This is a genomic window from Streptomyces sp. NPDC057137, from assembly GCF_042670825.1.
Classification (GTDB): domain Bacteria; phylum Actinomycetota; class Actinomycetes; order Streptomycetales; family Streptomycetaceae; genus Streptomyces.
Window position 1 is genome coordinate 54881 of sequence record NZ_JBHUUW010000021.1, and the last position, 56822, is coordinate 111702.

Below are 56822 nucleotides of genomic sequence, written 5' to 3' on the forward strand. Positions count from 1 at the left end.
CGGTCCAGCCCCCTGTTCCCATGCTCGACCCGTGCACCACACGGCGCCACCGGGAGCCCGCGCCCTCCGGCACATGTCCGCCACCGTATGCAGTCGATCAGCTGAGGAGGTCGTCGCCGACGGCTTCCTCGCGACATCCGGATGCCGGGCCTGTATCTCCCCACTTGCGCGCTGAGAGATCGCTGACGTGCTCCTGGGAGAGGGTGGGGGCGTGAAGTCCTCGGATTGCGAGGGCGGTTGCCTCTCATTCGTCATTTGTCTGCGCGGTGAGTAGGTCGATGCCGCACAAGGCGGCGAGTTTCTTGGCCACCGAGGTGAGTGGGCCGTGTAGTTCCGCCAGGGCGGCGCACATGTCGGCGGATCTTTCCCACTGTCGTTCGTGTTCGACGTGGCTGGCATTCGACGGGAGGGTGGCTTCGTATTCGGTCGTCATCGGGCGCGGGCCGGATGGGCCGGCGGAGAGCGATGTAGCGGACAGGGCCGTCGAGATGCCCGGCGCCGGCCCGGCGAAGGCGGGTGCGGGCTGCTGCGTCGGGCCGTACCTGGTCGGAGTGGCACAGGGGCGCGCCGGGCGTCGGCAGGCTGGCGGATCAGCAGCAGGGTTCCCAGCAGTGTTCGGACGAACGATCGCGGTGACGCACGGCTTGGCCAGTCCGGCCCGAAACCCTGCCCGCGCCTCCCAGTTGATCCTGTACCTGCGCCGGATACTCGGCACCGTCCGCGCATCGCGGGCGGTGCGTCGGAGGTGGCATTCTGCCAGCAATGGCGACGACGAACGATCCTGGCCGGGAGCAGATGCTGCTGGCCGCCGGGGCACTGCTGCTGGAGCGGTACGGTGACGGGAGCAGCTCCCTGGATCCGGTCCGCGCGATGCACGCCGTTGCGCTGCCGCCGGCGGTCACATGCGCGAGGGCCGGGAGCTGTCTGACGTCTCGGCCGGCGACGTTCTTGTCGCGCTGACCCAGCTCGACGAAGGCCGGGGCACCCTCGTCCGCGTGAGCGTGTCGTGTGACAGGTGATCGGCCACGCGATCGGTGCGGGCCTTTGTCAGTTGTCTGACGAGGGGGTGTACAGGTGCGCTTGCCGTATCCCGGCCTTGCGCAGTTCGTCCGCGATGATCCGCAGGTCGGTCCGGGCCATGTGGGGCATGGCGCTGTCCTTGCAGTCCAGCCACACGAGGGGGACGGTTTCGTCGACGTTGACGCAGTTCGGGCTGTAGAGCTCGGTCAGAACCTCCTCCGCCTCCTGCGGCGAGCGTTCACGGCCGTCCTCCAGTACCGTCCACATGCGGTCTGCTGCGGCGTTGAGCGCCACGACCGCGAGGGCATGGTCGTCCGACTCGACGGCGATTTCCCACACCTGGCGAAAATCGGACTCGTCGTGGCTCACGATGCCCAGCGTGCCCGGGGCCACCGTGATGCCGCCGGGCTCGCTCTCCGAGGCGACGGCGCGACGCATCCACTGCCCGGCCTCCTCGCTGCCCAGGTACGCCTCGGTCACACGCCAGAGCATCTCCGGGCCGGACCGGCGCACCGCCTCCTCGAACTGGGCGCCTGCGCTGTCCCAGTCGGTTTTCCAGGGCCTGGCATCCGCGTCTGAAAGCGGCTTCGCCGGGGTGGCCGGCGCCGGGCGGAGCTGTCTCGGTGTTGTCCATGCCCCGTGTCTATCACCACGGTCTGACACAGGGTCACTGAGCTGCGCGGTCAGTGGCTTCCGGGGTTTTCGTCCAGAGCGGCAGTTCTCGCCAACGAGCTGTCGGGGTGTGGAGCGGGCGCCCGATGGGGGAGCCGAGGATGGCTCGGGCAGGGCCGGGCCGTCGATCGCGGGGGTGCACCTACAGAGTGCCGAGCTGTCCACGTGTGCCGACATCGGCGACACGGTGACGGCAGAGGGGCACGGCTCCCTCTCACAGTCGTGGAGCTCCCGGCGGGCGGCGGCGCGTAGCGCGCCAGGGGAGCCGGGTACGGGCAGGTGACCGTACGGCGACGGTCTGTGGTCGCTCGTGTCATGCTGGTTGATCGACATGCGGTAACTGTGTGACGGACGGGGGCTGTTGAGGCGTGGGGTACACGATTCCTGAGGGTGTTGACACGATGCTCGATGTCGTCGGTGTCGGCTGGCCCAACGCCGACGAGGACGCGTACCGCGACATGGCCGACACGTTGCGGGAGTTCGCGGACGATGCGGGTGATGACGCGTACGCCGCGCATCAGCAGATCAAGCGGCTGCTGTCCTCGGGGCAGAGTGAGTCGCTGACGGCGCTCGACGCGCACTGGTCGAAGGTGCAGGGCAAGCACAAGGACCTGGAGTCGGCGGGGCGGATCGTCGCCGGGGCTCTGGACCGGGTCGCGGACATCATCGTGGCCCGGAAGGTCGCCGCCGTCGCGGACCTCGCCGACCTGTGCGCCACGGTGGGGATCACACTTGCTTTCGCGCCGGTCACCGCCGGGCTGTCGGTGCTGCTCGCGGGGGCGAAGATCACTGCCACCCGGATCGCGTTCAAGCGGATCCTCAAAGAGATGGCGGAGGCGGCGGTCGCGGAGATCGTCGCGAGGCTCACCGAGCCGGCGGTCGCCGCCATTGAGAACATCGTCGCGGACCTGGCGATCCAGACGGCGTTCAACGTCGCCGGTGTCCAGGATGGCATCGACACCGGCCAGGCCGCGCAGGCCGGCAAGGACGGGCTGCAGCTCAACTCGGCGGGCGGGCCCGGGGGCCCGGGCCCCCGGCGGCGGGCCGAAGATCGACCACGACGCCCACGGGAGGGCAGACCTCGACCTGGCGAGTGTGCAGGTCAACATGCGGGACAAGACCGGTGGGAAACTCGGCCGCGCCAGGGGGCACCACGGCAGGGCCAAGGGCAAGGACTCCCTGACCGCGGCTCTGGACGCCTCCATCGACCGCGTCATGGACAAACTCGGCACCGGGCTGAAGGATCTGGGCGACCACCTGGGCAAGAAGCTGCCCACCTCCATCAGTAAGAGCTCCCAGACACACCGGGACACCGACCACGACGTCCGCGACAGGGTCAGAGGTGTCAAGGCCGGTGTCCGCAGTGATGAGGGCGGGCTGGACGGACGACAGGGAACCTCGAAGCCGGGGCGGCGCGGGCCGAAGTCCATGCGCGACATGGTGGACCGGGCACGCGAGGCGGCGATGTCCCTGTGCAGCCGACGGTGCAAGACCGACCCGGTCGACGTGGCCAGCGGTGAGACGGTCCTCTCCCAGACGGACCTGGCGCTGCCGGGGGTCCTGCCGCTGGTGTTCCGGCGTACCCACATATCCGGCTACCTCTACGGGCACTGCTTCGGACCCAGCTGGGCCTCCACCCTCGACGAGCGTCTGGAGCTGACGGCCAGGGGCGCCGTCTGGGCTCGCGAGGACGGCTCCCTGCTGGTCTATCCCCAACTGCCGCGCGAGCCGGGCGAAGAAGTGCTGCCCCTGGAAGGCGAGCGGATCGCCCTCACCTTCGTCGAGCGGTCGGCCCTCGGGCATCTGACGTACGCCACGACCGACATCCGCACGGGACTGACCCGCCGGTTCACCGGCAACCCCTATTCCGCCGGCAGCATGTACTGGCTGAGCGAGATCGAGGACCGCCACGGCAACGCCGTGCAGTTCGTACGCAGCGACGACGATCCTCCCTCAACAGTCCTGCACGAGGGCGGCTACCGTGTGCGCGTCACCAGCGATACACAGGTGGGCCGGGTCGTAGCGCTGGAGCTGGAGACACCAGAAGGCCAGGTCCGCGTCGCCTCGTTCGGGTACGACACGACGGGCGGCCTCGCCGAAGTATCGGGGGCGCGGGGCGTACCGCTGCGGTTCACCTACGACGACGAGCACCGCGTGACGTCGTGGACCGACCGCAACGGCCACACCTACGGCTACGTGTACGACTCGGCCGGCCGGGTCGTCGAGGCGGTCGGCCCCAGCGGCGCACTGTCCTCGCGGTTCGCCTACGACACGGCCGCCCGCGAGACCCGCTTCACCGACTCCACCGGGGCGCTCACCGTCACCCGCCTCAACACGCTCGGCCAGACCATCAGCGAGACCGACCCGCTCGGCAACACGGTGCGCTTGGAGTGGGACCGCTAAGACAACCTGCTGGCCCGCACCGACGAACTGGGGAACACGGCCCGGTTCACCTACGACGACGCGGGCAACCTCGTGACGGTCCACTACCCGGACGGGCGGCAGGCAACGACCACGTACAACGCCCTGCACCAGCCGGAGGCGATGACCGGCCCGGACGGCACCGTGTGGCGCCAACGCTTCGACGAGTGCGGCAACCGCACCGCGGTCATCGCGCCCGACGGCACCTCGACCACGTACACATACGACGCGGCGGGCGCCGTCGCCACCGTCACGTTCCCGGCCGGCGAGACCGAGACGCGCACCAACAACCAGGCGGGCCTGGCCCTCTCGGCCTCCGACGGGCAGGGCGCCACGTACATGGTGCGCCGCGACGCCTTCGGGCGGCCCTACGAGTCCGTCGACCCGGCCGGTTCCCTGACCCGCCTGGAATGGACGGCGGACGGCTGGCTGACGAGGACCGTCGCTCCGGACGGAGCGACGGAGGAGTGGACCTACGACGAGGAAGGCAACTGCCTCACGTACACCGACCCCCTGGGCGGCGTCATCGGCTTCGAGTACACGTGGTTCGACCTCCTCGCCGCCCGCACGGACAAAGACGGCGCGCGCCACGAGTTCACGTACGACACCGAGCTGCGGATCACCAGTGTCCTCAACCCCGAAGGGGCGCGCTGGAGCTACCGCTACGGGCAGTCGGGCCTGACCGCCTCCCAGACCGACTCCGACGGCCGAACCACCGCCTACGAGTACGACCCGGCGTCCCGCCTCGCCGCCCGGACGACCCCGCTCGGGCAGCGCATCACCATGGACTACGACACCGTGGGCAACCTGCTCACGAAGAACGCGGACGGTGTCGTCACCCGCTACACCTACGACGCCGCAGACCGTCTCATCGAGGCCCACTCGCCCTCCTCCTCCCTGACCGTCGAACGGGACACGTTCGGACGCCTGGTGGCGGAGACCGTCTACGATCGCACCACGCGGTTCAGCTACGACCGGCACGGCGCGCTCGCTTCCCGCACAACCCCCACCGGCGCGTCCACGTCGTACGGCTACGACACCGCCGGCAACCGGGTGCGCGTCGAGAACTCCGGGCACGACCTCCGCTTCGGGCGCGACGAACTGGGCCGGGAACTACGTCGCACGCTGGGACCCACGCACGCGCCGGTGACCCTGTCCTCACGGTGGGACTCGATCGGACGGCTGACCGGCCAGTCGGTCACCACCGCCCGCGGCCCGGTGACCGCTCGTACACCTACCGCGCCGACGGCTTCCTGACCGGGATGACCGACGAACTGGCCGGAGTGGACTGGCGGTTCGAGCTCGACCCGGTGGGCCGCCCGCTCGGCGTCACGGCCGGGGACTGGTCGGAGACCTACACCTACGACGCCACCGGCAACCAGACCGACGCCCGGTGGCCCGACCGGGCGCGCCACACCGAGAGCCGCGGCGAGCGGACCTACGACGGGACGCGGCTGTCCGGCGCGGGCGCGACACGCTACGAGTACGACCCCGCCGGACGGGTCGTGCTGCGCCAGAAACGCCGCCTGTCCCGCAAGCCCGACACCTGGCACTACACGTGGCACGCCGAGGACCGGCTGGAGTCCTGCACCACTCCTGACGGCACGGTGTGGCGCTACGCGTACGACCCGCTGGGCCGCCGCACCGTCAACCACCGCATGGCCCCGGACGTGGTGACGGCCGCGTCCACGGTCCGCTTCTCCTGGGACGCCACCAGGCTCGCCGAGCAGATGGAGACGTCGTCCGGCGTGACACTGACCTGGGACTACGAGGGGTACCGCCCGGTCTCCCAGTTGGAGCGCCGGCTGACGCGGGACTCCTCGCAGCCGGAGGTGGACAGCCGCTTCTTCGCCATCGTCACCGATCTCGTCGGCACACCGACCGAACTCGTCGACGAACAGGGCGACATCGCCTGGTACAAGCGCTCGACGGTCTGGGGACTCACGTCCTGGAACCGCGAGGCCGACGCTCACACGCCGCTCCGCTTCCCCGGCCAGTACGACGACCAGGAAACCGGCCTCCACTACAACCTGCACCGGCACTACGACCCGGAGACCGGCCGGTACGTTACGTCGGACCCGCTGGGCCTGGTGCCGGCACCCAACGCGGCCACGTACGTCGTGAACCCCTTCACGGCAATGGACCCCGAAGGGCTGATCTCCAAGGGGTGCACACTTAAGGGCGGCTGGTACGGCGGCCTGCTCCCCGCGAACCTGGACGACCACGGCAGTCCTCTGCCCACGGGCAGCCGGGAGGTCAACCACATTCCGCCGAAGGCGGCGTGGAAGGACATCACCAATCCGGGCTTCTACCGTGCGGGCAGACCGCACGACGAGCAGGAGGTGCGCCGCGGCCCGGCGATCCGCATGGACCGCGGCGACCACGTGCAGCTCTACAGCACCGGTTTCGGCTACGAGACACAGGCGTGGCACCAGTGGCAGCGGGAGTTGATCGGGCAGGGCCGCATCACCGAGGCCATGCGGATGGACATCGACGACATCAAGTCCCGGTTCCCCGACAAGTACGACCAGCACATCGAGGACATGGTCAACAGCCTTCAGCACAACAGGCCGCTGCAGAGAATGCTCACGGACCACGGGTGGTCGATCGACACGGCCGCTCTGCTGAAATAGGCCGAGCGGAACTGACCGAACCCGCGAACGGATAAGGACCAAGGATGGACATCGAGATCACGCCCCACGTCGGTGCCAGCGCCTTCCGGCTCGGCATGTCTTTCGACGAGGCCATGGAGACAGCGCGGGAGCGCGGTGCCACAGTGCAGCACAGCCCGGAGGGCGGCAGGCCGCCGGGCAAGTACGTTGTGAATCATCCGGACGTCACACTGCTCTTCGTGCTGATCTTCGACGCGGGGGAGAGGCTGCACAGCATCGAGCTGTGGCGGTTCGCGAACGAGGACGAGGACGTGAACGTCTCGCTCGACGGCCTCGACGTGTTCCGCACCCCCAAGAAGAAGCTGCGCCGTGAGATTGAACGCCGGGGACACACCATCGACTACAACGACTCCGGTTTCGACGGGATCGACGACCTCAAAATCATCCTCGCCAACGCGAGCAGCCAGCCCGTCCCGACCGATCCCCGGACAGGGTTTCCGCTGTACTTCGACTACATCCTCGTGGCCGAGAAGATCGCGCCCTGAGGCCGGTAGCCACGAAGAGAGTCGGCGAGGTGGTGCAGGGCGGGTCATCTTTGGTCTTTCGCTGGGGGAGCGGTACGCAGGGCCTGGATGAAGTTCAGGCGGCTACTGGGCTCAGGGAGCACCCCCTTCGTGTCTGCCGGGGGAGTGGTGGCAGGGCTGAGCGCCGGGGCGCCGGATGTCCGCATGCACGCGGGCGTGGACTCCCGGTACCCCTGGCTCCCGTCGTACGGGGGTGATGCCGGAGGTGGCCCACAACTGCTCCAGCTGTGCCATCACGGCGTGCGCGGTCGCCTCGTCAGGGGCGGTGATGTCCGGGACGACGAGTCCGGGCTCGGGAATCAGCGTCGCGTCGATACGGTCCATGCCCTGTCCACGCGCCCGGTGTGCCCGTTGGTTCGCCCTCGGTGTGGGGACCACCTCTACGGGTGTCGCTCTGCGCTCCCGGCCCGTCGGCGACCTGGGACGCCGTGTTTCGGGAGCGGTTGCAGGGCGAGTGCGGCGCACAGTCGGCCGGTCTTCGTGGCGGATAGTGCCGTAGGGCAGGGGCAGTTCTCAGGATCGCCAGGAGACGACCGTGGCGGCATCGCCAGGCGCTTTGAGAGTCCTGTCCGTCCTTGCTGACTGTTGTCCGTTCACGCCTTCCACGTTCGCTTGGCAGCTTGTGGTCGGCGGTGGCTTCTGGGCGTTGTCGCGCTCGATATGACGGTCGGAGAAGGCCGCGTGTGCAAGACGTTGGGACATGGTCTGTCGCGTGTCCTTCGCGGACGACTGCCGCAGGGCCTACACCTGCGAACGGCCCGGCTTGATGCCGCTGCGGCAGCGACGGATCAAGCCGGGCCCACTGGCGTCTCGTCATCCCCCTGTCCCACAACAGGTGGTCATCGGTGAACGAGATCCGCTTTCGCGACAGGCTCTAGTAGAAGGAGTCCTGGCCGATGCCGGCAGTCAAGCCGTCGTACATGACTTTCGCCTCGCCGAGGCAGAGATTGCGGGCGGTACTGCCCTCCGGGTAGTGGGTGATGCAGGCGTGCCGCATCCCATGCCAGAAGCGCTCGTCGATCCAGGCCTTGGTCTCCGGCGTGGGGCTCAGCCTCAGCTGGGTGGAGCCGTGGCGGCCGTAGTTGCGGTAGCCGAAGTCGTGCTGAGCGCAGGGCGCGAAGAAGATGCCGTCGGGCCACCATGTGCAGCCGTCGTTGCTCCAGTCGAACGGCGGGTTCTGCGGGTGGTTGACGAAGTCGTTGGCACCGAGGGGCATGATGGGGTCCGCCTCTCCCCTCACATCGGCCGCGGTGGCGATGGGGGTGGTGGCTCCGGCGGTCAGCGCAAGGCAGGCTGCCGCGGTCATCAGGGTTTTGCGCAGGACGGTTCGTACGCGCATCGCAGGGGGCCTTTCAAGCGGAGTTGATCACTCCAAAGAGGTGCCGGGTGTGGAACACCCACACCCGGATGGAAGCTCTGCGTAATCTTACGATCACGCAGTGCTTCCGGTTCTCAGCATGGGGGCCGGCGCGGCCGGACCTAGGAGGTGCCTGTCGTCTTGTCCGACGGGGAACATTCCCCACCGTTTCGGTGTCTCATGAGACATCGTGAGGTCTGCCTGACATGCAAGATCCCGTGTTCATCGGGGCGATCACGGGATCTTTTGTCGCGATGGTGTTGAGACAGATGCTTGGCGTCAGAGCGGTGCCAGGATCATCAGGATTTCGTCGCGATCGTCTCCGGGAGCGAGGCGAAGAGCGCCGGGCCAACGACCGACCTCCTTCCAGCCGAGGCGGCCGTAGAAGTCCTCCAGCCCAACGCCGCCGCGTGCAGCCAGGCGGAGTTGTTCCAGCCCCATCTTGTCGCGGGCGATGTCACGAACGTGATTCATGAGAGCAGCCCCGATGCCCCGGCCTCGCAGGCCTGTCCGTGTCTGGACATGTTGGAGCGTCCCCCAGTGGGCGATGAGCTCAAAAGGATCACGCCGAACATTCAGCCACCCGGCGAGGTTGCTGTTGCTCGATGCGATCACGAGGCGGCTCGTCTCAGGGACAAGGCCCTCGATGAGGGAGTCGACCGCAGGGGCGGCCTGGCTCGCGTCGATGGGCGGGAAGGGGAACCCTGCTGCTCCGCCGGCGTTGGTGACCTCAATCCAGCATCCGATGAGTGCTTGCCTCAGCTCCGGCGTGACGTCACCTGGGGCTGTGACCTGTCGCAGGTCGAGGGGTCCACTATTCATGCAGGAGATCCTTGCACCCAGCACTGACAGTTCTGGGTGGGCCCGGGGTCAGCATGGGCCGATCGTTTCGGTTCGGGAGGTGCGTCGTTCGTCGAGCGCAACGATGGTGCCGCGTCCGGCGAGTTCTTCGCGTAGGCCCGCGTTGTCATGGTGCAGGGCAGCGATCACGGTGGCTGCTGCGTCGAGGCGGCCCTGGAGCTGGGTCCGCTCACGCTTCAGTTCTTTCAACTGACTCCGGACTTCAGCGAGTTCGCTGTCTCGGCGGGCTTCGCCGGGGGTGCGGGCGCCGGTCGCGGCTGTCCGCTCGTTCCACTCGGTGAGGATGTCGAGGGCCCGGTTCATCGTGGCCCTGCTGACGTCGGCTTCCTTGTAGAGGTTCTCCTTGATCAGACGTCCGTCGGTGCGGGTGGGCTTGCCCGCCAGGAGCCGTTCCATGGCGGTTCGCAGGGCCTTCTGGGCCTGGTCGGAGATGCGGGTGCCGATCATTTATCGGCCTCCGGATCACGGATCGGACGTCGTCGAGCTGGACGTTGAGCTGATCGCGGCGGCATCGAGGGAGCTTCGGTGTCTCCAGCAGGGTCAGCAGGCTGGTCTCCTCACTCCGCCAGATCTTCAGGTGCTCGGAGGTGATCACGCTGTTGTGACAGCGGCTGGGCTGGCAGCGGTCGATCAGGGGGCCGGTGTGGCCGGGCGGGATGACCGCCTCCTCGATGCACTTCGCCCCGTCGGGCCGGTCCTGGTCGAAGGTGCAGTGGTTGAGCTTGCCGAAGCGGAGTGAGACACGGGTCTTGCGGAGCATGTCGTATTCGGTCCGCTTGTCACCGCTCTTAGCGGCGCGGGTCGCCTCGTCAGCCGCCCTCTTGACCGCGTCGAAGGTGTTGGCGAGATTCTCGGCACCTGGGCCGTAGCCGATGGTCTCGCCCGCGTGGTGCCGTTCGTAGAGTTCGTGCAGGCGGTTGAACCGGGTGTGCTCGATCGCGGTGTCCAGCAGGCGGGCCCAACGGGTGTCGGAGGCGGCATAGCCCTGGGTGGATCGGTTGGCCAGGGCCCGGACCGCGGCGTGTTTGAGCTGGAGTCCCAGGGCGATCTCGGCGCCGTGCTCGTTGCTGACCAGCATGGACATCGTCTTGCGGAACTGGTGCGGCGCAATGTGGTCGTCCGGGATCTCCGGCAGTCCGGTGTCCTGGCGGTGTGCGTTGACATGCCGGACGAAGTGGTCGATGAACTTCTGGCTCGCGCTGAAGCGATCGGCGGTTTCGGGCAGGCCGGGATCGGCGAAGACGAGTTCGGGATGGAGCGCGAGTTCTTCGGCGACCACGACCGCGCGGGCGACCGGTTCCGTGATCCACCAGTGCTCCAGCGGCCTGCCGGGATCTTGTTTGCGCTTGCGGGAGACGACTGCGGGAGCGCCGAAGAACTCGTCGACCCGGCCGCCGCGGCTGATCTCCCGGATTACTGGCGGGAGGGGGTTATTCCAACCGTGCGGTATTCAGGGCACCGACCCAGGCCGGAGGGCTTCTTTGGTGCCTGGGTGAGATCCTCCGGTCAGGCGACGGGCTCCAGCCACGGAGAGTGACACAGCCTGGCTCGAGACCTCATCAGAACGCATAACGGCTCGACCATCGAAGGCTTATGGCGGAGTGACAACACGTGCTTTATGCGAAGCACGCGCGACCACCAGCTCAGTACGCGGCTGGAGACGAAGCATCGCGCCGGGCTTGTCTACTCGAGCATCGATGCACCCTTCGGGCCCGGTGAACATCGCGTAGTTGACGCCCCCGTTCTGCGCGGAACGGAAGATGATGCCCTCCGCGTGCAGGGGGGACAGCCAACGGAAATATTCGGTGAGGACCTGAGTAGGGACGTACGCGGTGTGTTCTCGCCCGTCCAGCACCACGGGCTGGCTCAAGTCTGCAGCGAAGGAACGGATGAACTCGACCTGATAGAGAAGGGACCCGCGGTCCGGGGCAAAGATGCTGGGAGAGGCAGGGACGATCGACAGGTCGATCACAGGAACCGGACGAACCAGTTCGAAGGCCGCCACTGCTGCGTAGGGGCGTGGATCGTGTGCCGATATTTCCGCGACGGCGGTTTCCACGTCTGCGGAACCGTAGAACATCGACACGCCTGCTGGGCTCATACGATTGGCCGTGGCCCGATCCCGGGGAGTGGACCCGATGGTGGCAGCAACGTAGCCCGGGTAGGTGGTATCCCTCCTCATCCGGCCGCGCCATACCTGGTGGCCAGCCGGCAGCGTACGAACCAGCCCCAGCCCTTCCAGGACGGCTGACACGCCATCAAGCATGTCCAGCTGAGACCGCTCGTGCGGACCGACGCCAGCCAACAGGGTGAACCGTCGCTGGTGTGTGACCCGATCCCGAAAGGCGGACCACGGCTCCAGAGCGGCCCCGTCCTGCTCCTGGCGCTGGAGGGGCGCACGGAGCTGCCAGGAGGCGTGCTGTGCCCAGGCCTGCACAGCACGAGTTACTTGTGGGTCCAGACCCCCGCGGCAGACGTCCTCGACGACAACGCCTGTGGGGATGCCTGGCTCGAGCTTGTCCAGCCGCTCGTACTTCTCATGGACACCTTCCATGACACTCCGGGCGAGGCAGTCAAAGTCAACGGCAATTGGCCCGGTCGGATCCTCCTGGGCACAGAAAGAGCAGTGTCTTGAGGTCAGTGACTGGCCAAGGTGACGGCGCAGGTGCTTGTCGAACACATGGCTCAGGCACACCGATCGCGAGGGGAGAACCACATCGGACGAAGACACCGTGCGTCTCCCTACATGATCTGGTCGTATGCTCGTTTCTTCGCCTGGAGTCGGCCGTACAGGAGATCGAAGATCGTCCTGCGGCGGGTCGTGAAGTGGATGCTCCAACCCGGGTCGTCAGCTAGTTCACTCATCATCGACTCCCAGATCAACTCGAAGCTCTCCACCACACTCATCCTCCCGCGCCCCGCTCCGAAGAGTGGGAAGCAGATGGAAGACAAAGGGATCCCCAGCCCTTCTCTCTCCCGTCTGGCCAAGTCGAAGGTGTTGTGCACGGCCCGGGGAATCGCCTGAGGTGCAATTCTGTAGTTGTTTGTACCAGACATAGGGGTGGCAATAGCCGCGTGATAGATTCTTTGGACGTTTCGTCGTCGAAGCGCGCCGGATGGCGTCGGTGCCACCGTCCCCTCCGGGACAGGCAGACCGTAAATGCCGTGGCCGCGAAGCCAGGTGGAGAGGTGCTCGCCGGCGACGTCCTCGAGGATCTGGCCGCTTGCACTCTTCTCGGCTGCAGCCCAGCGAAGGCTGCCAGAGGTCGACGGTTTGAAGAACTGGGAGAGTTGAAGGTAGGTGTTCTCCGAGGAGACTACGATGTCGACATTCCTGAGCTGCTCTACTGGTCCGCCGTGGAGGAAGAATTCGGTTGGGTGGCTTACGGTGCCGCTGGCGGGGACGGTAATCGGGCCGACGACCTCCAGCTCTTTCAGAACGTCAGCAACGGCAGGGGCCGGTCGGCGGTGATGTGGAATGTCCGCCTCAGGCTGCGGCTCAAGAGGGAACGGCTCGTCCAAAGCTCGCGCCAACTCCTTGCGAACTGCGTGGACGAGTCGGCTGTCCGGTCCGTTCGGCCGGATGGCAGAGAAATGGTCACCAGGGAGTACAACCGTCTCAGGGAAGAAACCAGCGGCGGAGGACGGAACAACCACATTGTCACTCTCACCGGCGTAAGCGACGATCGGGATTGGGCATCGGTCCCGTGAGACATCCAGGGCCCTGACGATTCCGTCGAGGATCCTGCGTTGTGTTTCCAGCACCGAGGACTGCAGCGGCTTGAGTTCGCGCTCCTGGGTATTTCGGGTCATCGGGATCAGTCCTTTACGAGCCAGCAGGAACAGATCAGACCCGTTGTTAGGACAAGCAAACATCACCAGCCGGCGAATCCTTGCGAGATCTTTGCCTCGGCCCGCCTGCAGCATGCGGGACAGAAACCGCTGGGCAACCAGGGCCGCCCTGACTGTGGGTGACCAGGACTACCCGTTCGTGTTCGGTGGCGAGATCCCCGATGAAGCTGCGCAGGCTCTCGGCCACGGTGTCCAGATCCGGCATACGACGCAGAGGGTTCCAGGTGACTGGTCGCGTCGCGTACTCGAAAAACAGGAAGTCGAACTGGTCCGCCACGGCGGGGATCGCGGATAACTCTTGCCGCAACGGCGTCCAGGTGGCCGGCGAGGAGAACAGCCCATGCACGAAGACGATCGCTGTCTGACGCAAATCTCCCCCTGGAGTCGTGCCCGGCTTCTGGACCTCCGTCGGCATCATACGGAGATCTGCGGTAGCACGTCGTGCCGTGCCGAGCGGTGATCGTAGGCGCGACCGAAAGTAGCAACTCCGGTTCGCCCGCGAAGCGGCCCGCTCTCGCCCTGGCCAGATCCGCAGCAACCAATGGCCACACCTCCCCGCGCCATAGGTGCCTCACCTGTCGCAAGGCATCATCCAGCCCCCAGCGGCGAATGACCTGCCGGACCAATTCTCTTACCGCTTGTTGGCCTCGCGCTCGGCGCGGGCGGCGAGGTACTCGGCCCAGTCCCTTCGGGCGTAGGCGACCCAGCGGAGTGCGGTGTGGCGGTGCATCCCGGTCACGTCGGCGAGGATCGGGCTGGGGAGATCAGCCGCGAGGGCGGCCAGCGCCGCGTTGCGAACCGGGATGCCGTGCCTGTTGAGCTTCTGGGTCATGCCGTGCGTCGAGATCGGCTTGCCCGGGACCATGCCCGGAAAGAGCCATCGAGGACCCGGGCGAACTCGCGAGAGCTGCGGCCGCAGCTGGGGTTGCTCGGAGAGGTGCCGCAGGAGCTCGGCGAGTCTTGGAGGCAGTAGGACGGGGTGGCGGCCGAGGACGAGGTGGGCGTCCTTGTCGCCGAACTTGAGGTGCTCGGGCGTCAGGTGGCAGAGGCGTTCGGTGGACGGGCCAAACAGCAGGGTGATCGCGCCGGCAGCGCGGACGTCCGTGGGCAGGGCATCGTCGGTCAAGCAGTGCAGGAGAAGTGGCCATCGATCGTCCTCGTCGAGCAGGTTCTGGGGCTCCTGGCTCGGGATGGAGGGGACGGTCAGCTCGCGGGTGAGCTGGCGGCTCGTGGTCCATTTCAGGAAGTACCGGATCAGGTAGCGGCGTTGGCTGGTGGCTCCTGCGATCCAGTCGTCGATGTGCTCCTGGGTGAGATCGGTGAGAGCCCGGCTGCGCTGGTCGACCCAGGCCAGGAAGTCCAGGGCGACGCTGACGCGGCGCCGCAGGTCGCGGTCGGCAGAGGCGGGGTGGCGGCGCATTGCGGCCCGTTGGCGTGCGCGTCGGAGCAGGAACCAGTTCAGGAACGGGCGGGTGAGGCTGGCGTGTGCGGCCGGCTTGTCCGCAAGCTCGTGCTCCAGCCAGCCCGGGATGCGTTCGAGGTCTTCATTACGTTCCTCCAAGACCCCCGTGTGTAACAGGAGTTGGCGGATATAGCGCTGGTTCCTGCTGGGCGGGAGCTCGTCCAGCAGCTCGTGGCTGAGCTCGTGTCCTTCGGACGCCAGCTGGGCGAGGAGCTTGGTGTTCGGACTCTCCTTGAGCCACTGGATGGCGGGGAACGGTGAGGGAGCGGTGGCCAGCGCGGCCGCGAACGGTTCCAGCTGCGAGGTGATCGTGCCGTCGGGCCCGGCCAGCAGGGCGTTGACCCGCTCGGCGAGGACACAGTGAGCGCATCGGCCGTGGCCGTGGGGGTTGCCGGTCCGGCCGCACTGCTTGCAGGTGTGGTCGGCGGCGAAGCCGACACATGGTCCGCAGACATCGGCACCGCCGTCATCCCGCGCGATCAGTGGCTGGACCATGCCGCAGCGAGAGCACTCGGCCGGTGAGCGGAGCACGGCGGTGTAGCAGGTCATGCAGACCGGCCCGATCGGCCAACGGGTGTTGACCGGCTTGGTCCGGCCGCAGCGGGCGCACGGCTCGCCGGTGCGATGACGCTGGTAGCAGGTGGCGCAGACCGGCTGTCCCTGTTCGTCGCGACTGGCGCAGGGGCGGACTCGGCTGCAGATCGAGCAGGTCGCGTCGGGGCCCTGGTAGCAGCCGTCGCAGAGGTCCGGCTGCCCGTCGCGCGCGTTGCGTGCGATGCGCTTGAGCTGTCCGCACCGACCGCAGAGCCGCCGTGGCCGGCGATGACGGTTGTAGCAGAGGTGGCAGAGTGCGCCGTCGTCATCAACGAGGGCGGCGGCTGCGGTCTTTCCGCAGCTCACGCAGGTGTGCATGGGGTGTTTCCAGCACTTGATGCATAGCCCTCGGCCGTCGTCCCGTCGTACCACGGGGTGTCGGAGCTGCCCGCATTCGGCGCACTCCTCGAACGTGGTGGGGTCGGCGCGGTAGCAACGGTTGCAGATCGGTCCCTCGGGGCGACGAGCGACGCGCGCTGGCCATCGCGGTGGCACCGTGCACAGGTTTCGCGTTTACGGCTTCGGGCGTCGCACGAACCACAGAGGCGCCCTTCAGCGCGGAGTTGCCGCAGGTCAGACCGAATTTTTTCCGCAGTGTGAGGCCGAGCACTTCCTCGCCTTTGTCGGCATAGCCGCACTCCTCATCTGCCACCGCCGACTGGCCACTCTGCTCAGGGCCTGAGCCGGTCCTGCTGCACGTCGAAACAGATCAGCCCCATCGAGTCAGCCAGGGCTGCCGCGTACGCTGACACTTCCTCGGCCATGCTCCATCTCATTCCGAAGTAGATGAGCGGACCGCTTGCACCATCGATCAACGGCCCGACCGACCAGGGCGAGGTCTCCCCCTCGTCTTCGGTGATATCGCACCACTGCTCAAGAAGAGCGGTGACGTAGGCCGCGATGAGCTCGGACGCCGGCTCCCCGTCCTCGCCATCGAGATAGCGGTCGTACAGGTCACTGAAGAAGCGGCGGGCCGTCCTTTCATCCGGAGGCCGATCGCCTTCCCAGACAGCCAGGTCGTAGCTCATGCCCGGAGGCTCTCACACCGCACTGACACACATCTGAGCCGTTCAGCGGCACGCGCAACACCCAAAAGAAACGACGTCTTATTCGTCGCGGGCGAACCGTGCGTATCTACGTCGGCGGGGCATCCGCTGCACGATTCCGGAACCCGCCGACCAGGCCAGCCACTGCAGACGCCGGGGAACGGTCGGCGGGCGGCATCCGGCTTTCGACCGTGAGGACTGCAAGGCCCGGCATGCGGTCGAGTGCGGCAGCAACCGGCTCAAGCGGAACCGGGCGGTGGCTACCGGTTCGACAAGCTCGCGCTCCGCTTCGAGACAACCCTCCTCGTCGCCGCGATCAACGAATGGCTGTGACCTGCCGGGAGCGTCAGTCCCGCATGTCATCCTAACCGCGTCCAGGTGAGCGGGGCGAGAGGAGCCAGAGGCGATGGGGGCTGCGTATTACCGCGCGGACAGCGAGAATGGCGACCGCATCGACGACCCTTCCGAGGACGCGCTGTTCATGCTGATCGACGACCTCAACGACTCGGACAACACCTTCGTCGTCATCCAGCCCGACGAAGACGACCCGGCCTGGTTCACCTCCGTCGCAGTCCTGGACGATGGCGGCTACGAAGTCGTCCGCCGCGACATCGCCCGACCCGAACACGACGTCACCACCGAAAACAGCATCGACCGGATCGCACGCGACCTCACGATCTGGATGGCCGACCGGGACTTCCCCGGACGGCCCACTCGGCGCAACAGCAACTTCTAGAACACGGCCTGGAGGTGTCTGGTCGATCATGGCTTCGGGCGGGCCCGCCTGTACGAGCCGTAGGGGAGCGGCGCAGGTCGGGGCGGTTCTGCGCAGCGGTCAGGCGGGAACGCCGGCCCGGTCCAGGACGGCGGCCATCTCGTCCTCGGGGAGCGCCGGGTTGGCACCCGCGCTGGAGGCCAGTTCAGGGACATGCAGCACCTCGCGGAGCCGACGGAGCGGGAGGCGCGGGTCGCCGGCCGCCTCCTGGCGTGTCCAGACCGCCGGGTCATGGCTGAGCCGTTCGATCAGCACGGGTGTGGCGGCGGGATCCCGGACGGCCAGCCGGCGGTAGTTGCCGTCCGGGTGGTCCGCGTAGCGTGCGGCGAGGCCCTCGCGGGGGAAGCGGGGGTGCGTCTCCGCCATCCAGGCGGAGAACGTGCCACCGAGTCGCGCGTACACACGCATCAGGATCTCCTCCGGGGTGTCGGGGTTATACACGCCCAAGAGGTCCTCCACCACCGGGTCCTCGATGCGCGTGAGCAGGTGCAGGAGGTCGGGCGGCAGGTGGGGGCTCTGGGCGGCGGTGCGCCGGAGCAGCGGGTGGGCGGAGGTCGCGGCCCGTCGCAGCACCTCGGGGTCGGCGAGCCCGTCCCGTATCCACTCCACGTCCCCTCTGGCGAAGGCTTGCACCGTGAAGTCGATCGACATGCGTCGTGTCTCGTCCAGTTCCGGCCTGACGGAGACCGCGAGCCGTACGTCCTCGTCGGGGTCGACGGCGAGTCGTTCCACGAGGTCGGTGGGCAACGACGGGTTCTCGGCGAGGGCGGCCAGGTGTGTCCGCTCGGCGACGCACCGCTCGGCGTCGGCGCGGTGGAGAAGCCCACGCCGCAGCGCCTCGGCGGCGGACTTCGGATCGCGGAGGAGTCCGGCGGTGACGCGTGCGTCCTGCCGGCACTCCCTCAGCGCAGCGGCCTGCCGCACCTCGGGGTCGGGGTCGGCAAGCAGCGCCGACCGCTCACCCGGCGACAGCATCGCCCACGCGCGCGTCGCGCTCCGGCGCGCCGCAGGATCGCGGTGCGTGGCCAGCGGGGCCACGAACGACGGCAACAGGTGGGGCGAGTTCAGCAGGGCCGCCCGTACGGAAGGGTCGGGATCGGCGAGCAGGCGGGCGCACACCTCGTCCGGCAGCGGCGCGACCGTCGTACGCGGGACGAGCTCGGGGCCGTACGCGAGAGCGGCCCGCACCTTGGGAGAGGGGTCGTCCGCGAGCCGGGCTCGCTGCGCGGGCTCCGCCTTGGTGCTCATCGCGAGGTCGATCCGAGCGCCTGGATTCGGGTGGGCCAGGATCACCGTGACGGCCTGCTCGGGAAGTCCAGCCCGTTGGAGGGCGTGACACGGCGGACCGTTGCCGCCGCCGTCGAAGGCGAGCAGGCGCAGCAGCAACGGTGTCGGCAGCGCCGGGTTGCGGGCGACTCCGTCCAGTGCGGACGCGTGGAACGCGACCATGATTTCCCCCGATGTCTCGTCGGTCCGTCGGTTGGTCCACGGCCATGATCCCTTACGCCCGGCAGGCCGTGGCATTCGATGAGGCCACGCTCCAGTGGCGGGAGTTGCACGGCCGTGGCTCCCGACTCCCCAGTTCTGGAGCAAGTCACACTCGGAGCCAGAGCCGGACCGAAGCCACGGTGACGGAGCTGTGTAAGACGTACGCGCGCTTGTCGAACCCGGTGGGCCTCGCCGCAGCTCACCGTACGGCCGCGATGTCGGACCGGGCTGGCTGGACGGACCCGTCGAACGACCTACGCCTCCGACGTTTCCCGGCTCATCAGCACAGCATCACGACCCCGCCCCGCCCGGCACGACGTCTTCAACCGGTCTGGATCCAGGTGGTGATCGCGAGGATGGCGGGCACGGGGAAGGCGAGGACGCCTGCGAGGAGGAGGCGGCTTTCCGCCGTGAGCCGGCGGACGCCGGGTGCGAAGGCCAGCGCGATGAGCGCGGCAGCAGATCCGGCGACGATCAGCACGTAGCGAAGAAAGAGCCCTCCCGCAGAGACCCCGGCCGCCAGGCCCCAGACCGTGGTCATGCTGACGAGGAACGCGAGCCAGGCGAGGGACACGAGGGTGAGAGCCCACAGCACACCGGCCATCACGGCGACGGCCGTCCGCCGACGGTGAGGGGCAGGGGACGGCTGCCACGGACCGTAGAGAGTGGAGTACGTCTTGGGGTTCACCGGCGGCGCCTTCCGTGAGGGGGGTACTCATGATCCTCGACTGCGGGACGGTGCCGTGGCATGAGCACGGATGCTCACCTCTCGGCGGGCGCGTACCTACCCGACCCGGTCACACTTCCCAACGGCTCGAACGACAGGGTCGATTCGGTGAGCACGCAACTGGGGAGCGGCTCGCCCTGCGACGGCTGTCGCGCCGGCGGGTGCGTGGTGGGGCCCGGCTGACAGACCGTCACAGTTCTGGCGGCCGGGGGCGTTCGATGCCCTCAAGTTCTGCCGATGGCAGCCGTGTTGAAGCCCCGTTGGTGTACGTGACGGCGGCCGTGGTGCTGTCGGACAGGTGGCCCGCGTCGTCGACGAGGGCACGGCCGCGGCGCGCTCGTGCGGTACCTGCTCGACGCTGTCGCCCCCGCTGCGCCGAGGACGCTTCCGCACAGCCGCCGGGCGGCTCAGGTTCGCCCGGCTGCCCGCGCGGTGAAGAGAGGGTCGGAGCCGTCCGAAGGAGATAGTCGGCCTGACGGGCACGCCCGTCAGGCCGAGAAGAAGGAATGAGCATGCCTGAAAACGAGCCGGACGACCCCCACCCGGGCAGCGCCCCCCACGCCTCCGGGGCCGGCCCACACCGTCGCAACCACGGCAGACCCGGGACCGGGCACGCCCCGCCCGCACCGAACAAGTGGTGGACACTGACCGCCGTATGCCTCGGCACGTTCATGCTGCTGCTGGACATCACCATCGTGAACGTGGCACTGCCCGACATCCAGCGGTCACTCCACGCCAGCTTCTCCGACCTCCAGTGGGTCGTCGACGCCTACTCCCTCACCCTGGCCGCCCTGCTGCTCACCGCGGGCAGCCTCGCCGACATCTACGGCCGCAGGAAGCTGTACGTGATCGGCCTGGTGATCTTCAGCCTCGCGTCACTGCTCTGCGGGATGGCCGACGGCTCACTGATGCTGCAACTCTCCCGTGGTCTCCAGGGAGTCGGCGGCTCCATCATGTTCTCGGTCTCACTCGCGCTGCTGGCGGACGCCTTCCGCGGCAAGGACCGCGGTGTCGCCTTCGGGGTCTGGGGCACGATCACCGGACTCGCGGTGGCCATCGGACCGCTGCTCGGCGGTGTACTCACCACAGGACTGTCCTGGCGCTGGATCTTCTACGTCAACCTGCCGATCGGTGCGATCGCCGTCGTGATCACCATGATCAAGGTCGCCGAGTCCCGTCAGCCCGAGGCCAAGCGCCCCGACTGGCCGGGCTTCGTACTCTTCACCGCCGCCCTGTCCAGCCTGGTGTACGCGCTCATCCAGTCCAGCCACGACTCGTTCTCCGACCCGGTCGTCATCGCGTGCCTGGCCGCGTCGGTCGTGCTGCTGGTCGCTTTCGTGGCCCTCGAGTTGCGCACCCCGCAGGCGATGTTCGACCTGTCGCTCTTCCGTAAACCGACCTTCACCGGCGGTCTGGTGGCGGCCTTCGGTCTCAGCGCCTCACTCCTGTCGATGCTGCTGTACCTGGTGCTCTACCTCCAGGACGTGCTCGGCTACAGCGCCCTGGGCGCGGGTGTGCGGCTGTTGCTGATCTCCGTCGGTATCCTGGTGGTGTCCACGGTGTCCGGACGGCTCTCCTCGCGGATGCCGGTGCGGTATCTGATCGGGCCCGGTCTGCTGCTGGTGGGCGGCGGGCTGCTGTGGATGCGCGGCCTCGACGCGTCGAGCCAGTGGACCCATCTGATCCCGGGCATGATCATGTCCGGGGCGGGTCTCGGCCTGGTCAATCCGCCGCTGGCGTCGACCGCCGTCGGTGTCGTCCAGCCCGCGCACGCGGGCATGGCCTCGGGCATCAACTCGACCTTCCGCCAGATCGGCATCGCCACCGGCATCGCTCTCCTGGGGACCCTGTTCTCCAGCAAGATCAAGTCCTATGTGACCGACCACATCGGTGCGATCCCGGGTGTCGGAGAGTTCGGCTCGCGCATTTCGACCGCTGTTCAGTCCGGTACGGTCACACAGACTCTCGACTCCCTCCCGCCCGAGGCCCGCGCCCCGGTCAAACATCTCGCCACGGCGGCCTTCACCTCGGGCCTGAACGAGATCCTCCTCGTCGCCGCGCTCATCGCCCTCGCCGCCGGGGTGGTCTCTCTGGCCGCGATCCGCACCAAGGACTTCGTCCAGTCACCCTGAGTTCCGTCGTTGGCCCCGGTCCGGTCGGGTCGGGCCGGGCCTTTCGTCCGCCGGCGCGGGATGCCGCGTCCGCCCCCTGGCACACTTGCGCGCAGCTGTACACAGGGGGACTGAGCGGGATGTCGACGCGCGGTTCGAAGAACTGCCCCGGGGGTTGCGGCGGATGGCCGCACCGCTGCCGTACCGGCCTACTCACCGGCGGGCACTCAACTGCCCTCCCGGAAAAGGACGTTACCCGGCTCAGACTCCTGCCAGGAAGGCGGTGAGGCCGTCCAGGAGCATGTTGCTGCCGTACTCGGACCGGTCGCGATCTTCGACGCTTTCGAAGGTCTGGGACAGGGTGATCCGGGTGCGGTCGCCGTCGCTGTCGGCGGTCAGGTCGACGGTCATCAGGGCGAGTTCCTCGCGGCCCGGAACGCTCATGCCGATCACCAGTCGCTTGTTCTCCACGACCTCGATGTAGCGGCCGGACAGCGGGACGCGGGTGCCGCCGGGGATGACCATGACGGAGCTCCAGGCGCCGCCGGGCCGGACATCGAGGGAGACTTCCTCGGCGTTGGCCCACTGCCCGTACTGGTCTGGGCGGGTCCAGGCGGCCCAGACCTGCTCGGTCGGCGTCTCCAGGGTGCGGGTGATGGCGTAGTCGAAACCGGCGGTGGTCATGTCTGTCTCCCTCTGTTCGATCCCGCAGTCGCGGGGTCAGGATTGGCTTTCACCGAGAACGTCGGAGCCGGTGACACGTTCTCGACACCGCCCGGAAGATTCTTTTCCCAGTTGCCCTTTGCCGTCCGGCGCGCGGCCCAGCCGGCCGCCTCCCTGTTGACCTCCGGCACGCTCCCTCGGCGTGTGGGCGACGCGCAGCGCGAATATGCCCAGGGAGGTCGGCGCGGCCGCTGGTCTAATACGCGATGGAGAACATCCAGAACGGGGAAGCCCAACCCCCCCGACCCATGGCTTGCGCACTTCGCCGAGCGCGGGCACACCGACGTCCGCCGCATCGGTGCTGGTGTCGAGGGCGGCGTCTACCGGCTGGGTGAGGGCCGGGTCGCCAAGGTGTGGAGCGGTCGGCCTCCAGCGGAGTACGCGCTCACCCGCCAGGTGTACGCGGACATCGCGCGGCACCCGTTGCCGTTCTCCACCCCGGAGATCTTCGACATCGAGGACCACGGCGGCGTCCTGGTGACGTACGAGCGCGAGTTGCCCGGGATCTCGATGCGAGCCGACTCCGCATACGTGAACTATGGGCGCGCACTGCCCACCCAGCACAGCGGCGCACTACTTGCCGTTCTGCGTGGCCTGGCCTCCGTACCCGGCACCGACGCCATGCGGCAGTTGACTGTCCAGGGGGATGACCGTCCGCTGTGGCGGGATCACGACTGCTTCCGCGACGCGCTCGCAGCCCTGGTCGCCCGGGCCGCTACCCGGCACGGTGCCGCCCCGGCCGGCTGCGTGCCGGACTTCGACGCGGGAGTCGCACGCACGCAAAGGGCACTGCGCTCACTGCCCGACGCCCCGGTGACAGCGATCCACGGCGACCTCGTCCCGCCCAACATTCACATCGACGCCACCGGCCGGCCCGTCGCGGTGCTCGACTTCGGCTTCTATACGACCGCGGGCGACCCGGCTTTCGAGGCCGCCGTCACCGCCGCCATCTGGGACATGTACGGGCCGCACGCCGAGGAGCACACCGCGGAACTCACCCGGCTCTTCGCCCGCGAGCTCGGGTACGCGCCGGCGACTCTCACCACCTATCAGGCCGCATACGCCCTCACCACCTACGATCTCTTCGGTCTGGACGAAAGCGACGGCCACTTCCGGTGGTGCGCGGAACTGCTTCGCCGCAACGCCGTGTTCAGCGCCTGAGGTGGGCGATGAGGCGCAGAAACCTACGTGTCTTCAAGGGAATTAGGCCGTTAGAGGTATCGCGGACGCACCCGGTGTCCCGGCCTGGAAGGATCCTTGATGTCCACGAAGCGCGTTGCCCGCCGTCTGCTGGTGCTGACAGCCACGGCGGCTACCGGTACAGGTGCGTTGAGCGTTCCGGCCGTCGCGAGCACGAACATTCTGGCGGCCGGCAATGCCGCTTACGACACCACGATGATCAACAAGGAACGTGAGGTCACGGCTGCCGGCGTGACGGCATACAGCAGCGGGGTGGGCAGCAGTCTGGTCCAGCTGCCGGTGAACAGCCCTGAGAACCGCGGTGGTGGGGGCAGCCTGCTCTTCTCGGATCGCGGGTTGAAGACCGACGTTGCCGCGGTGGTCTGGGAGCGATGAGCTACTGGCGGTCGAAAGCGTCCCTGGCCAGGAGATGGATGTCGGCACTGGTCAGAATGCGCCTGGGGCACGGTACTTCGGCGGCCGGTCTGGCGTCGGCCGCCGAGTCGGGTGCGGTGCGCGGCAGCGATCCGGTCAACGGTTACCAGGTGCTGGAGCAGGTGGTGCAACTGCCGGTCAGCACGTGGCGGTACCACTGGGACCCGCCACACGTACGCCACCTTGGCCCTATGGCGCAGGACTGGTGGAAGGCGTTCGGGGTCGGTGAGAACGACCGAACGATCTGCTGCACCGATGCCAACGGAGTGGCCATCGTCGCCATCCAGGCACTGCACCGGGAACTGACGGACCTACGAAACGAAGTCGCGGCCCTACGAGCCCAGAGCTCACCGGCACAGCACCCCAGCGGTCCCGGAGCCGCCGAGCCCCGGTTCCGAGACCAACGCAATCAGTGAGTGACCCTGGGTCGGCGTAGCCCACCGGTCCGGGCACGGTGACGACCATCGATCACGACCCCGCCCCCGATAGGCAGCATCGAGTCGACGACCAGGCTCCTGCGCTGCTGAGTCACGCTCGCCGCGCCCACGTCATTTCCGCTGAGCAGCAGGCGGCAGTCGACCGTCTCGGACGGCGTGCAGTACGGCTCGAACGTCACGATGGCGTGCACGCCGAAGACGACCAGGCCCACGCTGACTCCGAGGGAGAGCAGCCACAGCAGGAAGGCCGCTGCCGTCAGCACCCAGTCGCCGGCGGCCAGCACCGCGCCCACGATGACGCTGCCGCTGATGATCGCCACGTAGCCCAGGGCGACCCATCCCCACCACCTGGTTGCGAACCCGACCGGCAGCAACACTACGGAGGACACCAGGCACCAGTACAGCCCGTTGCTGAGGCTGTCCCGTACATCTCCCATCGGTCCGCCCCCCATTACCTTTTTCGTGGTTCCGCAATGGGGCTCCCGGCCTCCGGGTCCGGCATGACTTCCCCCCTTGTTACATGATCCGGGGGTGGTGTCACCGGGCTCGGAGGCACTGACTGACCGCTGATTAGGGGCATGACCACCGGCCTGTCCGGCAGTCCGGGAGGCTTTTCGCAATGTGGATGTGGCGGAACGGTGCCGTGGGTGAGGCCGGGCGGGGCACAACCAAAGGACGCACGTGATTGACACCGGCGACATCGACGTCGGCCTGGACGTCGGCAAGGGCGAACACTCCGCCACCGCTGTCACCCCGGCCGGGAAGAAGGCGTTCGACAAACGCCTGCTCAACACCGAGCCCAAGCTCCGCGAGCTGTTCGCGAAACTCCAGGCCAAGCACGGAACGGTGCTGGTCGTGGTAGACCAGCTGGCCTCGATCGGAGCCCTGCCGCTGGCGGTTGTGCGGGACATGGGCTGCCCGGTCGCCTAGCTGCCCGGCCTGACGATGCGGCGGATCGCCGACCTCTATCCCGGCGAGGCCAAGACAGACGCGAGGGACGCGTTCATCATCGCCGACGCCGCCCGCGCGATGCCCCACACCCTGCGCTCGATCGACCTCGAGGACGAGACGATCGCCGAGTTGGAGATGATCGTCGGCTTCGACGACGACCTGGCCGGTGAGGCCACCCGGGTCGCGAACCGGCTCCACGGCCTGCTCACCCAGATCCACCCGTCCCTGGAACGGGTGCTGGGGCCGCGGCTGCAGTATTCGGCCGTCCTGGCCCTGCTGGAGCGGTTCGGGTCACCGGCCCAGATCCGCGAGGCAGGCCGGCGCCGCCTGGTCACGCTGCTGCGGCCGAAGGCGCCGCGCATGGCCGAACGGCTGGTCGAGGACATATTCACCGCGCTGGACGAGCAGACGGTGGTGGTGCCCGGCACCGAAGCGGCCGCGCTGATCGTCCCGAGCCTGGCCGCCTCGCTCGCCGCCTTCCTTGACCAGCGCAAGCTCCTGGCTGGCCGGATCGGGGAACTGCTGGAGGCACACCCTTTTTCCCAGGTTCTGATCTCGATGTCAGGAGTCGGGATCAGGACCGGCGCATCGAGGTCGGCGACGGCAGCAACTTCCCGACCGCCGCCCACCCGCCGCCTACGCCGGACTCGCCCCTGCCACCCGCAACCCGGGCTCCTCGATCAGAGGCGAACAGCCCTCCCTCAGAGGGAACAAGCAGCTCAAACGCGCCTTCTTCCTCTCCGCGTTCGCCGCCCTCGGCGACCCGTCCTCCCGGGCCTACCACGACAAGAGAATCGCCCAGGGCAAGCACCACACCCAAGCCCTCCTCTGCCGCGCCCGACGCCGGGCCGACGTCCTCTTCGCCATGCTCCGCGACGGCACCTTCTACGAAGCCCGGCCGACCACAGCGATGAACCATCTACGGATCCTCGCCAGTCGCTCAGGGCCGGGCCAGACCGACCACGACGCTCACAATCGAGGCGGTGGCCAGAACACCACAGGTGAACCTGACCATCGCCGGTGTCAGGAGCCGATTGACCCCTACAGTGTTCGCCATGAAGCCATGGATCCGCCACGCAACATCGCGATAGTTGAACGCCACCATCAAAGTGGCGGCACCAAAGACCACACCCCACCCAACCTCTGCCCACGCATTCATCGGTTCCCCCACAGAGACAGTCGATGCCCAGTATCGATCCTGGGCGCTTGACCAAACCCTTAGGGGCACCCCCAGCCATCGCCGCCACCTGTCACGGGTGTTGACGCCCGGCGAGGACCGAGACATGGCGGAGCCATGCCGACCGACGACAACGCGGCGAGGCGCGACACTGACAAATCTGCTAACGATCACCAGATAGATGATGCGCTGACCTGGAGATCTAGTGATCGTTTCGGGATTGTGCGCTGTAGTGCGGTGCGGCTCTGAGCTGGGGTTTCCGGGGAGCTTTGGGATCTAGCCTCGATCTTTCTTGACGGTCCGCCGACGGAGTCGGCGGACCGTTTCGCTTTCGGTGGCTGAGGGTGGGCAGGCCAACATCCCGAGTGTCGCGTCGGGTGAGCGCCGGGGTTCCACTGCTCCGGTGTGGTGGTGCGGATCGTTGGGGTGGTCGGTGTGGCTGGTCAGCCGGGGCTCGGCAGGGCCTTGAGCCGGTCGATTGCCCGGGTGATCTCGTCGGTCCAGGGCCATCGCGCAGTGAAGCGGAGCCAGCGGCGGCGGCCGGCGCTCACGAGCTGGGCGGCGGCGGAGAACAGCCTCAGACGGAGCTTCTTGGGTTCCCAGCGGCGGGTGGCGCCGGTCAGGGCGAGCATCGGCATCCAGGCGAGGAGGTCGAGTGCGAGGGAGACGATCTCCAGCCAGATCCGGTTCTGGGCGGTGTCGTGCAGGGGCAGATTCCGCAGGCCGGTGTCGCGGGCGCCTCGGATGCGGTCCTCACAGCGGGCCCGGCGGCGGTGACGCAGTTCGAGGTCGGCGAGCTGGCCGCCTTTTGTATTGGTCGCAAAGCAGGTCAGCCGCAGCCCGTCAAGGTCAGTGAAGCGCAACTGGGCGCCGGGGTGAGGCCGTTCCTTGCGGACGACCAGCCGCATCCCCTTCGGCCACGTGCTCAGGTCGGGCATGTCGGTGATCTCCGCGACCCAGGCCCCCACCCGTTCGGTGCCGCCGGCGTCGTAGGCCGGCGTCCACGCCTTCTTCGGAATCTTCAGGACAGCCTGGTGGATGGCGTCGGTGATGGTCATTCCGACGGAATACGACAGCCACCGGCCGGGCCTGGAGAGCCAGTCGAGGAAGGCATGGGTACCGCCGGCGGAGTCGGTGCGGATCAACGTCTGCCGGCCCCGCCGCAGGTGTCGGGGCAGTTGGGCCAGGGCGAGCCGGGTGGTTTCGATGTGATCGGTGGCGGTGTTGGAGCCTGCGTTGCCGGGCCGCAGCAGGGCAGCCACCGGCTCTCCGGACCCGGCCTGGCCGTGCTCGACGAACGCCACCAGCGGGTGATGGCCGAAGGTCTTCTTCCAGGTCGCGGTGGCGTCCTGCTTCTCGGAGTGCGCCAGGACCAGCACGCCGTCGATGTCCACGATCACGGTGCCGTCGGCGGCCGGACCGTCCGCACCGGCCAACTCCCAGACCCGCGACCGTACTTCTGCCCGCGCCGACCGGATCGCGGTGAGCGCCTTCGGCCCGGCTGCGGCGAGAGCGTCGACGAGACGGGAGACCGTCGGATCGGAGGCCACCGGGCCGAACATCTCGGGCTCGGCCCGCAGCATGCCGATGTCGGCCAGGCAGTCTCCGCCCAGCGCGACGGCCAGGGCCACATCCAGAAGGATCCTGCCCGGATCGTGCACCGTTCGCGGCTTGCGCCACGGCGCCATTGCCGCTGATATCGCGGTGTCCAGGCCGGACGTACGGACCGTCTCGACCAGCAGCACCGCCCCGGCCTGCGAGACCGCCCCGCGGCCACCACCCTCCACGTGGACACGCGGGTACAACCCGATACGCTTACTCACCTGGAAAGTGCCTCCGACGGGCGCGGGAACGAGGGCCTAGACAATCCTCATTCTCGCTGGTCAGGGGCATTTTCCGCTCTTCTGACCACCCGTCGGACAACCTGCTCGGGTGACTCCGCGAGGTTGGCTACGCGGATTCCATCACGCGATGGTGATGAGGCAAACGACCCTGACCGCACCCCGGGTCCCGTTCTTTACCGTGCGGGCGACCTCATCACTGCGAGCATAGACGGACACGCGACGGCGACCAGGGAGTGCTCGGAGCAAGATCGTATGCCCGCTTCACCTGAAGGGTGCTCCTCTCCTCGCACCCAACCGGACCCTCGACAAGTCCCGATGCCGCTGGTCAGGAGTACTTCTCCCAGCTGTGATCAAGTCGCGGACCGCCCAGTTCGTGAAAGCCCGAGGCTAGAGAAGCGCTGAGGTGCAGGTTTAGTGATCGTTTCGGAATGTAGTGATCGGCTCTGGATTCTTTTATGGCTGCGTGGTCCGGGTAGCTAGGTTTGTGCTGGTCAGGAGTTGGTCTGGCGGATCGCGTCTGTGGCCGACTACGGCGAGAAGCAAGGGCGCCCGCCGGTGGGCTCAGCCGCGGCCGGTTGTTCGTGGGCAGCACGGCGGGGGAGTAGGCGGATAGGCGAGTGGGTCCGGCCTCGAGGTCAGACCAGGCCTGCTCCCGTATGCGGTTGCGAGCTTGATTGCCGGAGCGGGCCGGTGCCGGACCGGAAATCCTGCACGTATGTCAGTGGCGGTGACGACACTTGGTCCATGACGCTTGACCGTGCCGATCTGGCACCGCCGCTGCTGGTCCCTTCCGGATCGGCGTTCAACCCCATGGTGCTGGACCGGCCGACGCTGCTTCCTGTCCTCGACACCAATGCGCTGCTGGTCGAAGCCTGCTCTCTGGCCAAGCACGGCCGTCGGCAGGACCGGGTCACCGCGCTGGCCAGCACCGGCCGCGCTACCCCGTATATCGCCGCGCATGTCCCCGGCGAAGTCGACGAACACCTGGCCAAGATGGCCGACCAGTTCAAGGTGGCGGAGCGTCAGGCACGCCGCGTACTCGATCAGCAGATCTGGCCCGCCCTTCGGGTGGTCGACCTGGAGATCCGTGATCACCTGTCCTGGCGGACCCGTCACATCCTGCGGGTCGACCGGGAGGTGCCGCTGAAGTACCGGGGCGACCCGGACGACGCACCCACGATGGCGCTCGCAGAGTTCCTTGGACCGTGCGTCATCGTCTCCCAAGACAGTGTCTTCGAGCGCTTCGGATTCGCCGTCATCGAGTGGATCCCCGTCGCCCAGAGCGTGCTGCGCCTGGCCGGCCTGGAGGCCACCGCCGCGAACGCGCTGGTACTCATCGAGCTGGCACTCCGGCTGCTCGGCGCGGGCGCCCACCGCCTGGCGGGCCTCGCCGCGCGCAACCCGCTTGCCGCATCGGCCGCCGTGGGCGGACTGCTGTGGTGGTGCTACCACCGTGGCTACCTGACCCGCGACAACTGGCGGCGGACTCTCTCGCGGATGGGGGATGCGGCAAGGCCGTTGCTGGAATTGGCTGAAGCCGGGATGACCGAGCACCAGACGCTCAATGACTCGCTTCTGGTGGTAGAGCCCCCGGCCTACCCGACCAGCGAGCAGCTGGCCGCCCGCTACCTCGCACGCTGTGGCCGGCCCCTGACGCCCGGCGAACTGCGTGACGCGCTCGCCCGACGCGGCCACACGATCTCCGCCGCGCAGTTGAAGCGCGAGATGCTCACCCACCGCGCGTGCATTCGCGCCCCCGGCGACCTGTGGACCGTCGGCCGCCCGGTGCAGGGATAACAGATCGTGTGCTGGAGAGATCTGACCCGCCTCGGACACCACGGGCCTTGGTGAGGTCAACCATCCCCGGGGCGCGGAACGACGAAGGCGACCGGGGTTGTCAGTGGGGCAGGGCAGACTGGACTCCGTGACGACCTCCGACGTTCGGGGCCTGGAGCAGCTTGAGCGCGCCGTCCTGGACGACACTGCCTCTCTCGCCTCTGCCCTCCGGCAGTGCCTCATGCTGGCTGGCTACGCCCACCATGAGGAACTGCGCGCCTGGGCGCTGGAGGAACTGGAGGGGTACCCGGCGGCAGATGAGCTGCCTTCGTACCGGAAGGTGCCGGCACCGCTCGAAGCGGAGTTCGTTGTCAACCTGCCGGGCTATAGCCACCAGGTCAACACCCAGCGGGTCAGTGTTCACCGGCTGCCCCAGAGCGCTCGTGAGCGCGATATCGGGGAGAGCGCACCGATCCGGCAAGGGGTCCGGGAACTCGAAGCTCTGATCGCCATCAGCGACAGGACGGTGCATCTCAGCCCACCTGGATCAGCCGAGTACGCCCTGGAAATGACACGGCAGCAGCAGCAGAGCGGCCAGGAGTTCACCGACGTCACGTCTCTGTACTGGGCGATCGCCAAACCGAGCATCGAGGGCGTCCTCGATCACATCAGAACCCGTCTGACCCAATTCGTCGCGGAAGTGAGAGCAGCCATGCCCGCCGGCCAGCAAACCCCCGACCCCAACCAGATCGACTCGGCCGCGCAGCAGGCCCTCAACATCACGGGAGGTGATGGCTCCACCTTCAACATCTCCGCACCGCACGCGAAGGCGGACCGCGGGGCCTCCGCGAGCGCCAACATCAATGAACCCGCGCCGACGACGCCTCAGCCCTGGTGGCACCGAACCTCGGTCATATGGACCGCCGTTGCGGCAGTGGCGGCGATCGCCGGCGTCATCGCCACCGTGATCGTGGCGAAGTGAGACTCCGCCGCAGCCGCCTGGATCGACTGGAGGACGACGTCCTCAACGAGAGCCGCCCGCTCGCCCCGATCCTGCGCCAGGTGATCGCCCTGGGCGGGCATGCGCACTCCCAACCGCTACGCACCTGGGCACTGCGGGAACTCCAGGGCTACGAGGGCACGGACGTGCCGATCCCCGACTACCGCAGGATCTCGGCACCCTTGGTGATGGACGGCATCGCAGGGAGGTTCCAGTTCCGGGAACAGCCGGTCAGCAGGTTCGACCTGCCCGACTTCGCCCGTGAAAGCCTGGGCGACGTACTCCGCCTCGGGCAGGGTGTCGGACAGATCGAGTCGCTCATCGCCCGGCAGCCAGGTCAGACGGTGCAACTCGCACCGGCCCTGGCTGCCGAAGTAGCCGTATTCATGAGCCAGAACCCATCCCGGCAGGTGCTCAGGCTGTACTGGGCTGTGCACCCGTCGGCCATGGAGGGGGTCCTGGACCAGGTCCGTACCCGGCTGGTCCAGCTGGTCGGGGAGCTGCGGGCCGCCATGCCGCACGGCCAGCAGGACCCGACACCAGACCAGGTCGCCCAAGCCCTCCAGAACATCAACATCGTCACAGGCGACAACTCCTCCGTGACGGTCACCGCGCCTGTTGCAGTCGCGCACCGACGCGGATCAGCACGTGCCGAGATCGGCGGAACGGCGCAGCGGAGCTTCCCGTGGATTCTGGTCGTGTGGACCGCCTTGGCGGCCCTTGTGACGGCAGCCGCTGTGACCACCTGGGTGACGTGGTTCTGATCCAGTTGGAGGGCTTCGCGGGCGCTCCCCGCTCGGGCGGCAGAGGCGTGACGCCGCTCGCCTCCAGCCGAGCATCGGTGAAGGGAGAAAATGCCAGGGTCTTGCGCATGCCAGCCCCGTAATCTGCCTATATGGCCACCCCTGATCGTGAACTGCTCTCCCGGACCGCCCGGAACGCCGTCCGGGCACTGATGAGCGATCTCGTGGCAGGGGCGATCGGCGAGTACTGGGAGAACGAACACTTCGCGCAAAACCCTGACGCCACTCCCGGCGAGGGCGGCGTCCGCAAACAGCTCTTCGACTCCTACGCCGCCTCCGTTGACTGGACCGACGACGACCACGTGACCCGGGCCCTGCGAGTGTTCGAGAGCATGCTGCGCCGCCTCGACCGTGACAACCGAAAGTTCAGCGGAAACGGCTTGCCTGCCGAAACGGTGGCGGACCTGCGGGAGGCGTTCGCGCGGGACGGCTGCAGCCTGGACGACGAGCTGCGCCTGCATACGGCACGCGTTGCCCGCCTGACCGTGCACGCGGACGCCCTGACCGAGGCATCGGGCATCCAAGCCGAACTGGAGCGGGTCCGCAGGTTCGGGGCCGACTACCCTGACGACGCCATCGGCGCGGCCAAGCAGCTGATCGAGGCTACCGCCAAGCTCGTACTGCTCAAGCGGAACCTTCCGGTCGACGAACGTCAGGATCTGCCCGCCCTGATCAAGCAGGCGCAGCAGGCACTTCACCTCCACCCTGTGGCAGTGCCGCCGACACGCAACGGCGGCAGCCCGGACAACGCCGACAGCATCAAGCGGATCCTGGGTGCCCTGACCTCGGCTGCCATCGGCGTCGCGGAACTGCGCAACAGGTACGGAACCGGCCACGGGCGGCTGGCCGCACCTACCGGACTCAGGCCCCGGCATGCCCGTTTCGCCGTCGGCACGGCCGCCACCTGGTGCGAGCTGATGCTCGACACCCTCGCCGACGCCGACGCCCCCTGGCGCAAGGTTTCCGCGACGACCCCGCCTGCGGGCGGCACACTCACGACATCGACATGAGCTCGCGTGAGCCAGCGACCCTGACAGGAAAGAGCAGCCCCGTGGCACCGCAGCAGCTCACCGTCGTCACTCGCCAGCGCCTTCTCGACCTGCTGGTTGTCGAGAAGGTTTGGTGGTGGGGCGCTCTGGATGAGGTGAGGTTCCTGGAGCGCCTGTACGACCTGGATGCCCTCGAAGGCGATGGTTTCCGGCGTCTGACGGCCCGGGAGGACATTACTCAGCACTGCCTGAACAATGACGACTGGCCGCCGGAGTGGGTGTTCACCGACGACCGCTTCGGCCTCAACGACGACTCCCCGCAACCGCTGCTTAGATTCCTTGCTGAAATGCTTCACCCCGTGGTGCGGCGCGACCCGGCTGAGGTCCAGCATTTGGCAGGGAAGTTCAACGACCTCCTTGCGGCCGACGGCTTCGAGCTCTCCCCAGCCGAGTACATCAGCGGGCTGCCGGTCTACGCAGGCGGGGCCCGCGCGACTTTTCATGGCGCCCGGCCGGACTGGAAGTTCGAATCACGACCGCTCCTGACCGACCCCCGCGTACTCCACGAACATCAGGAGCGCATCAGAGCTGGCCTGGAACGCGACCCGGCGGCAGCGATCGCCTCGTGCAAAGAACTCGTCGAAAGCTTGTGCAAAATCATCCTGGAACAACAAGGCATCGAGTTCCCGCCCGGAGAAGACCTGCCACCCCTATTCAAGCGCGTCACGACGCTGCTGGGCCTGAATGCCGACGCAGTGGCCGACCACGCCAAGGCCAGCGCCACGGTGGTCAAGATCCTGCGCACACTCACCACGACGGTGCAGGGCCTGGCCGAGTTGCGGAACCAGCTCGGCCTCGGCCACGGGCGCGCTGCACCGAGCCCAGCGCTGACCCGCCATGCCTGGCTGGCGCTGAACAGCACCGTGACCGTGACGGAGTTCGTGCTCGACACCTGGCAGGACCGCATCGATCGAGGGAAACTCCCACCTCGCTCTCAATAACCTCGCGCCCAGCGAGTCCGAGGTTGGTTCAGTGCCTGGAGCTTGTCGACGGTGAGCTTGCCACGCCTCGCCCCGATAGCTGGCGCCGCCCATCACACACAGGCGCTGCTCCTGACCAACGCCGAGGCCGCCGACTGGCTCACCGCCAACTGCCGGCCCCGGGGAGGTCAGCCATCCCTGGGGCTGGCAAATGAGGTCACGTTTGACCGCATGGCGGCGACCAGGGGCCGCGGGCGGGCAGGCTTACCGCTGCTCAAGCAGGAAGTCGACGGCGCAGTTGATGCGCTTGCTGAGATCGCTGAGGGTGTACTGGGAGCTTGGATTCAGCGCCGAGAGGTTGAGCTGTTCGTTCAGGCCGTACTGGACGCGGCGGTGATGAGCGCCAATCCCTTGGAAGATCCACGGCACCATCTTGACCATGCGAACGTCGGTCGGCCCGGCATTGATGAACCAACCGCCGGGTATCGGGAAGAACCGGTCGAACGCCTCCAGCGCCAAAGGGACCTCCTCGACTGGGATGCCGGAGTACCTCGACATCCACTCAAACTCCTGCTCCTCCCGGTCGTCGAGGTAGAACCCTCCCCAGCCCCAGAGAAGCTGCTGCCAGAAGGTGGCGTAACGGCTGAAGTTCGGCTGCTCGCGCAGCCAAGTCATACCCCTGTGGAATGTCGCGGGCAGCGCGTGATAGGTCAGCCCTTGGAAGATCCAGTTCTTGCCATCCTCCAAGATCAGCTCCGGAGCACCATCGGGGTGCGCGAGCGCGTAGTCGACCGCCGCCTTCAAGATCGAGAGTCGGGCGCGGTGTTCGAGGTACGTGCAAGCCTGAAGCTCCGGGTACTTCCCTTCAAACAACATGGCTCTGTAGCTCGCGCTGTCGGGAGATTCCGACTGCGGGTCGAACGCAACGCCATCCAGTTCGTGCGCGTAACCACGTGTCAGCTTCGGGTGCTCGCCGTACGCCTCGTACAGCAACGCCAGGGACTCTTCTGGAGCGCGCGCGAGGAAGGTGCCGTTGTTGATCTGGCGGTGGTAGGCCTTTGCCGCCTTGGCCCCCTCATCCCCCTTCTTCGCCTGCTTGTGGAGGAGCTTTACGAACCTGCGCTCCACACCGTACGAATGTCGCCACAGTTCGATGAGTTCCTGCGCTGCGAACGTTCCGAAGCCCTTCTCAGTGAACTCCTCCGGGGCGGCCCTGAAGTCGTCGAAGCAGACAACGTCCAGCCCCAACGGCCCCATCTTGCTCGGGGCGGTCTTACGGTCGTCCCACCTCGTGATGAAGAAGGCGCCATGTTGGATCTTCAGGTACTTCATCCAGCCGACGACCTTGAACAGATCGGTGTACCCCCAGCCTCCACCCTTGACCTCGGTGAGCCGCCGCATGGCTCCTTCGTGCGCGTAGTCGGTGGTGACGATGTCGAGCTCGAAGATGTCCGCCGGATCGGACCCCACGATCGACTTCTCCACGTAGTGGCCCGACGCCTGAAACAGCGCGGCCACGTAGTCCTCGAGTTCTTCGCCGGCCGCCGGGATGTCCGGCAGCTCCACGACCTTTTTGCTCATCAGTAGCCCCCTCTGCAGAGCGACCATTCTGGCCCCCGCACAGCGCTCTCGCCCGAGAGCAATGCGCAACGCCATCCTGCTGGCGGACCACCAAGGCAGGATCCTGCCGAGCCCTTGGTGACTCTGCAGGTTACGGTCGCAGTCCTGGCGGCAGGCTCCTAGTTTGCTGCCTGCCGCTATGCCGCCCAGTTGAGTCCGAGCGCGGCCAGCTGCTGGAGTTTGTCGGTGGTGAGTTTGGCCCGGCGGCTCTTGCTGTTGCTCAGGAACGCCCCGAGCTGGACCTCGGACCCGTCCGGCAACGCCTCTACATGGGCCCCGGGGACCGTCACAGAGCCGGTGCGGGCCCTCTTGTACTACGGTCAGGGCCGCGACGCCCTTCTCGAAGGCGCTCACGGGCGCCGTGGACGGCACCGCACGCACCTCCGGCTCCGGGGTCGGGGTCAGCGGGTGGTGCCGAGTTGATCCAGGCGCTCGCGCTGCACGTCCATCAGCCCCTGCCAGACGGTGTGCTGACGCTGTTTCACGGTGCAGCGGCCGATGTCCATGCAGTGGACGGTGACGCCGGGCTCCACGTATACGAGCGCGCTTTCCTCCGCGGTTATCTCTGGTACGGCCGCGTAGTTCCTCTGCCATTCAGCTGGCCAATCGGGGTTCCAGTCCTCGTCGATCTCGCGCAGCGCCGTCTCCCACTCCGGATGGTCGGCCAGGGCGCCGGGGCGGCGGAGGTTGGACAGCCACTGCCCCACCGGCCGGTCCAGCATGGTCGCGGACCGCGGGGCACACAGCGTCCAGTGCTGGTCGTAGTACGCCTTCGCGGCCTCCAGGTTCTCCTGGAACCGCTCATTCGCGAGGCTCCAGACCATCCCCAGCTTCTCCAGCCGCCGGGTCCGCAGCCCGTTCATCAGTAATAAATCTACTGTTGATCACTGGGTGAGAGTTGTTCTGATCTGCGAATCGAGTGATCGTTTCAGGATCTTTAGTTGTGACGTGGTGCTGTGTCAGGAAGGGTTTTTCGTAGAGTGGGGAGGTTAAGGCGGGCGCTGAACTGGGAGTTCAGTGATCGCTTCGGAATATGGTGATCGGCGCCGGATTTTGATGCTCATTCATCATTCATGGGGCTGTGGTCGGCTCTCTGCGGGAGCAGTCTTCGCTGTTACTCCGGATCATCGGGGGTGTTGTCGTGGCCGAGGACGAGGACATCGCCGGACTGGCCGACACCTGGCTGATCAGGTGGCTTGAAGGCTTCCTGTGGCGCCTGGACAGCTGGGTCCACGGGGGCGCGGCGTCGTGTGGAGTAGGGGCTCAGTGTCGGCTTTGGACGAGGTCCTCGAGGGTGAGTGCGACGCGTTGCCGGTTTGCGTCGAAGCCGAACATGAGGGTGGGGCGGTTGAGGGCGTCGGACTTGGACTGGTAGCGGAACTGCATGATCTGTCCGCACATCTGCCCCACGTCGGACATCAGCCCGTCCTGGCAGGTGGCCAGGACGGTGATGCCGTGATCCTGGGCGGCGTCCCGCAGGGCGGTGATGACTTCGCGCCGGTGCTCGGTACCGAGTGAGTCGCCCAGTTCGTCCAGGATCAAGACGCGCCCTTGGGGGTCGGGTGCCGCGAGTAGGGCGGCGAGGACGAGATGGATGGAGAAGAGCTTCTCCTGGGCGGTGTTGGTGGGCGCGTCGTAGTCCAGCAGCGGGCCGCTGGGGTTGCGCCGCCACCGGGGCACGACGTGGCAGACCCACTGGTCCTCGGCCGCGGTCGGTGCAGTGATGTCGTAGTGCAGGTCCGCGCCGTAGCCCCGGTCTTTCGCATCCAGGCTGTTGAGGGTGCTGCTGATGCGGTCCAGGGCGCTCTGGATCCGTTCCTGGATGGACTCCTGGGTTTCGGCGAGGGCGTAGCGGGACTCGTCGACCACGCCCTGGAGGAAAGTGTGTTCCTCCTCGCGTTCTTTGCGCTTTGCCTCCACCAGTTCCCGGGCGCCTGCGTCGCGTGCCTCGTTGTCCTGAAGCCACGTGTCCAGTGCGCGCAGTGAGGTGCGGAAGATCCGTCCGGCGGGGTCGGGTGTGCCCGCCTCGTGGTGGCGCAGTGCGTCCGCGAGCTCCTGGGTGGCAACTCCGGTTGCCGCGCTGTCCGTGGCCAGCCCGGTGAGGGCTGCGGACAGCCGTACCCGCCCCTCTGCGTCCAGGACGGCGCTGGTGCGGCGCTCGACCTCGTGGGCGGGATCGCGCTGGATGACGGAGCGGGTGTCGGCCTGTTCGCCGGGGTCGGCGTCTTGGTCCTGTGGCGGTAGCGCGGCCCAGTTCAGTGCGATCAGTGCGTCGTCCAGGGAACCGGCCCAGTCGGCCCTCGCCTGTTCGGCGGACGGGCCGGATTCCATCTCCCGGAGTGCGTCGCGTTTGCGTTCGGCTCCCTCGATCTTTCTGCGCAGCCCACCCAGGGCTGCGGCGAGCACGTCGGCGCGGCCCTGGGCCGTATCGAAGTCCACCTTGGCCTGATGAGCGGCGGTCGACGCGACGTCCACGGTGCTCTGCAGGTCCGGAAGGGCCTTCAGCTGGTCTGCGAGTGTTTGTTCCAGCGTCTGGATCTTCGGCATCAGACGCTTGGCGAGGTCGGACGCGTTGGCCCGCTCGATGTCGCTCTTCAGCTCGATGATCCGCCTGCGGTACAGGTCGGCCGCCTCGGCGAGGCCCTTCTGCAGGTTCTCGGCGTCGTGCAGTTGACGCTGCAGGTGGGCGCAGATGTCCGCCTGCCCGGCGATGGGCTGCTCGAAGCCGCCCATGACGTGGACGCCCAGCGCGGGCAGCGACGCGTGGGGAGGGCGGTCCACCCGTGTCGAGTGGGCGAGCGCGTGCAGGAACGGCACGGCGAGCGGGTCGGTGCTGTGGATACCGTCGGGCACCGATCGCGTGTCGGATAGGGGCACGAAGCCGGCTGGGGCAGGCGGGGTCGGGCCGGTGATGAGCAGTGCCCCCGGATGTGCCGCTACCGCCTCGGTGGCGCGTTCCAGGTCGTCGGGTGCGATGCACACGGCGTCCCTCCAGGGAGCGAGGCGGGCCTCCCAGATGGGGCGGGCGTGCGAGTGGACGCGGGTGGTGGCCATCAGCCCGACGGCTTCCACCTTTTCCGACAGCAGGGTCCGCAGGACGGTGGCTGCTGCACCGGTCCTGCCCTCACGGGCCTCGGTGAGTTCCTCCCTCAGGGCTTCGACGCGGCTGGTCGCCCCGCTGAGTTCCGCGAGCTTCGCGACCTGCTTGCCCTCGTGGTCGCCCACCAGGGCAGCGAGTTCGCCGGGTGGGGGCCCGGTGTAGCCTTCGGCGCGATCATTGGCGTGCCGGTGGTCCTCCTCGGCTCGGCCCAGGTCGCCCCGCAGTTTGCCCTCCGCACGGTTCGCGTCCGCCAGAGCCTGGTCGGCGGCTGTCTTGTCCAGCAGCGCCTGCGCGAGGACGTTCCGCAGTTGGCCGGTGTTGCGGGCCTGCTCCAGTTCCGTCTTCGCCTCCCTGTGCTGCTGGGCCAGGATGACCAGGTCGTGGTCGACGGCGGCGAGTTGCGCGGTGATGCGCTGGGCCCGGATCTGTGCGTCCACCAGGGCCCGGGCTCGGGCGGAGCGGCGGAAGTCGGATGCGCGTGCTGTCTCGCGCCTGGCGCGGGTCCTGGCGTCGACGGAGTGCAGGATCGCGTCTTCCGCCTGATGGGACACCTTTCCCTGCTTGATCTTTTCATCCAGGTCTGTCTGCGTTTGTGCCAGAGCTTTACGTGCCGCGACATCGTTGGACAAAATGGCGGCCCTGCCGGTCAAGGAGAGCAGCGCATCGCCGATCTGGGCGGGGTTGAAGTTGCCTGCGTCGAGCTTGAGCAGCGAGGGGCGCGACCGTATGCCTCCGCGGGTTGCGATGTAGGCCAGCAGTCTGGGGGCGCGGCCGTAGAGGGTTTCGGCGTACTCGGTGGGGCCCAGAGGCTTTCCGCCGAGTCGGCGGAAGAAATCCGGGGCCCGCTCGTGGCGCTCGCGGTCCTCGCCCTCCAGGAGCAGGTGGACTCCTTGCCGGTGGCGTACCTCGATGTGCTGCGGTTTGGCGGATATCTGCAGCCAGACGGTGTGGGCGGTGGCCTGGGGGGCCTGCGGTTCAGCGAAGACACCCACGACGTAGCCGACATGGGCTGGTCCGTGCCGGTCGGGGGAGGCCCCGGCGGTGACCGGTTCGAACAGCAGCTTACGTGCGTGGATTGACCCGCCCGCGGACATGCGCCATTCGGGGTCGCCGAGCAGCAGTGCGAGGGCGGCAAGGAAGCTTGTCTTGCCGGACTCGTTGGAGTCCTTGGGCCCGCGCCCGGTCACCGCGACGAAGGTGCCGGGGATGACGGCGACCGGGTGCGCGGTCAGCCGGGCGATGTCGAACGTCTGCACGGCGATCAGTTGCCGGGTGCCGATCACGCCGCGCTTTGTGTGGACCGTCGGGCTGTTCTGGTCGCTCACGGGCGGTCCGTCTCCTCGTCGTCGTGGACGCGGTCGCCGTTTGGGGGCTGCGCAGGTGTGCGGTCGCGTCGGCGCATGATGGCGGCAGCCAGGTGCCCACCCGGGCGGCCGACCAGGATCAGGTCCTCCCAGAGCAGCGCGCTGCGGTGTTCGGGCAGGCGCTCCAGGGCCGGGCCGGGGATGTAGCGACCGGTCGTGGTCTCGGCGACCAGGCCCGCTGCCCGCAGGCCGCGCAGGGCGGCATTGATCGCGACCTTGGGTATTTCGCGGTTGGTGGCGAGTTCCTGGAGGGTGACGGAGTGCGGTTCACCGGTCCACCGGCTGTGCCGGTGCCGGCCCCGTGCGCGGGGGATCGCCACGGTGCGAAGCAGGACCAGGGCCAGCACGGCCCGTTCCGTGTCGGTGAGCGTGCCCGTGCCCTCCTGTACCAGTGCGTCGGCGGCGGGGTCGGTGTAGCCGGTGGTCCAGTTGCCGTCCGCGGTCTGCATGAGCTGGCGCCCGCACGGCAGCAGAGCTGCTTCGGTCAGTGCGCGGACCGCAGGGTCCGTCAGCGCGGGCAGGTCGCCACGCGGGACGGTGCGGCGCGAGGTCTCCAATGTGGCGATGGCAGAACGCACCGCGTGGTGGTCGAACGTGTCGGGCACATGGTCCTGGTCGACCGGGACCATGTGGGCAGAGGCAGGCTGGGCTCGGTCCGGTCCGGCGGGGGATCCGTCCCCAGCCAGGGCCGGCAGCAGGTGGTGCCCCCGGCGAAGACCCTCCACCGTGGTCCCGGGCAGCGCCGCGACTGCAGGTCCCAGCCGCAGTTCGCTGGCGCTCGCGGTGATGAGCCCTGCGCTGGGCAGCGTTCGGTCAAGGGCCCGCTCGACGGACTCGCGGTCGGCGCCCAGCCCTACGCAGAGCTCCAGAATCCGGGTGCGCTGGAACGGCAGACCGGGGAAGGGCGCGCGTTCGGGCTCGGGCCACGCCGCCCGCAGGCACACCGCCCACACCAGGGTAGGAATAGGAGGAAGACCGAGCCGCGAGGCCAGTACCGAGGGGTTCGGGGACGGGGCTGACTCGCTGTCCCACCCCAGGACCAGCGCGTCCAGGGCCTGCGGTCCACCAGCGATGCGCACCAGCCGGCGCCCAACCCGCGCCGCCGCGGCCGCGGCTGCCGCAAGCACGGGCCCGGGAACAGTAGCGGGCACCACCTGGCACACACGCAACCGCCCCAGCAGCAGCGCAGCCTGGAAGGCGACCTCGTGATCGTGACCGTCCTGCTCGGGCTCAGCGCTGCTCATACGTCCTGCCCCGTGGGGGCGGGGTGGGACGGTGTGCGGCGCAGGCGAAGCGAGTGCAGGTAGGTGACGCTCGCCTGCGGGTCGGCCAGCAGCCCGTCCTGGACCGTCACGGTGTATGGCTCCGCCGGGTCATCGCTCAGCGCCAGCACATCGGTGATGATCGCCGCAGCCAACGGCCAGCCCGCCTCATACAGAGCCGCGGTCAGGTCGGCCTCCTCCGCACCGGTCAGCAACTCGTCGGCCAGCAGCCGGCGGCGCCCACGCGTCCGCTCGTACGCTTCCTCGGCCCGCCTCAGCGCACCGTCACCCTCTCCGTCGTTGTCGTCGTCCGGCACCGGCGGACGCACCCGCACCCGCGAGCGAGGAGCGAAGCCCTCCACCGTCTCGAAAAGCGACGACGCCTCGATCCACACCGCGGGCATGTCCGCGACCAGCGCGCCACCCACCCGCGACAGCAGCGCGACGTCACCCTTGAACGCAGCATCGGTGTACTCGGCGACCGTCAGGACATCGAAGTTGAGGCTGTCACCAGCCTGCTCCACGACCTTGTCGGCAGCCGCCATGAGCTGCTGGCGGTAGAACTGTTCAGCCTCGATGAGCGCGGCGGCGGCCTCCTCCAGCGCCCATTGCCCGCGGAACCGCTCGGTGACGAGCTTGTTCAGGTCAGCGACCTGGCGGGTGAAACCCTGGTGGTCGTGCTGCCGCTGGGACTGCATCAGCTCCGCCGGTGTCCCGATTGCGACCTGGCGCTGCAAGTCCAGGGCGAATACACGCAGGGCATTACGGCACGACACTAAGTAGTCCAGCGCGGCGTCCGGGTCCGGACGGCTGCGGTCGAACACCGACCTGGCCCGGTCCAGCAGCAGGATCAACTCGTCCACCCCGCCATGCTTGGCGAGCCGCTCCGCGGCCAGCGCCCCCGCCAGCCCGGCCGGGCGCACCACGTAGCGGTCATGGTGCGACTTGAGAATGTACGGCTCAAGGAACCCCAACTGGGTCAGCACGCCCAGCCGCCGACTGACCAAGTCCTGCGACCAGCCCTGCGCATTGCCCACCAGCGCTTCCAGAACCTCAGCACGGGTCAGGCCCTGGGACCCGGAATGCTCCGCGAACACGTTGAGGATCGCGACCGCAAGCCTCGCCACCTCCGGGTGCCGGGCCACCGCCCCGGCATCCTCGGCCACCGGGGCCATGAAAGCACGCCAGTTGGCCAGCCGGACAGCCGCTTCAAGATCAGCCCCGTCACCCTCGTCACCGAACGAGATCTGCTCAGCCATCAGCCGGAACCCGGCCCAGCAGCGCGGCCAGGTCCGGTAGCACCTTCTCGTGCAGCGGCTCCTGCTCCACAGACTCCCCGCTCTCAGCGATCACCGCCGCAAGGGCCCGCAAGTCAACCGGGCCCTCGGTCGCCATCCGAGCGGCCAGCGCCCTCGCCTTGGAGTACATCCCCGGCTTCTGCTGACGGTAGGGGCCCGCGCGCCACAACTCGACGTCCATGCCCACTGCGTGGACGCTGCGCCCCAACCGCCGCGAGAGGTCATCGACGATCGCGATCCCGTCCGCGTCCAGATCCCCCCAGATCGCCAGACGAGCCGGGCGCAGCCACTGCAGCAGCGAGACCAACTGGTTCGCGACGTAACCGTGCCCCCAGATGCACAGCCACTGGGAGGTGATGTCCGCCATCGCGCACACACGCTCGAACGTGTCGGAGTTCTCCACCAGGAACACCCCGTGCGCTCCGTACTCCACCTCACCGACCAGCCGAAGTGCCCCGGCCGGCAGTGCCACCCAAGGGTTGGCCACCGAGGCATCGGCCGCCACCGGGCCGATCCGCCAGCTCAACGGCCCCCGGACACGGATGTCCACGTCGGCCTCGTCCAGGGCGCAGTCGAAGCTGATCGAGACCAGGTTCTCGAAGGCCGCCTGCCGCGCCGGCCTCCACATCTTCGAACCCCCCAAAGCCATGCCCGCCAACGCCTTGGCTGTCATCCGCTGCCCGGCCCGATGACGGGGCCACCAATACGAGGCGGCCCGCAGCGCGGCTTCGTAGGCCGACCAGGCCTCGGTCTCGGTGGCCGTGCCCGCGGGAACACGAAGTGGAGAACCGGTCTGGCACCGGATCAGCAGTTCCCGCTCCCGCCCCAGTTCCCCGACGCCCTCCATCAGCGCGAGCAATTCCCCCCGCACCTCGTCGGGGTCGCGCTGCCCCCGCAGGTCCTGCAGCAGTTCCTCAGCCTGCAACGCCCAGGAATGCGACAGGTACCACCGCTGCGGCCCGACGATTTCCAAGTCGTCGTCGACGTCACAGCGCAACACCACGCCCCCGCAGCGCACCAGCGCAAGGGCAACGTCCATCGACTGGGCGCCGAACCTGGCCACCACTGTCGCCCAGGATCGCCGCCCCACGGACAGCACCCAGGTCAGATCGCGCGCACCGAGGTGCTGCGGCGGCCGGTAGGCGGGCTGCGCCGCGACGGCGACCAAATCTGCTTCCGTGATGTCCAGGAGCCTGCGGCGATTGCGAGGTGCGCGATTCGCGCCGTCGCGCCGCACCGGAACGGACAGTGCCTGGGTGCCCTCCGGGACCCCGGTCACGGGCACCGGGACACGCCCCTCAGCCTCGCTGAACAGCAGGGTCACCCCGCTCGTCGTTCCAGTCACATAGCCCCCCACGGACCTCGCCTGCGTCTTGCCTCGTACGCACATTGCCACAAAGGCGGCCGTGAATCGGTGGGAACCTCACGATGAGAAAGCTGTCTGGTACGGGCGTAAGCTGGCAGGCAACCAGTCCCCGGGCTGTTCCGGGCAGGGCAGTCTGCGCCTGTGGGTCGATCCGCAGAAGAGACAGAACGGGATACGCGCTGTGCTGCGCCTGGCTTGGTGAGCGCTGTATATGTGAACGCATCGCCTGGCCTGCCGCCGGTATTCGCCGAGCGGCCCGGGGCGGTAGCGGTTCAGCTGAGTTGGGCTGTTGCGGCGTTGATTTCTTTCATGGTGATGTTCTCGCTGCCGCTGCGGATCGCGATGACGGCGGCGGTGGAGATGACGTAGGTGAGGGCTTTGAAGTAGCCGCCGGTGCGCTGGTGCAGTTCGACGGCGTGTTTGCTCAGGGCGTTCTCCTCCAGCCGGTACAGGCTCAGGTCGGCCTCGAAGCTCGCCAGGACGCGCCGGAAAGTCTCGTCGTCTTCGGTGTCCAGGGGCAGGGGGTGCAGCCAGGTCACCGGCAGCAGGGCGGTGGGGGAGGGCGAGACGGGTTCGGCCGGCCGTCCCGCCTGTTCGTGCCGTACCCGGTTTTCCTCGCTGACCCGGGTCAGCTCTCCGGCCAGGATGCGGGCCTGGTGCAGGCGGTGGCTGGCGCCGGTGCCGCAGAAGACGATGGAGATGCCCAGCTTGTCGCGCAGGTAGTCGAAGTAGGGCAGCACGTTCGCGAGGTGCTGCGGCGAGGCGCGGTTGATGTCGTCGATGAGCAGCAGACGGGTCTGTGCGGTTTCCAGGACGTAGTTGACCGGCAAGGTCACGTCCTGGTGCTTGCGCATATCCAGGACTTCCACGAGGCTCTTCGGTTCGGGGTTGAGACCCAGGTAGGAGCCGATTTCCCAGAGCCAGTTCACCCTCGGCTCCGGGTCCGCGGGGGTGGTGATGTGCACCACCGGGATCGTGTTCTGGCGCCTGCCGCCCGTGGCGGCTTCGATCTCCCTCTGGGCGGTACGACCAATGGCCCGCAGTAGACAGGTCTTGCCGGTTCCCGCAGGGCCGTCGATGACATGGTCCATCAGCCCGTCACGGCGCCCGCTGTTGGAGTGGACCGCCTCGACGATCATCTCCTGCATGTGGGTCACCGCGTCGGTGGGCACCATCCGCAGATGCCGGTGGTAGGCGATGGCCTGTTCGTCCGTCTTCCTGTCCTCAGCGGGACCGCTGCCCGCCACCAGTGCGGGCGGCTCCACTTCCTCGTCGACGAAGTGGGTCCAGCCCGTGAGCTGGAACAGCGGCAGAGGACGCATCGGGGTGTCCTTGAGCTGCTGACGCAGACGGGCTTCACGTTTGTCACGCAGTTCGATGGATGCCTTCATCACGTTTCTCTCTCGTCACGGTCCTGCACTGCACCGGCACACCGGCTCCGGACCGCAAAAACCTGTCCGTTCTCGGGGCCGGTCTGGAGCTGCGTCGTCACGGCTCCAGTCCCTGGTCGTCTACATCTCCCATACGTTGCCTTCGTTCTCGTCACCACCATCACCGTCCGGGTCGAGGTCGTCGAGGAGTTCCGCCTCGACGACCTCGTAGGCAGCTGCCGATGTTCCGGTCGCGGAGGCATCCGGCGGGCTGTCGTCGCCGTCGTCGGGGAAGAGTGCTGCCAGCGGATGCGGAGCCTGTCCGCTGCCCGAGGGCCGCTCCACGTTGCTCGTGCCGGAGGGCAGCGCCGGCGGGGCGGCTGCGGGCGGGGGAGCCAGGGGGGAGATGGGCAGCGCCGGGTAGGGACGCAGCGTCGACAGGTCGAACTCCTCCAGGCCCGCGTAGGGGTCCCGGGAGGGTTGTTCAGTCTCCAACTCCAGCCCCTGGAAGGGTGGTTCTGCTCCCGTGCGCTTGGGCGGCGGCCTGCGGCTGCGGCGGCGCCGGTCGCGCTGTGCCAGGGCCAGGGCGATCGCCGCTTCGTCCTGTTCACTGCCGCCGGCCGCGCGGTGTTGCTCGGCGTGCTCCTGCCACATGTCCGCGGTCCACGGGTCGTGCAGCAGGTGCCGCAGCCGGAAGTCGCAGGTCACCCAGGTGCCCGACGTGTGGTCGTAGAGCCACACCCGCTCGGGACGGTAGGGGTTGTAGCGGCATTCCCACTTGTCCCCTGCGCCGGGCAGCTTGGAGCCGCCGCGCAGGAGGATCTCCCGGTAGTGGGCAGCGTCCTGTGCGACGGGCTGATAGGTCCGATAGTTGATCATGAAGCCGCTCTTGCCGGGGACGACCCACCGCGGCAGCAGGAAGAAGCGGTTCTGGGCGGGGGAGAGCGGCACGGCCCGGTAGCCGCTGCGGGCCACCTGGACGGCGTACATGTCGTTGGGCGACAGTACGACGCCCGGCCGGAACGGGTCACGGAGTCCCGCGTCGGGGGTCTGCTGGTACTCCAGCGCCACCCATTCCTGAGCCATCTGCTGGAGCTCGGCGATCGTGTATAGCGGCATCCGCTCGATGCCGCGGCCGCGCTTCTTGTGGCTGCGGCCCTGCCAGCCATGCCGCACGGACTGGCTGAAGCGGTGCGCGAGCGTGGTGAAGGAGTGCTCGACGAGCGACTTGTCGGGCCCGGTCCTCTTGCGCGCCGGGCGGCGGGCGATGCGCAGCCGGTCGCAGACCTCGGTGAAATGCTCGCTCACGTAAGGGCTGCCCTGGTCGTAGATGATCAGTTCGGGGCGGATGACCGGGCGGGCGGCGGTGGCCTCGTTGAACCGCTCGTCCGCCGCGCGCAGCGCCCCGAACGGCAGGGTGGAGGCGGCGGCTGCGCTCAGCGGGTCCCAGCCGGGCATCACCGGCCAGGGCGCGAAAGCCTGGGCCAGCATCAGGGTCAGGTCGATCGCCCGGGTCGCCTGTCCTGCCTGTCCGCTCTCGGCGTCCCGGGGACGGCTGGGCGTGATCATCAGCGCGCACATGCTGTGGTTGGACACATCGATCAGCCAGGTCAGCTCCGTGGCGGTGGGCCGGCCGTCGTCGCCGCGGGCCAGGATCCGCAGCGGCGTGGTGTCGACCTGAGTGACCTGTCCCGGCCGCAGCACGGCCTCTCGCCCGCCGTGGGGCAGGGGCGGGGTGGAGGCCAGGGCGGCCCGGGCCCGCGTCGGCCGGTCCAGGACCTCGGCCAGGCCGGACTCCTTCATCCGCAGATAGAAGGTGGAACGGGAAGGCAGCAGAGCCGCCACGACAGCCGGATCGCCGAGTTCCTCGCCGTAGCGCGCGTGCAGGAGATCCTCGACCTCCTCGCGGATCAGGTCGATGGTCACGTCCGACTCGTGTGCGCGCCGGGCCACCACCTCCTGCATGGCGGTCAGACACCGCGGGTCGGTGAAGCCCCCCGGCCGTCTGTCCCGCGCCGTAGGCAGCAGGACGACCGGGTTCTCCCCGGCCGCTTTCCATTTGCGCCGCTTGTCGGCGAGGGTGTGGGCGGAGCAGCGGATGCCGTCGGCGGCCAGCCGCGCCGACATCGCGGCGCACCGCTGGGCCAGCGTCGTCCCCGGCCCGAATCCCCGCGCATGCTCACTTCGGCCCGGAGCCAGACCGGTGTCGATCTCCACCATGCGCGCCTGCCACAGCGCGGCCTCCTCCCGCCCCTCCTGCCGCCCCCACCCGCCAAGGGCCGCGCCGCTAGCGGCCGGCGCCGCACCGCCGCTGAGAACAGCAAAGTCCTCCGCGCCCACCAGCCACCGGTACGACACCGCCCGGGGCGCCTCCGCACCGTCCTGCGGCACCAGGGTGACCTGCGCCCCCTGCCACGCCACCACCTCCCACTCGCGCTCCTGCCAGCACACCAGAGCCCCGATGGACAGCGACCCCGCAAGCCGGCCCTCCCCTGTTCCCGCCATGTGCCCCCTTCCGGTCTTTCAGGCCGTCCAGGCCACGGCATCGGGCAGCAGCGGCTGCGCGATGTCGAACAGCAGCCGCCGCTGCCACAGCATCCGGTAGGCGAGGTCCAGTCCCGTCAGCTCGTCCAGCCCGCTCGCCGCCACACCCGCCCGCAGACCCGCCGGCTGCCTGAACGCCTCCAGCAGCGCCCGCCCCTGGCCGTTCTCGTCGCCTTCAAGGAACCGGTAGCCGGCCAGCCATGCCAGATTGCGCCCGCGCAGCCCTGACGGCTCACGGATCTGCCGCACCCGCCATCCGGCCGCCCGCGCCACCTCCTCGAGCACCTGAAGCCTCGTTGCGGGCAGGCTCTCCTGGCCGGGCGGCTTCAGCACCAGCACCTCCCGTACTCCATCGGCCGTGCGTGCCAGGAAATCCGGGCGCCACCGGCGAAGGCGGCCTCCCGCCCGCCACCGCAGTTCCACCGGGCCGGCACTGAACGCCGCCCAGCCCGGCTCGAAATCCAGCTCCACCGCCAGCCGCCACTGCCGCAGGCTGCCGCACACCACGGTCTGCTCCCGGGTCGCGACCGGCCAGTAGGTGATGATGCCCTTGCGGCCCCGATAGGGCACCGGTTCGCTCACCGGCCCGAACTCCTCCAGCGCCACCCCCCGGAGCGCGGCCGCGCTGCACGAGTGCACCGGCCCGTACGGCTCGCGGTACAGGGCCACGACATCCTGCCCTGCGCCCGGCACCGCCTCACCGTCCACCAGGTCGCCGGGGGCGCGCACCGTGCTCACGCCGCCCACCTCTTGTCGCGCCGCAGCGCGGTCCCGCGGGCCTGCCCAGCCGCCAGTTCCTCCGGTACCAGTCCCTGACCGTGCATCAGTCGGCGCCCGAATCCGCCCGCCACCATCGGCCTCCGTACCGGCAGCGGCCGACGAGAGCCGGATCGCCAGTCTTCCGCCACCTGTTCACCCACCCCTCTGGCCTCTTCCGGGTGATGACCGCTTGCAGCAGCCCGGTATCCCCATGCTGCGCCGCGCCGCGCTACGAAAACGTCACCGCCCGCCGGATACGCCTGAAAGGGTGAACAGGCTGGCGAATAGGGAGGGCGTCGGGTAGTGGCCGCCCGCGTCGTGCGTGTCGGTGTGGCTGTTGAACTCGCCCGCCAAGAAGCCGACTTGGCTCTGCGGGAGGTCTCCTGCGCCGATCAGTCCCGGGAAAGAGAGAAGAGGTCCACTACGGACGAACGCGCCTGCGGTTCCCGGTCCAGGGCGTGTTGCCTGGTGTGACTGAGACGGCAGGTGTATGCAGACAGGAAGCCTGGTTCACGCGGTCCGGGCGGGTCGGGGGGTGAACCGGTGACGGGTGGAGCGTACGAAGAGCTGTCGCAGACGGGCGAGCCCGGGCCGAAGACGCTGGAACTGCTGCTGCGCATGGTCCACCAGGTGCGCCGTGCGTCGGGGTTTCCCCCGCCCGAGGGATACACGCAGTGGAGCGACGATGCGGCCTACGATGTGATCACGGCCATGCTGACCCGCGAGGGCGCAGGCCAGAAGTTCGTGACCGCCTGCTTCGCGCTGGCCATCAGCGATGCCACGCTGGAGCGGCTGTTCCTCGCGTCGATCAAGAACTTCCTCATCGACGAGGCGAAAAAGACCCCACGGGGCAAACTGCGGCGCCGCATCGCCCGGTTGATGAGCGAGGACACGTCCTTCCGCCGCAAGCCGGGCTCCCCGCCGCGGTGGGCACTGAGCGGCCTGTCCGAGGACGCGGTGTGGCAGGGCGACCTCGACGATCTCATCGCCGAGGCCTCGCGCGTGGACGGTGTCGGGATCACCCGCTGGAACCACTCCGGGCCCACACCCCGTAAAACGGTCCAGGCCCTCATGACCGTTCTCACGCGGGTCCTCCGGCACGCCCAGGGGGCGGTGCGGGAGGAAGACCTCGCCAAGGTCTTCGAGTCACGGTTCGGGCTGTTGGCCCCGGCCCGTTTCGCCACGCTCTTCGCCGACGACGGGGCATTCGTCGATCCGGCCGAAACCGGCACGGCGGCGGCCCTTGCCGACTCCACGGGCGCCGGCGGCGACGCTGAAGACATCTGGCAGCGGCTGACGGCCAACGAGCGGCTGCTGCTGCCCTACCTGGACGAAAACGCCCATCATGCAGCGCAGCTGCTGGAGATCGGACAGGCCCAGGCCGGGGCCGTTCTGGCAGGGCTGAAGGAAAAGCTCCGGCTTGCCCTGTCCGAGGACAGGGACCGGGAAGCGGTCATGCGAGCGCTGCTACGACGCTGTGAGGACCCCCCCCTGAGCCGCCCCTGTGACGTCGTCCGTATCCAGTGAGAAGAGAATGCGCAGATGGACCACAGCCGAGGAGAGGGGGAGACACGATGAACCCTGCCCAGAGCAGCGCCTACGAGCGGCTGGTAGCTGCTGCGGCGGGACTGAAAGTGCCCGACGCCGTCCGGGAGGTCGCCACTGCGCCGCCCCGGGATCCTGAGCCCAGCCAGATCTGGAGAGCGGTCTGGGCCGACACCATCCAGCTGCTGGTGATCACCGCGGTCGCAGACGACACGGTGCAGTCTGTTCCAGTCTCCTTCGAACGCTACGCCGACGCGGACACCCTACTGCTGCCCGCCGGCGCCTCCACACTGGAGCAGCCGCTGGCCCTGTGGTGGGGACTGCAACTGTCCCTGCCCTGGTACGTGCTGGACCGCCAGATCAGCCAGTTGACCGTGCCGCTGCCCGCCTCCACGGGCCCGACCTTCCCCCACGAGGTGCCGCCGGGCGCGACATGGGGGAGCACCACGCCGCACCCCACGGCCGCAGCGGCCGAGTACCGGGCCGTCCTTGCTGACGGCCTCGCGGAACTGAGCGGTGCACAGTGGGTGCCACACGGATCGGGGGTCCTGCCCGAACTGCTGCAGCGCCGAGGCATCACCATCAAACAGTTGGCCTCACAACTGAACCTGCAGCCCCCCCACGCCCTGGCGGTGTGGCGGGGACAAGCACCGCTCGCACCCGAGCAGGCAGAAAACCTCGCCGCAGTACTCGGCCTCGGCACCGATGAGGTCCTGGCAGCCAATCCGGCCCTGCCCGCCCCCGTGATCCACGAACTCGGCCGCCCCTCGCGCCGCCCCCAGGTACGCGCCCTCGCCACCCGAACCGCGACGAGCGAGCCCGACGCCCGACGCCGTGCCGCCTTCGGTATCTACGCCCTGGCGGCGCGCCAGGAAGGCACCACCACCGACTGGAGCGCGAGAGCGGACCGATACTTCGAACTCCATCTGCGCTAGCGAGGTCAGCTGTGGTCAACTACGTACTCGCGGCCGCCGCACGTCACCAGGCCACCGCGATGCTGGCGGAACTGGAGACGCACACCCCGGGCGCAGCACAGCGCCTGGCGCGCTCGGCCTTCACCGAACTGCAGACCTGGCCGGAGCTGACCGTCGACCTCGTCCCCGAAACCCAGACCGGCTCCCGCTGCAGTGTGGCAGGCGCCTACGACTTCGGGCCGCCTGCGCGGATCTCCGTCGCCGACGCGGCCAGCCCCGCTCGCCGGGACTTCACTGCCCTGCACGAGCTGGGCCACCACTTCCAGAAGCACAGCCTCGACCTGATGGAAGGCTTCGAGAGCCAGTCCGACGGCGGCCTGCAACTGGAGGACGCGGCCTGCGACGCCTTCGCCGCCGAGATCCTGCTCCCCACCCCGCTCGTCGACCACCACCTGGATGCCGCCGGCCCCACCGCTGACACGGTCGCCGACCTGTGGCGGGCGGGAGCCGCCTCCCGCATGGCCGTATGCGTGCGCGCCGTCCAGCGTCTGCCCGCTCCCGGACACATCCTCCTGCTCGATGACGGCGGCCAGATCGCCTTCGCCGCCTCCCACGGTCTGCGGCCCCTGCGCCGAGGAAGCTTCCAGGGTGACATCCCGGTCATCGACCGGGCCCGCTCCTCCGGCCGGGGGTGCGCGCAGGGGCGCACCCAAGTCCGTTACCGCGACGGCATCCTGGGACGGGAACTGCACGTGCAGACCGCGCCGATGGGCGGCTACCTGGTCGCCGTCCTCGTCACCGACTCCGCCCCTTGGCGCCGCTTCACGCCCCCCACCAAGGACACCGGACCCCAGGCAGGCAACTATCTCTGTGCGCACTGCGACGAGGAGTACCGCTCCTTCGATCCCGCCTGCTCCGCATGCCGCGTCCCCCACTGCCCCGAGTGCGGCCGCTGCTCATGCACACCGCGTGTGAACGAACACTTGTGCCCGGGATGCTTCATCAAGCATCCGCCCGCGATGTTCGCCGACGGCAGCGACCGCTGCCTCGACTGCTCCTGACGTCCCGCCAGCCCCTCCGGAACACTCCCGTTCCGCTACCCGCGAGTTACGTCGTCTGTCCCAGGCGAAGCACCCCGCACCCGGGGTGACGGGTCCCGGCGCCGGCTCCGGAACCCCGTCGGGCAAGGCCGGCAGAAGAGAACCATGGCCATCCAGATCACCGCGGTACGCCTGTCCGGCGGCACCATGCACGAGCACATCACCCACCTGTGGTGGACGAATCCAGCGGACGGCAAGACCGGCGACAACACCCGGGCGCAGATCGTCACCTGGATCGAAGACAAGAAGGGCCAGGCATACACGAGCGATGCGGGCGGGCACCGGGCGGAGGTTGTCGTGGTGACCCCGCCGCGCGGCGAGAAGTACCTGCAGACCCGCGCCGACGGGCGGTTGACCAACAACCTCTTGGCCCTTCCCCGCCGCTGAGCACTCCCGCCCCTGGGGCGGGAGGAGAGCACGGCCGGGCCGCTGCTGGGGTGCACTGGCCAGCAGCGGCCCGGACTTCCGGCTCGGCCGGCGGACCTCACCCGATGACTTCGAGGCGGCGATCGCGGAACCAGGAAAGCAGAGGAGACGCCCTGCCGCGGACGATGGGTGCGACGCCGCTGAAGGCGCTGCCCACCGCGGCCACCTGCGTTTCCTGCATGACGGTCATGACTCTTGATCCAGCCTGTTGCTTCGGCATTGCGCCGTCGGCAGCGGTTCGGGCTTTCGCAGAACTCACGGGCCGTCACGGACTGCTTCTCGGCTGCCGTGAGAAGGTTTCGGATCGTGCGGTGTCTTCGCCGGGCGGGGAGTGCGTGGGCAGCTTCCACCGGACTTCGCCGCTGTCGTGATGATGGTGCCAGGCGGTCACGAGGCGGGCGCGGACCAGCTGGTCGAGGAGGTCCTCCAGCTGCTGCGGCGGCTGCCCGCACTGGCGGGTGAGGGCATCGAGCTCGCCCCCGCCCATCCCGGCGCTGCTGTGGGCGGCCAGGGTGAGCGCGGTCAGCCGCAGGGCGGAAGGCAGGGCCGGCGAGACGGCCAACGGCGTGGGGTGCAGGGCCCATTGGGCGGCGCGGATGCGCGCGGTGCGTCCGGGGGCCTGGTGGAGGACGGAGGCGTCGAGCAATTGCGCCTGGATGGGGGAGCAGCTGCGTCTGGGGCGGTGCAGCCAGCCGGCGTGTTCCAGTTCGAGCCACAGCTCCGCGCGGCCGTGCAGCCGCATGCCGCGCAGGAACCCGCGGGACATGCGGACCTGCCCGTGGTGGTCGGCGCGCAGCGCGCACTGCAGGGCGAGCAGTCGGGCGGCGGGGGAGGAGAAGCGGGGCAGTGCCGTGGCGAGATAGGTGAGCATTTCGCGTACGCGCTGCTGTTCTGCCGGGCCGAACGCGGGCGTGTCGCGCGCAGAGCGCGACGTGCCGGCGGCCGGCTGGGCGCGGCCGGTGTGGAGCAGGGTGGGCGGTACGACGGCGGTGTGGCTCATCGCCGCCGCGCAGGCGGCGCAGGCGTCGGCCAGCCGCCATGCGCGGCCGCTGCGGTCGCAGGTCAGGGCGAGCAGGACTGGCCCCGCGCAGCCGCGGTGGCGGGGGTGCCAGTGGCAGCCCCTCGTCCGGCACTGGCAGGTGCGCAGGTGTCCGGGCAGCGCGTCGGCGCGGGCGTGGCGGGCCAGATGGGTGAGGGCGGCCGAACGGGCGGAGCCGGCCGGCAGGACGGGGCTGTGTGTGCAGCGGGGGCAGGTCAGGGCCGGTCCGCCCGTCTGTGGGCGCAGGTGCACTGTCCAGATGCGCTGCACCGTGGCGTGTGTGCTGGCAAGCCGCATCGGCTCGTTGTCCCTCCGGTCTGGTCCGCGCTGGCCTCGTGCGGCGGTCTCCCGGTACGGGCACGCGGGAGCCGCCCGCACCGTAGTGCAGATCTCTGCACCCGTGCAGCGTGGGTGCCAGGCGCCCACCTGCATTGATAGTGCAGAAATCCGCACTGACGGGGCAGGTGTCTGCACCGTCGGATGGTGGGGTGACGATCTTGCCGCCCGACCCGGACCGCGACGCGCTGCGTGTGACGCTGGCGCGGCTGAGGAACGCGCGCGGGTGGACCTTCGACGAACTCGCCGACCGCAGTGGCCTGGCCCGGCGCACGCTGATCGACCTCGAACACGGCCGGGCCGCCGGCACCGTCACCACCTGGCACGCCCTCGCGCATGCCTTCGACGTCGCCATCGAGCAGCTCCTTGGCCCGCTCTGCGACGACCACACCCCACCCGGGCCCAAGGGCGCCTGACTCCGGTCGCGCCAGGCCCGGCATGCCGCGCAAATCACCCGAACCGGCGAACACGCATAGAACGCACACTCGCCGAATCGTGGCGCTGTTCGATAGCGCTGGGCCGCCCGGGGGACTGACTGCCCGCCAGCCCCGCCCTCGGAGCGTGTCGCCTGGCACGGTCCTCGCCATGCGCCCCAACTCCACCCCCGGCTGCCACTGGGACGGCAGCTCCCGCACCGCACCGGCGCGCCGTCCGCTGCGGGTGGCCGCCACCAGCCCCAGCCGCCTGCTGCGCGCCGGTCAGAGCGGCCGCTGCCGCCACTGCGGCAACCGCATCGGTCTCTATCCGCGTTCCGACGGGCGGCCCATCGCCCTGCATCCCGCCGAACTGGCCACCGCCCACGTCCCCGCCTCCTGCCACTGGCACCTGAGCTCCGGCATCGCCCACCCGCACGGCGACGGCAGTGACTGGTGCCGTATCCCGCACGCCGTGCTCTGCCCGCAGCGCACTCCCATCTGTCAGATCAGCCCTCTTCTCGAGTCGGCGCGCCGCCAACTCGCTGTACGAACCCGCCGCCTGATCGACTCCGGTGCTTTCACCTCCACGGTTTCCCCTGCCGGCCCAGCGCTCGCCGATACCGGCCGCCCCGACCGCCCGGTCGTGCGGATGCTGCTGGGCCACTACCTCGCCGACGGCCCCCTGGAGACCATCCGCTGCGTAGCCCAGACGAGCCACCGCCACCGCTGCCCCCGTCCCGTCCTGGCCCCGGACTCCCCGCCCGGATCCTGGAGGCTGCTGCCCATCGGCCCCCAACGCGGCCAACTCGCCCTGCCGGAACAGACGACGGCCGTCTACGACCTCAGCCAACTGCCCCATGCCGAACAACGGCGCTGGCGTATCCAGCGCTGCCCCGCGCACGCCACCACCCGCGGCGCCGCCGACCTGGCGCCGGCCGGATGGCAGGTCTTCGACCCCCTCCTGCACGCGCAGCACCTCCGCACCGGCCTGCCACATCCACCGGCACACGGCAGCGGAGAAAGATGACGACGATGCCGCACCACGCCCTGGAAATCCTCCTGACCCGCCCCTTGGCCCCGGCCGAACTCCGCGACGCCGCCCGCGTGCTGCCGCTCGCGGCTAACCACGACACCACCCGACTCATGACCCTCGTACGCGCCAAAACCCCGGGCCGCGCCGCACACCGGCTGCGCCAGCGCCTCACCACTCGGCTCCCCGTGGACGTGATCACCACCCACTACCCAGATACCGACGGGCAGGTCCTGCTCAACCTTGCCTTCCCGCCCGCCGCCCACGCCACGATCCGCCGCGCCGCCCAGGAAACGGGGCAGAGCCCGGAACTCTTCGTGAAACTGGCCCTGCACCGCGCACTGGCCCAGCACGCCAGCGACGAGACCGACCGGCTCGACCGGGCCGTGCAGCACTTGCTCGCCCACACCACGGCCGCACACCTTCTGGCAGCCGTCGGCCACGCCCTGACTCGCACCCCCGGAGCAGCCCCCGCATGAACCCGACCGACGAACAGGTCGCCGCGGCCGACGCCTTCCACGCCGGCCAGCACCTCGCCCTGCAGGCCGGCGCGGGCACCGGCAAAACCACCACGCTCACCCTGCTCGCCCGCATCACCAAACGCCGTGGCCGCTACCTCGCCTACAACCGGGCCATCGCCCAGGACGCACGCGCCCGCTTCCCCGACACCGTGCAGTGCAAGACCGCCCACGCCCTCGCCTACGCCGCCGTCGGCCACCGATACACCCGCCGTCTGAACGCCCCCCGCCGCCCGGCCTGGCAGACCGGGCAGGCCCTCGGTATCACCAAGGCGATCCGCATCGGCGAACGCGACGTCTCACAAAAGACCCTCTCCAACGCCACGCTGCGCACCGTGGCCGGCTTCTGCCACACCGCCGGCGAGACGATCACCCGCCATCACGTCCCCCGCCTGCGCGGCCTGGAAGACAAAGACCTACACACCCAACTCGCCGCCCACATCGTGCCGTTCGCCGAGAAGGCCTGGGCCGACCTGCAGCACCCCGACGACGGGGCCGTGCGCTTCGACCACGACCACTACCTGAAGATCTGGGCCCTCAGCCGGCCGAAGATCAACACAGACTTCCTGCTACTGGACGAGGCCCAGGACACCAACCCCGTCGTCGAACAGATCTTCCTCGACCAGCGCGGCCACGCCCAACTGGTCATGGTCGGCGACTCCGCCCAGGCCATCTACCAATGGCGCGGCGCCAAAGACATCATGACCGGCTTCGACGGCACCCAGCTCGCCCTGTCGCAGTCCTTCCGCTTCGGCCCCCACCTGGCCCAGGAGGCCAACCGCTGGCTGGCCATCGCGAAGGCACCGATCCGACTGACCGGCACCCCCGCGGTACCCACCGAACTCGGGCACCTCGTCCGGCCCGACGCCGTACTGTGCCGCACCAACGTCGGCGCCATGGCCCAGGTCATGGACCTGCTGACCGCCGGACACCGGGTGG

Annotated in this window: 52 protein-coding genes and 2 pseudogenes (2 of these 54 running past the window's edge); 24 read left to right on the forward strand and 30 right to left on the reverse strand. The window is 68.6% G+C overall.

Annotated elements, in window-relative coordinates:
• Together ACFT9I_RS18795 and ACFT9I_RS18800 are read right to left on the reverse strand one after the other, a co-directional pair.
• Positions 1-8 carry the start of an NAD-dependent malic enzyme gene (locus ACFT9I_RS18795; RefSeq protein WP_382565643.1) on the reverse strand. It extends 1690 nt beyond the left edge of the window, so 8 of the gene's 1698 nt are visible here — the first part of the coding sequence; its start codon is at positions 6-8; its stop codon lies beyond the left edge, outside the window.
• Between the two features lie 236 nt (positions 9-244).
• On the reverse strand, positions 245-433 hold the full coding sequence (locus tag ACFT9I_RS18800) for a hypothetical protein (RefSeq protein WP_382565544.1): 189 nt from the start codon (positions 431-433) through the stop codon (positions 245-247).
• Positions 434-762: 329 nt separating this feature from the next.
• Between ACFT9I_RS18800 and ACFT9I_RS18805 the strand changes: the two genes are divergently transcribed.
• Positions 763-960: a hypothetical protein gene (locus tag ACFT9I_RS18805; protein ID WP_382565546.1), complete on the forward strand. Its 198-nt coding sequence runs from the start codon at positions 763-765 to the stop codon at positions 958-960.
• Positions 961-1047: 87 nt separating this feature from the next.
• Here the strand turns inward: ACFT9I_RS18805 and ACFT9I_RS18810 are convergent, their stop codons facing one another.
• Positions 1048-1500 (reverse strand): hypothetical protein, encoded by a 453-nt coding sequence (locus ACFT9I_RS18810; protein ID WP_382565547.1) that lies wholly within the window; start codon positions 1498-1500, stop codon positions 1048-1050.
• Positions 1501-2093: 593 nt separating this feature from the next.
• Here ACFT9I_RS18810 and ACFT9I_RS18815 point away from each other — a divergent pair.
• The 3 genes and pseudogenes from ACFT9I_RS18815 to ACFT9I_RS18825 all read left to right on the forward strand — a co-directional run bounded on the left by ACFT9I_RS18815 (position 2094) and on the right by ACFT9I_RS18825 (position 7270).
• On the forward strand, positions 2094-2981 hold the full coding sequence (locus ACFT9I_RS18815) for a hypothetical protein (protein WP_382565549.1): 888 nt from the start codon (positions 2094-2096) through the stop codon (positions 2979-2981).
• A gap of 265 nt (positions 2982-3246) precedes the next feature.
• A pseudogene (locus ACFT9I_RS18820) lies at positions 3247-6311 on the forward strand (RHS repeat-associated core domain-containing protein); the annotation flags it as partial.
• Between the two features lie 479 nt (positions 6312-6790).
• Entirely contained in the window at positions 6791-7270 is a 480-nt protein-coding gene (locus ACFT9I_RS18825) for a hypothetical protein (protein WP_382565551.1), read from the forward strand.
• A 111-nt stretch (positions 7271-7381) separates the two neighbouring features.
• Here ACFT9I_RS18825 and ACFT9I_RS18830 read toward each other — a convergent pair whose 3' ends face one another.
• The 4 genes from ACFT9I_RS18830 to ACFT9I_RS18845 form a co-directional block, all read right to left on the reverse strand.
• Positions 7382-7633, reverse strand: a complete 252-nt coding sequence (locus ACFT9I_RS18830) for a DUF6207 family protein (RefSeq protein WP_382565553.1) — start codon at positions 7631-7633, stop codon at positions 7382-7384.
• A gap of 550 nt (positions 7634-8183) precedes the next feature.
• Complete coding sequence (locus ACFT9I_RS18835) at positions 8184-8648, reverse strand: phospholipase A2 (protein WP_382565555.1); 465 nt, start codon at positions 8646-8648, stop codon at positions 8184-8186.
• A gap of 297 nt (positions 8649-8945) precedes the next feature.
• Positions 8946-9488: a GNAT family N-acetyltransferase gene (locus ACFT9I_RS18840; RefSeq protein WP_382565556.1), complete on the reverse strand. Its 543-nt coding sequence runs from the start codon at positions 9486-9488 to the stop codon at positions 8946-8948.
• Between the two features lie 48 nt (positions 9489-9536).
• Positions 9537-9974, reverse strand: coding sequence for a hypothetical protein (locus tag ACFT9I_RS18845; protein WP_382565558.1), 438 nt, complete (start codon positions 9972-9974; stop codon positions 9537-9539).
• 439 nt (positions 9975-10413) lie between these two features.
• Between ACFT9I_RS18845 and ACFT9I_RS18850 the strand changes: the two genes are divergently transcribed.
• Entirely contained in the window at positions 10414-11064 is a 651-nt protein-coding gene (locus tag ACFT9I_RS18850) for a hypothetical protein (RefSeq protein ID WP_382565559.1), read from the forward strand.
• Positions 11065-11118: 54 nt separating this feature from the next.
• Here the strand turns inward: ACFT9I_RS18850 and ACFT9I_RS18855 are convergent, their stop codons facing one another.
• The 5 genes from ACFT9I_RS18855 to ACFT9I_RS18875 all read right to left on the reverse strand — a co-directional run bounded on the left by ACFT9I_RS18855 (position 11119) and on the right by ACFT9I_RS18875 (position 16463).
• Positions 11119-12258 carry an RES family NAD+ phosphorylase gene (locus ACFT9I_RS18855; protein WP_382565561.1) on the reverse strand — a complete coding sequence of 380 codons (1140 nt, stop codon included), beginning with the start codon at positions 12256-12258 and terminating at the stop codon, positions 11119-11121.
• 11 nt (positions 12259-12269) lie between these two features.
• Positions 12270-13454, reverse strand: coding sequence for a hypothetical protein (locus ACFT9I_RS18860; protein ID WP_382565563.1), 1185 nt, complete (start codon positions 13452-13454; stop codon positions 12270-12272).
• Entirely contained in the window at positions 13387-13797 is a 411-nt protein-coding gene (locus ACFT9I_RS18865; protein WP_382565565.1) for an esterase/lipase family protein, read from the reverse strand. Before ACFT9I_RS18865 ends, ACFT9I_RS18860 begins: the two co-directional genes overlap by 68 nt.
• A 213-nt stretch (positions 13798-14010) precedes the next feature.
• Positions 14011-15753, reverse strand: coding sequence for an XRE family transcriptional regulator (locus ACFT9I_RS18870; RefSeq protein ID WP_382565566.1), 1743 nt, complete (start codon positions 15751-15753; stop codon positions 14011-14013).
• A gap of 353 nt (positions 15754-16106) precedes the next feature.
• Entirely contained in the window at positions 16107-16463 is a 357-nt protein-coding gene (locus ACFT9I_RS18875) for a hypothetical protein (protein WP_382565568.1), read from the reverse strand.
• Positions 16464-16887: 424 nt separating this feature from the next.
• Here ACFT9I_RS18875 and ACFT9I_RS18880 point away from each other — a divergent pair, with 424 nt between their 5' ends.
• Positions 16888-17217, forward strand: coding sequence for a hypothetical protein (locus tag ACFT9I_RS18880; protein ID WP_382565570.1), 330 nt, complete (start codon positions 16888-16890; stop codon positions 17215-17217).
• Between the two features lie 99 nt (positions 17218-17316).
• Here the strand turns inward: ACFT9I_RS18880 and ACFT9I_RS18885 are convergent, their stop codons facing one another.
• Together ACFT9I_RS18885 and ACFT9I_RS18890 are read right to left on the reverse strand one after the other, a co-directional pair.
• Positions 17317-18705, reverse strand: coding sequence for a Mucin-2 (locus ACFT9I_RS18885; protein ID WP_382565571.1), 1389 nt, complete (start codon positions 18703-18705; stop codon positions 17317-17319).
• A 361-nt stretch (positions 18706-19066) separates the two neighbouring features.
• The gene (locus ACFT9I_RS18890) at positions 19067-19432 is read right to left on the reverse strand and encodes a hypothetical protein (protein ID WP_382565573.1); all 366 of its coding nucleotides are present in this window, start codon (positions 19430-19432) and stop codon (positions 19067-19069) included.
• Positions 19433-19983: 551 nt separating this feature from the next.
• Here ACFT9I_RS18890 and ACFT9I_RS18895 point away from each other — a divergent pair.
• Positions 19984-21603 carry a DHA2 family efflux MFS transporter permease subunit gene (locus ACFT9I_RS18895; RefSeq protein WP_382565575.1) on the forward strand — a complete coding sequence of 540 codons (1620 nt, stop codon included), beginning with the start codon at positions 19984-19986 and terminating at the stop codon, positions 21601-21603.
• 240 nt (positions 21604-21843) lie between these two features.
• On the opposite strand, the gene ACFT9I_RS18900 is transcribed toward ACFT9I_RS18895, so the two are convergent.
• A complete protein-coding gene (locus ACFT9I_RS18900) occupies positions 21844-22266 on the reverse strand; it encodes an SRPBCC domain-containing protein (protein ID WP_382565577.1) in 423 nt (140 codons plus the stop codon).
• 183 nt (positions 22267-22449) lie between these two features.
• On the opposite strand from ACFT9I_RS18900, the gene ACFT9I_RS18905 reads away from it, so the two are divergent.
• The 3 genes from ACFT9I_RS18905 (at position 22450) to ACFT9I_RS18915 (ending at position 24335) form a co-directional block, all read left to right on the forward strand.
• Positions 22450-23466, forward strand: coding sequence for an aminoglycoside phosphotransferase family protein (locus tag ACFT9I_RS18905; RefSeq protein ID WP_382565578.1), 1017 nt, complete (start codon positions 22450-22452; stop codon positions 23464-23466).
• 99 nt (positions 23467-23565) lie between these two features.
• Entirely contained in the window at positions 23566-23880 is a 315-nt protein-coding gene (locus ACFT9I_RS18910) for a hypothetical protein (RefSeq protein ID WP_382565579.1), read from the forward strand.
• A 38-nt stretch (positions 23881-23918) separates the two neighbouring features.
• Complete coding sequence (locus ACFT9I_RS18915) at positions 23919-24335, forward strand: tail fiber domain-containing protein (RefSeq protein WP_382565582.1); 417 nt, start codon at positions 23919-23921, stop codon at positions 24333-24335.
• Here the strand turns inward: ACFT9I_RS18915 and ACFT9I_RS18920 are convergent.
• Entirely contained in the window at positions 24329-24793 is a 465-nt protein-coding gene (locus tag ACFT9I_RS18920; protein WP_382565584.1) for a hypothetical protein, read from the reverse strand. The genes ACFT9I_RS18915 and ACFT9I_RS18920 overlap by 7 nt on opposite strands.
• A gap of 247 nt (positions 24794-25040) precedes the next feature.
• Here ACFT9I_RS18920 and ACFT9I_RS18925 point away from each other — a divergent pair.
• Positions 25041-26205 (forward strand): annotated as a pseudogene (locus ACFT9I_RS18925) (IS110 family transposase); the annotation flags it as partial.
• A gap of 42 nt (positions 26206-26247) precedes the next feature.
• Here ACFT9I_RS18925 and ACFT9I_RS18930 read toward each other — a convergent pair.
• Complete coding sequence (locus ACFT9I_RS18930) at positions 26248-26466, reverse strand: hypothetical protein (RefSeq protein ID WP_382565647.1); 219 nt, start codon at positions 26464-26466, stop codon at positions 26248-26250.
• Positions 26467-26927: 461 nt separating this feature from the next.
• Positions 26928-28307 (reverse strand): IS1380 family transposase, encoded by a 1380-nt coding sequence (locus ACFT9I_RS18935; RefSeq protein ID WP_382565585.1) that lies wholly within the window; start codon positions 28305-28307, stop codon positions 26928-26930.
• Positions 28308-29072: 765 nt separating this feature from the next.
• Here ACFT9I_RS18935 and ACFT9I_RS18940 point away from each other — a divergent pair.
• The 5 genes from ACFT9I_RS18940 (at position 29073) to ACFT9I_RS18960 (ending at position 33897) form a co-directional block, all read left to right on the forward strand.
• A complete protein-coding gene (locus tag ACFT9I_RS18940) occupies positions 29073-30125 on the forward strand; it encodes a hypothetical protein (protein WP_382565586.1) in 1053 nt (350 codons plus the stop codon).
• A gap of 127 nt (positions 30126-30252) precedes the next feature.
• Positions 30253-31086, forward strand: coding sequence for a hypothetical protein (locus ACFT9I_RS18945; protein WP_382565587.1), 834 nt, complete (start codon positions 30253-30255; stop codon positions 31084-31086).
• Positions 31083-31868: a hypothetical protein gene (locus ACFT9I_RS18950; protein ID WP_382565589.1), complete on the forward strand. Its 786-nt coding sequence runs from the start codon at positions 31083-31085 to the stop codon at positions 31866-31868. The genes ACFT9I_RS18945 and ACFT9I_RS18950 overlap by 4 nt, the downstream gene beginning before the upstream one ends.
• A 191-nt stretch (positions 31869-32059) precedes the next feature.
• Positions 32060-32917: an abortive infection family protein gene (locus ACFT9I_RS18955; RefSeq protein ID WP_382565591.1), complete on the forward strand. Its 858-nt coding sequence runs from the start codon at positions 32060-32062 to the stop codon at positions 32915-32917.
• A gap of 41 nt (positions 32918-32958) precedes the next feature.
• Complete coding sequence (locus tag ACFT9I_RS18960) at positions 32959-33897, forward strand: abortive infection family protein (RefSeq protein WP_382565593.1); 939 nt, start codon at positions 32959-32961, stop codon at positions 33895-33897.
• Between the two features lie 243 nt (positions 33898-34140).
• Here ACFT9I_RS18960 and ACFT9I_RS18965 read toward each other — a convergent pair whose 3' ends face one another.
• The 10 genes from ACFT9I_RS18965 to ACFT9I_RS19010 all read right to left on the reverse strand — a co-directional run bounded on the left by ACFT9I_RS18965 (position 34141) and on the right by ACFT9I_RS19010 (position 48538).
• Positions 34141-35457: a hypothetical protein gene (locus tag ACFT9I_RS18965; protein WP_382565595.1), complete on the reverse strand. Its 1317-nt coding sequence runs from the start codon at positions 35455-35457 to the stop codon at positions 34141-34143.
• 176 nt (positions 35458-35633) lie between these two features.
• A complete protein-coding gene (locus tag ACFT9I_RS18970; protein ID WP_382565597.1) occupies positions 35634-35786 on the reverse strand; it encodes a hypothetical protein in 153 nt (50 codons plus the stop codon).
• A 111-nt stretch (positions 35787-35897) separates the two neighbouring features.
• Positions 35898-36359, reverse strand: a complete 462-nt coding sequence (locus ACFT9I_RS18975) for a helicase associated domain-containing protein (RefSeq protein ID WP_382565599.1) — start codon at positions 36357-36359, stop codon at positions 35898-35900.
• 400 nt (positions 36360-36759) lie between these two features.
• Positions 36760-39921, reverse strand: coding sequence for a hypothetical protein (locus tag ACFT9I_RS18980; protein ID WP_382565600.1), 3162 nt, complete (start codon positions 39919-39921; stop codon positions 36760-36762).
• The gene (locus ACFT9I_RS18985) at positions 39918-41204 is read right to left on the reverse strand and encodes a hypothetical protein (RefSeq protein WP_382565602.1); all 1287 of its coding nucleotides are present in this window, start codon (positions 41202-41204) and stop codon (positions 39918-39920) included. The genes ACFT9I_RS18980 and ACFT9I_RS18985 overlap by 4 nt, the downstream gene beginning before the upstream one ends.
• Positions 41201-42481 carry a hypothetical protein gene (locus ACFT9I_RS18990; protein ID WP_382565603.1) on the reverse strand — a complete coding sequence of 427 codons (1281 nt, stop codon included), beginning with the start codon at positions 42479-42481 and terminating at the stop codon, positions 41201-41203. The genes ACFT9I_RS18985 and ACFT9I_RS18990 overlap by 4 nt, the downstream gene beginning before the upstream one ends.
• Positions 42474-43844 (reverse strand): Wadjet anti-phage system protein JetD domain-containing protein, encoded by a 1371-nt coding sequence (locus ACFT9I_RS18995; RefSeq protein ID WP_382565605.1) that lies wholly within the window; start codon positions 43842-43844, stop codon positions 42474-42476. Before ACFT9I_RS18995 ends, ACFT9I_RS18990 begins: the two co-directional genes overlap by 8 nt.
• Before the next feature lie 314 nt (positions 43845-44158).
• A complete protein-coding gene (locus tag ACFT9I_RS19000; RefSeq protein ID WP_382565607.1) occupies positions 44159-45277 on the reverse strand; it encodes an AAA family ATPase in 1119 nt (372 codons plus the stop codon).
• A 120-nt stretch (positions 45278-45397) separates the two neighbouring features.
• Positions 45398-47761, reverse strand: coding sequence for a transposase (locus ACFT9I_RS19005; protein ID WP_382565609.1), 2364 nt, complete (start codon positions 47759-47761; stop codon positions 45398-45400).
• 18 nt (positions 47762-47779) lie between these two features.
• On the reverse strand, positions 47780-48538 hold the full coding sequence (locus tag ACFT9I_RS19010) for a TnsA-like heteromeric transposase endonuclease subunit (protein WP_382565611.1): 759 nt from the start codon (positions 48536-48538) through the stop codon (positions 47780-47782).
• Between the two features lie 564 nt (positions 48539-49102).
• Between ACFT9I_RS19010 and ACFT9I_RS19015 the strand changes: the two genes are divergently transcribed.
• The 4 genes from ACFT9I_RS19015 to ACFT9I_RS19030 all read left to right on the forward strand — a co-directional run bounded on the left by ACFT9I_RS19015 (position 49103) and on the right by ACFT9I_RS19030 (position 52505).
• On the forward strand, positions 49103-50086 hold the full coding sequence (locus ACFT9I_RS19015) for a hypothetical protein (RefSeq protein WP_382565612.1): 984 nt from the start codon (positions 49103-49105) through the stop codon (positions 50084-50086).
• A gap of 47 nt (positions 50087-50133) precedes the next feature.
• Positions 50134-51039 carry a hypothetical protein gene (locus ACFT9I_RS19020; protein ID WP_382565614.1) on the forward strand — a complete coding sequence of 302 codons (906 nt, stop codon included), beginning with the start codon at positions 50134-50136 and terminating at the stop codon, positions 51037-51039.
• 11 nt (positions 51040-51050) lie between these two features.
• Positions 51051-52079 carry an ImmA/IrrE family metallo-endopeptidase gene (locus ACFT9I_RS19025; RefSeq protein WP_382565616.1) on the forward strand — a complete coding sequence of 343 codons (1029 nt, stop codon included), beginning with the start codon at positions 51051-51053 and terminating at the stop codon, positions 52077-52079.
• Positions 52080-52223: 144 nt separating this feature from the next.
• Positions 52224-52505: a DUF3892 domain-containing protein gene (locus tag ACFT9I_RS19030; RefSeq protein WP_266469265.1), complete on the forward strand. Its 282-nt coding sequence runs from the start codon at positions 52224-52226 to the stop codon at positions 52503-52505.
• Positions 52506-52602: 97 nt separating this feature from the next.
• Here ACFT9I_RS19030 and ACFT9I_RS19035 read toward each other — a convergent pair whose 3' ends face one another.
• Positions 52603-52734 (reverse strand): hypothetical protein, encoded by a 132-nt coding sequence (locus tag ACFT9I_RS19035; RefSeq protein ID WP_382565618.1) that lies wholly within the window; start codon positions 52732-52734, stop codon positions 52603-52605.
• A 75-nt stretch (positions 52735-52809) separates the two neighbouring features.
• Entirely contained in the window at positions 52810-53880 is a 1071-nt protein-coding gene (locus ACFT9I_RS19040) for a hypothetical protein (RefSeq protein WP_382565620.1), read from the reverse strand.
• A 191-nt stretch (positions 53881-54071) separates the two neighbouring features.
• Between ACFT9I_RS19040 and ACFT9I_RS19045 the strand changes: the two genes are divergently transcribed.
• The 4 genes from ACFT9I_RS19045 to ACFT9I_RS19060 form a co-directional block, all read left to right on the forward strand.
• Positions 54072-54335: a helix-turn-helix transcriptional regulator gene (locus tag ACFT9I_RS19045; protein WP_382565622.1), complete on the forward strand. Its 264-nt coding sequence runs from the start codon at positions 54072-54074 to the stop codon at positions 54333-54335.
• A gap of 169 nt (positions 54336-54504) precedes the next feature.
• Positions 54505-55362 (forward strand): DUF6083 domain-containing protein, encoded by an 858-nt coding sequence (locus ACFT9I_RS19050; RefSeq protein WP_382565624.1) that lies wholly within the window; start codon positions 54505-54507, stop codon positions 55360-55362.
• Positions 55363-55367: 5 nt separating this feature from the next.
• On the forward strand, positions 55368-55844 hold the full coding sequence (locus ACFT9I_RS19055) for a hypothetical protein (protein ID WP_382565645.1): 477 nt from the start codon (positions 55368-55370) through the stop codon (positions 55842-55844).
• A protein-coding gene (locus ACFT9I_RS19060) for a UvrD-helicase domain-containing protein (protein WP_382565626.1) crosses the window boundary here: on the forward strand, positions 55841-56822 show its 5' portion. It continues 488 nt past the right edge of the window; only the first 982 of its 1470 coding nucleotides appear in the window; the start codon lies at positions 55841-55843; its stop codon lies beyond the right edge, outside the window. Before ACFT9I_RS19055 ends, ACFT9I_RS19060 begins: the two co-directional genes overlap by 4 nt.

Bases quoted from the DNA above. Each gene is read 5' to 3' on its own strand.
- ACFT9I_RS18955 (WP_382565591.1), top strand. From the start codon at position 32,060: ATGAGCGATCTCGTGGCAGGGGCGATCGGCGAGTACTGGGAGAACGAA.
- ACFT9I_RS18880 (WP_382565570.1), top strand. From the start codon at position 16,888: ATGGGGGCTGCGTATTACCGCGCGGACAGCGAGAATGGCGACCGCATC.
- ACFT9I_RS19030 (WP_266469265.1), top strand. From the start codon at position 52,224: ATGGCCATCCAGATCACCGCGGTACGCCTGTCCGGCGGCACCATGCAC.
- ACFT9I_RS18800 (WP_382565544.1), bottom strand. From the start codon at position 433: ATGACGACCGAATACGAAGCCACCCTCCCGTCGAATGCCAGCCACGTC.
- ACFT9I_RS18985 (WP_382565602.1), bottom strand. From the start codon at position 41,204: ATGAGCAGCGCTGAGCCCGAGCAGGACGGTCACGATCACGAGGTCGCC.
- ACFT9I_RS18895 (WP_382565575.1), top strand. From the start codon at position 19,984: ATGCCTGAAAACGAGCCGGACGACCCCCACCCGGGCAGCGCCCCCCAC.
- ACFT9I_RS18915 (WP_382565582.1), top strand. From the start codon at position 23,919: ATGTCGGCACTGGTCAGAATGCGCCTGGGGCACGGTACTTCGGCGGCC.
- ACFT9I_RS18900 (WP_382565577.1), bottom strand. From the start codon at position 22,266: ATGACCACCGCCGGTTTCGACTACGCCATCACCCGCACCCTGGAGACG.
- ACFT9I_RS18815 (WP_382565549.1), top strand. From the start codon at position 2,094: ATGCTCGATGTCGTCGGTGTCGGCTGGCCCAACGCCGACGAGGACGCG.
- ACFT9I_RS18845 (WP_382565558.1), bottom strand. From the start codon at position 9,974: ATGATCGGCACCCGCATCTCCGACCAGGCCCAGAAGGCCCTGCGAACC.
- ACFT9I_RS18830 (WP_382565553.1), bottom strand. From the start codon at position 7,633: ATGGACCGTATCGACGCGACGCTGATTCCCGAGCCCGGACTCGTCGTC.
- ACFT9I_RS18825 (WP_382565551.1), top strand. From the start codon at position 6,791: ATGGACATCGAGATCACGCCCCACGTCGGTGCCAGCGCCTTCCGGCTC.
- ACFT9I_RS18990 (WP_382565603.1), bottom strand. From the start codon at position 42,481: ATGGCTGAGCAGATCTCGTTCGGTGACGAGGGTGACGGGGCTGATCTT.
- ACFT9I_RS18875 (WP_382565568.1), bottom strand. From the start codon at position 16,463: ATGAGCTACGACCTGGCTGTCTGGGAAGGCGATCGGCCTCCGGATGAA.
- ACFT9I_RS19055 (WP_382565645.1), top strand. From the start codon at position 55,368: ATGCCGCACCACGCCCTGGAAATCCTCCTGACCCGCCCCTTGGCCCCG.
- ACFT9I_RS18920 (WP_382565584.1), bottom strand. From the start codon at position 24,793: ATGGGAGATGTACGGGACAGCCTCAGCAACGGGCTGTACTGGTGCCTG.
- ACFT9I_RS18975 (WP_382565599.1), bottom strand. From the start codon at position 36,359: ATGAACGGGCTGCGGACCCGGCGGCTGGAGAAGCTGGGGATGGTCTGG.
- ACFT9I_RS18965 (WP_382565595.1), bottom strand. From the start codon at position 35,457: ATGAGCAAAAAGGTCGTGGAGCTGCCGGACATCCCGGCGGCCGGCGAA.
- ACFT9I_RS18870 (WP_382565566.1), bottom strand. From the start codon at position 15,753: ATGCACACCTGCGTGAGCTGCGGAAAGACCGCAGCCGCCGCCCTCGTT.
- ACFT9I_RS19035 (WP_382565618.1), bottom strand. From the start codon at position 52,734: ATGACCGTCATGCAGGAAACGCAGGTGGCCGCGGTGGGCAGCGCCTTC.
- ACFT9I_RS19020 (WP_382565614.1), top strand. From the start codon at position 50,134: ATGAACCCTGCCCAGAGCAGCGCCTACGAGCGGCTGGTAGCTGCTGCG.
- ACFT9I_RS18835 (WP_382565555.1), bottom strand. From the start codon at position 8,648: ATGCGCGTACGAACCGTCCTGCGCAAAACCCTGATGACCGCGGCAGCC.
- ACFT9I_RS19005 (WP_382565609.1), bottom strand. From the start codon at position 47,761: ATGGCGGGAACAGGGGAGGGCCGGCTTGCGGGGTCGCTGTCCATCGGG.
- ACFT9I_RS18930 (WP_382565647.1), bottom strand. From the start codon at position 26,466: ATGAATGCGTGGGCAGAGGTTGGGTGGGGTGTGGTCTTTGGTGCCGCC.
- ACFT9I_RS18840 (WP_382565556.1), bottom strand. From the start codon at position 9,488: ATGAATAGTGGACCCCTCGACCTGCGACAGGTCACAGCCCCAGGTGAC.
- ACFT9I_RS18805 (WP_382565546.1), top strand. From the start codon at position 763: ATGGCGACGACGAACGATCCTGGCCGGGAGCAGATGCTGCTGGCCGCC.
- ACFT9I_RS19050 (WP_382565624.1), top strand. From the start codon at position 54,505: ATGCGCCCCAACTCCACCCCCGGCTGCCACTGGGACGGCAGCTCCCGC.
- ACFT9I_RS18885 (WP_382565571.1), bottom strand. From the start codon at position 18,705: ATGGTCGCGTTCCACGCGTCCGCACTGGACGGAGTCGCCCGCAACCCG.
- ACFT9I_RS19040 (WP_382565620.1), bottom strand. From the start codon at position 53,880: ATGCGGCTTGCCAGCACACACGCCACGGTGCAGCGCATCTGGACAGTG.
- ACFT9I_RS18860 (WP_382565563.1), bottom strand. From the start codon at position 13,454: ATGCTGCAGGCGGGCCGAGGCAAAGATCTCGCAAGGATTCGCCGGCTG.
- ACFT9I_RS18940 (WP_382565586.1), top strand. From the start codon at position 29,073: ATGACGCTTGACCGTGCCGATCTGGCACCGCCGCTGCTGGTCCCTTCC.
- ACFT9I_RS18910 (WP_382565579.1), top strand. From the start codon at position 23,566: ATGTCCACGAAGCGCGTTGCCCGCCGTCTGCTGGTGCTGACAGCCACG.
- ACFT9I_RS18865 (WP_382565565.1), bottom strand. From the start codon at position 13,797: ATGATGCCGACGGAGGTCCAGAAGCCGGGCACGACTCCAGGGGGAGAT.
- ACFT9I_RS19000 (WP_382565607.1), bottom strand. From the start codon at position 45,277: ATGAAGGCATCCATCGAACTGCGTGACAAACGTGAAGCCCGTCTGCGT.